Raw genomic sequence first — 57671 nt, forward strand, 5'->3', positions numbered from 1 at the left:
GTGGTTCCGATTTGAACACTTGTTGTTGCACAAGTAATCGTGGCATCTGAGCCTGCATCAGCCGTTGGTAAATCGTTTATCGTTAAATTAATTGTAGAACTATCATCTCCACAACCTCCTGGTGATGTTACAGTATATGTTATTATTACAGAACCTGCTGCAACCCCTGTTACTACTCCTGATGAACTCACTGTAGCTATAGAAGTATTTGAACTACTCCAACTTCCTCCAGAATCTCCTGTTGTTGAAATCGTTACTGGAGTAGAAATACACACTAAAGGACCTCCACTTAATATTCCTGCATCAGGAGAATTAGAAGTTACTACATTAGTTGTAGTTCCTTGACCTTGATCTCCTCCTATATCTGCTATTCCTCCATTATTAACTAATAAAGGAACTCCATTAGAATCTACACCTCCTGATATTCTATCACTAGTTAATTGAGCTTGAGTTACATTTTCATCTGCTTCTATTGCATCTGGACATCCATCATTATCTGAATCTAAGTCTAAATGATTAGGAGTTCCATCTCCGTCCGTATCTAAACTACAAAATAAATTTGCAAAAGGTAAATCTTGTCTTGCAATAGTTCCTGGCAACTCATAATCAACATCTAAAGATTCTAAACCTCCATTTTCATAAAATAAAACTTCAACCTCATGTAAACCAACAGATAAATAATAGCTTCCTGAAGCTGTAACTTCTGGATGATCTCCATCATTGTCTACTATTTCATTTCCATTTATAAATAATTTCGATCCATCATCAGAAGTTGTATAAAAATTATACAACCCAGCAGTTGTAATATTTAAATATCCTTTGAATCTTAATCCATATGAATTATTGTCAGCAAATATAGAAGCAATAATGGCATCGACATCAAAAGATGTTGCTGTACCTGTAGCATCTGGACCAGATGTAGGAATATTATCAACAGTTAAGCCTGCTGGTGTACCATCATAATATTCATAAGAAATACTTCCTGAACAAGAACCTAGTTCATCTGTATCTAAAATTCCATCGTTATCATCATCTAAATCAACTATATCTCCTATTCCGTCATTATCAGAATCAGTAGTATCCACCAAAAGAGTTGCACTATTCGTAATGTTTATACAGCTGTTATTATTGTGAGATACTACTAAAAAGTATTCTGTATTATTTAATCCTGTTACATTTACAATATTTAATGTATCTGTATTTTCCCCACTATAATTTGGATCTGAGGCAGCGATTGCTGTACCTCCAGAACTTGGATCTCCAATATACCATTGATAATTTATTCCTGCGTTTGCATTACCTAATACTCCATAATTAGGTGTTCCCGCAGTATAACTAGTAGCATTTGAAGCTGTAACTGATGTGATTGTAAATAAAGTTGATACACCTGTGGGTACAATCTGATCGATTAATTCAGTAGCATCAACAGAAACTTCCACTGCAGTAAATTCTCCACCACCTGAAGACAATCCATCATACCCTCCAGTTCCTCCAGTAACCTGTCCACTTGAGCTTATACCAGTTCCATCTAAAACACCATCATTATTATTATCCACACCTCCAGATTCAACAACATCTAAACATCCATCACCATCAGAATCTGTATCTAAATGATTTGGAATATTATCATTATCAACATCATCAAAAGTACAATACTCAAAATTTGTAAATGTAAAAGTTACAGAACCATTATTAATACCATTATTGTCTTCTCTAGACTTTCTTGTTGTTACTTGAAATGAAGAAACTACACCATCTATGGATACATCTGTATAACTTTGATTGGCATTTCCTCCTGATATAAAAGAAGTTATTGTTGGAGAAGCTGTACCATTATTATCTATATCAAACAAGACTCCATTTGTATTTGGATCACCTGCATTGGTACCATTATAATCATCATTAATTAATGATGAAACTGGATCAGCAAAACCTGCTAAAAAAACATTATTCGCTCCCAAAGGCCCTATTGAAGTTATAGTAACTTTATCCCCTTGGTCTATTCCTGTCCATCTGAATTTTGCATTAACTACAGGTTCACTAAAGGTAAAGGTATATACTACTGAATCACCTGTACCATCATCAGCATTATTACCTTGAACTCTAAGTGTAGTAGTGTTTTGAACTTGTAATTGAGTTAAATTTGCATTGACTGTAGTAGCCGAAACATCTACATTAACGCCATCATGAACATATATATCATTAATAACTCCAGCACCAGTAAAAACACCAGTTGTTCCAACATTTAACTCTCCAGAAGGACAATTCACTCCTTCATTACTATCCGTTATTCCATCATTATCGTTATCTGTATCACAGTAATCTGGTATTCCATCTCCATCTGCATCTTGATTATCGTCAAAACCATTACAAACATCTGAAGCATTAGGCACTCCATCTCCATCATCATCACACTGGGTATCTCTAGTATCAAAATCTGTAGAAGTACCAATAGATTGTCCTCCTGAGACTAAACTAGGAACACCGCTACCATCTTGACCTCCCGTAATTCTTCCTGAACCATTAACTTGTGCTATGGTTATGCCTACTCCACCTTCTAAAGCATCAAAACAACCATCACCATCAGAATCTAGATCTAAATAATCCTTAACCCCATCATTATCTGTATCTTGAGTTTGACAAAAAGAAAAATCTCCTATAGCCATAGCTTGATTAACACTTGGAGAGGCTCCTACATTTCGATATCTAACTTCTAATTGAATTACCCATTGTTGAATTCCATCAATTATAAAACTTCCGTCAGTACCTGTTCCCGTAATAGTATTACCAGAAACCGATTGACCATTTGGAGTATACTCAGATGAGTTTAAAGTATGAGTAGAACCGTCAGCTAATGTAAAAATCAAATCTACATTATCAGTAAAATTAGGTCCTGTATCTACATCAAACAATGTAAAACCTAAATTAAATATTGGTTCATCAAATATGAATGTATGCCTTGATTCTGACGTAGCTGTTGATGACTGAGTTAAAACATAACCGTCTCCAACAAAAGTTCCAGTTAAGTTTTGTATTCTATATTGTTGGTTATTTAGTACTCCTATCACTTGTCTTTGGATAGTCATTCCAACACCGTTAATGTCAACAGTAGGATTTTGAAGAGGATCTTCCCCTGTATTATCAGCCGTACCAGCTGTATATTCAGAACTCCAATCTAGGGTAGAGTCTACACCTGTACATGTACCATATTCTAATACATCTAAGATACCATCATTATCGTCATCTGCATCAGCTGTATTATTAAAAGAATCTGAATCTGTATTCGGAATAGCTGGATCAGCTGGTGAAATATTAATATCTGCTACCCAACCTGATCTATTTACAAAATTGTCGGATTCAAAAACGAAATGCAATTGTGAACCCGTAGAAGTTATAGTACCAGGTATTCCCCCATTACAAAAGAAACCTATTCTATTAGCTGGATTTGCGCTATTCCCATTATAAATATGGATAAAATCAAAACAAAACCCACCTCCTGCATCTTCTACATCAAAAGATGTAAAATTAACAATCAAGTTCCCTCCTGTTGAAGAAGTTAATGTTATACTATTATTTTCATTAAAACCATAATTACCACCGGAACCACCACTATCAACAAACGTAGCTCCATTGCTAACAGTTTGATCAGCATCAGTGATTCTTATTTCTTGTGAAAATAATTGATTGAATGAAACAGAAATAAAAAATAAAGCAACAACAAGTATTGCCTTTGGGGATTTTAAAGGGTAAAAGTTTCTCATTATGACAACTTCTGATTGAAAACTTACTTAACTATATTCTTATCAGCCATCAAATGTAGTGTGTAAAAAAATCTTAATAATGAAAATATGCAGAGAAGCAAATATATCCCTCCGTATGATAATCTCAAAGTAAAGACCCTTAATACAAGCTATTACACTTGAAAGCGGGGGGAACATATTTCGTGCGCAAATATATACTTTTTTAACATATTTAGCACATTTTTTAAGAAACTTTTTTTCGAAAAAAGTCACTTTTTTAACACAAAAAAAATAAATTATTTAAGACATTCGTCTTAAACACTCAAAAAACCTTACGATAAATTAAAATATTTTTTATTCAAATAAAAACTCGTTAACAATTTCAATAATCAAAAACTATTATGATTAATTTTAAAATCATATAAAACTATCAAAAAGAATCAAAATTAAAGCTTTTAAGAAACTTAAAAAAAACACCAATCAGATTACATGAGTTAGCTTTTAAAAATAGCAGAAAACTAAACTATAAGCTTTTTAAGTTTTTCAACAACAAAATCTACTTCTTCTTTTGATGAAAACTTACTAAAAGAAAAACGAACAGATGATTTTTGAATTTCTTCCTTATTTAGAATTTCAATAAGTACATGTGATTTTTTAGAAGCTCCACTTTGACATGCACTTCCCCCAGAAGCAAAAACACCGTTTAAATCTAAATTGAATAATAACATTTTATTTTCAACAGGAAATCTAACATTTAAAATTGTAGATGATGACTTTTCTAAATTCCCTGAAACACCATTGAATAAAATGTTCGGAATTTCATTTACCAATTCAGAAATAAAGTACTGTTTTAACATTTTAATCTTCACCATATCACTATTTAGATCAGACAACGAAATCTCTAATGCCTTTTGCATACCTAAAATTGAATGTAAATTTTCTGTACCAGATCGCTTTCCTTTTTCTTGACCTCCACCAAAAAACATCGATTTAAAAGAAAGATTCTTTCTTACATAAAGAAAACCAACACCTTTAGGACCATGAAACTTATGTGCACTAGCCACTAAAAAATCAATATTCAACTTCGTTAAATCAACATGAAAATGACCAACAGTCTGAACAGCATCAGTATGAAAAAAAGCATTATTTTCGCTACACAGCTCACCCACCTTTTCAACAGGTAAAATATTACCAAGTTCATTATTCACCCACATTAAACTAACTAAAGTTAATTTTTTATCATTAGTTAATTTTGTTTTTAAATCTTCTAGATTAACTTCTCCTTTATCATTAAGCTCAGCATACTCTATTTCAAAATCATATATTTTACTTAACTCTAACAAAACATCCAAAACAGCATGATGCTCTATCCTTGAAGTAATAACACGCTTTACATTAAGGTTTTCAATAGCATTTCGTAACACCAAATTATTAGCCTCAGTTCCTCCTGAAGTAAACACAATTTCTGCAGAAGAAGCATTTAAAAAACCAGCTATTTTTTTTCTAGCAGTTTCTAAAACAACTTTAGCCTTTCTCCCCATTTCATGAATCGAAGAAGGATTACCAAAGTTATTATTCATTGACTCCATCATCACATCTACTACTTCTTTCAGCATTGGTGTAGTAGCAGCATTGTCAAAATAGACTTTTTTCATACCTTATATATAATGTACAAAAATACAGATTTATTGATTTTGATACACATAAACCTCTGTTGCTCCTAATCCGTATTTTTGATAAGATGCATCATAAAATTTAACAGGATATCTATTTAATAAATAATGTAATTCAGATTTTAAAACACCTTCACCAACTCCATGAATAAAAATAATTTTAGAAATCTTCTTTTGAATACAATATTCTACTTTTCGTTTAGCCGTATCAATTTGAACAGAAAGTATATCATAATTATCCATTCCTTTTCTAGATTTCACTAATTTCTCTATATGTAAATCGACCTCCATTACAATTTCATTTTTATTTTTAATGAATGAAGTTTTCTTTTTTCTACCAGTATCAACAGTTTCTTTTTGCCTTAAAAATCGATTATCATTTTTAGAATATCCTGATATTTTATTTTGCTCTACACCTATCTTGACTAAATCTGAAGAAATAAAAGACATTTCCATTCCATCGTCTGTTCTAATAAAGACTTCATCTTTATTAATTTTAACCACAACTCCCTTAATAACATCGTCTAAAACAGCTACTTTATTACCAATTTCTAAACACATAGTTAACTTTAAATTAAAAAAAAGAAACAGAGCTCTTTATTACTTTTGTACTCAATAAATAATAGCAAAAATACACTTAAAGTCCCCTTAAAACACTATTAAAACAATGATAAAAACTACTAATTTCGAAACTAAAGTTTTTTTTGAAGATGCCAAGAAAGATTTAATTGTTTCAGAAGAGAGGAAAGATTTATTGTATTCAATCGCAGACAAAATTGTAGAAGAATTAGAGGACAGAGACAAAATCAACTTAAATTTTATTTGCACACACAACTCTAGAAGGAGTCAAATGGCACAAGTTTGGTCTTTTTTCGCTATAGAATATTTTAAACTTGACAACATTTTTGCTTATTCAGGCGGAACTGAAACTACTGCTTTTCATAGAAATACAGTAAAATGCTTACAAAAAACAAGTTTTGATTTTAGTGTTGAAGATTTCTCTCATCAAAATCCTTTATACTTAATCTCCTTTATAGGGTCCAAGAAATCTATTAAGGGATTCTCTAAAACTTACGACAACGAAAATAATGATTACCCATATTTAGCGATAACTACTTGTGATGATGCTGATGAAAATTGCCCTTTTATTCCAGATGCAATTCATCGGTTTCATTTACCATACACAGACCCTAAAGTAGCTGACAACACAGATATTCAAAACGAAAAATACTTAGAAACTAGTAAAAAAATTGCTGGTGAATTATTTTTAGTTTTTGAAGAAGTAAAAAGATTACTTTCTTAAAAGTAATCTTTTTTTATCATTTTTTAAATCTCAGTATTTTTATCATAAGGAATACTATCTAGAATATGTTCTATACATTCTATTCTAGCTTCTGTTTTCCTGTTGGCTCTTATGATTTTCCAGGGCGATAATTCTGTATTCGTTTTTTTAAACATTTTCTTTTTATATACAGTATAATCATCCCAAAGTTCTTGAGCTCTTTCATCTACTCGAGTCATTTTCCACTGTTTAAGTGGATCATTCTTGATATCATCAAAACGTTTTTGCTGTTCTTTTTTAGAAATAGACATATAAATTTTCACTAAACGAATTCCTGATTGTAAAATCATTTTCTCAAAACCGTTCACTTGCTTCATAAAAACTTTATACTCCTGTTCTGAACAAAAACCATTTACAGGTTCAACTACAGCCCTATTATACCAACTCCTATCAAACAACACTAACTCTCCAGCTTTTGGAAATTGCTCTACATAACGTTGAAAATACCATTGTGTTTTTTGCTCTTCGGTCGGCTTTGGCAAAGCCACAATTCTCATGTGACGTGGATTTATCCTTTCAGTAATTCTTCTAATCGCACCACCTTTTCCAGCAGCATCTCTACCTTCAAATAAAATTATAATCCTTTCATTATGCTCAATTGCCCAAGTTTGCAACCTAATTAATTCAACCTGTAATTCTTCAAGTTTATGTAGATAATTAACATATCTTAATGCTTTATCTATATTATATGGTTCTCTTGAAAGTATAGCTTTAAGTCCATCTTTTGAACTTAATTTTTCCACATCACTTTCTGATAGATTCATCTTAGAATTCCTTTTATTTTCCATAAAATTTTAATCGTTTTGAACAACAGATCTATAATATCTCATTACAATATTTGGATCTGGATTTAAATATGTCATCGCATCTTCTTTCCCATCATAATCGAACTTAGATAACACATGACGAATCGCTTCTAATCTTGCAGTTTTTTTACTATTTGTTTTAATAATAGTCCAAGGACAATAAGTAGTATGAGTGTTAGTAAACATTTCTCCTTTATAATAAGTATATCTATCCCACAACTCCTGACCTTTTTTATCTACAGGACTAAATTTCCAGTGCTTTAACGGATTATCCATTCTAGCTTCAAATCTTTTTAATTGCTCCTTTTTAGTAATCGACAACCAGAACTTAATTACCACAACACCATCTTCATACAACATATGCTCAAACTCTGGAACCTGAACCAAGAATTTCCTATACTGAGCCTCAGTACAAAACCCCATAACAGGTTCTACCACTGCTCTATTATACCAACTTCTATCAAAAAAAACAATTTCCCCTGGGTTTGGCAATTCTTTTATGTAACGCTGAAAATACCATTGCCCCATTTCTACTTCAGTAGGTTTATTTAAAGCAACTAATCTAGAAGACCTAGGATTTAAATGCTCCATAAACCTTCTTATATTACCTCCTTTTCCTGCCGCATCTCTACCCTCAAATATAACCGCAACTCTTTTATTATTCTTGGCTATCCATTGCTGAAGCTTTACTAATTCTATCTGTAATTTTTTAAGTTCTTTTTCGTAAACTAAATCTTTTTCTACAGATTTAAACGGAATATTATTCTCATCAATAAAAGCTAACAGCTCTTCATTTGTTTTAATCCTCAAAAAATCTTGTTCAGTAATTTTTACTTTGTTGTCCATATCCAATAAAACTAACACTAAATTATAAATTCTTCATTAGAATACTCTATGTTTTTTTGTTATTTTCGTCTGGTGAAAAAAACATTTTTATTATTCTTTGTCATTATTAATTGCTATGGTCAGGAAAAGTTCTCAAAACAATTCAGTTTTGTTAACGACAATGATCTATATATATCATTCTATCAGGATAGATACTACACTAACGGTGCTTTTTTAAACTACTCTTACTTAAGTACAAAGAAATCAGACAAAATTCAAAAAAAGATTTATAATTTTCAGATTGGACAAAAACTATACTCTCCTTTTAAGGCAAATGTTCAGTTTTTAAGTGAGCATGACAGACCTTTTGCTGGATATTTATTTGGAGGATTTGGCATTAGTTACTTCCTTAAAAAGAACTCTTTATTTAGAATTAGTGGTGAAATTGGCGTAATTGGACCTTCTGCTTTTGGTGAAGAATCTATGAATTTTGTTCATGATATTTATGGTTTTGAAGCAGCCAATGGATGGAAATACCAAATCCAAGATGCTTTTGCTTTAAACTTCAATTTAGAGTATACAAAACAACTAGCAACATCAAAATATATTGATTTCAATTGGATGAATACAGTTAATGTAGGAACTGTATTTTCTGATGTTTCCACAGGTTTTTTATCTAGAATTGGAATTAAACCACTACAAAACATTGCCAACAGCATAGCTTTTAACAGCAATCTAAATAATGAACTCACTGATTTTAACAACGAAATTGAAGTTCTTTTCTATGTTAACCCTATGCTTCGATACGCAATTTACGACGCCACAATACAAGGAAGCTTTTTAAACACAAACAATCCAATCACATACGAACTTAAACCTATTGTATTAACTACGGAATTAGGCTTTAAATTCACAGCTAATAGATTTAATTTTAAGTATGCTATTATTCATCATACCAAGAAATTAAAAAGCGTTAAAGTTCCTAGCGGAAACATATACGGAAGTATTGGTATTAATTATCTTTTCAACTAATCAACAATAAGTACAACAATGTTGATAAAATAATTTTTAAAATAAACGGAATAGAATATCTTTGTACATCAAATTCTTTAGAAAAAAACAATGAAATTTATTGTATCTAGTTCACATTTACTAAAACAACTACAAATTTTAGGTGGAGTAATCAACAGCAATAACACCTTGCCTATTTTAGACAACTTTTTATTTGAACTTTCAGAAAATCAACTAAAAGCTTCTGCTTCTGACCTTGAAACAACTATGAGCGCCGTTGTTAATGTTGAAAGTACAGATACAGGTTCAATAGCTATTAATGCACGTTTACTTTTAGATACACTAAAAACTTTTCCTGATCAGCCGTTAACTTTTAAAACTGAAGGAGAAAACACTATTGAAATCAGTTCTGAACAAGGGAAATATGACATGGCTTATTATGATGGAGAGGAATTTCCTAAAGCTATAGAATTACCTTCTCCTAGTAGTACAGATGTTCCATCACATGTATTATCTACAGCTATTTCTAAAACGATATTTGCTGCTGGTAATGATGATTTGAGACCCGTGATGAGTGGTGTATTTTTTCAATTTAACTCTAAAGAATTAACTTTTGTAGCTACTGATGCTCACAAATTAGTAAAATATACTAGAACTGATGTTTCTGCAGACAAGTCTGCTGAATTTATTATGCCAAAGAAACCTTTAAATATTTTAAAAGGTATACTTGGAGGTTCTGAAGAAAATGTAACGATTGAATATAATGACACTAACGCTAAATTTACTTTTGATAATGTAGTATTAGTTTGTCGTTTAATTGATGGTAAATACCCTAATTACGAAGCTGTAATTCCAAAGGAAAACCCAAATAAATTAACAGTAGACAGAGCTTCATTCTTAAACTCTGTAAAACGTGTTTCTATTTTCTCTAGTAAAACAACTCATCAAATCCGTTTAAAAATGGCTGGAACTGAGTTGAATATTTCTGCAGAAGATTTAGATTATGCAAATAAAGCTGACGAGCGTTTAAACTGTGATTATCAAGGCGATGATATGCAAATTGGTTTTAACTCTCGTTTTTTAAGCGAAATGTTAAACAACTTAAATGCTAATGATGTTCAATTAGAAATGAGCTTACCAAATAGAGCTGGAATTTTAACTCCAATTGATGGTACTGAAGAAGGAGAACACGTTACTATGCTAGTAATGCCAGTAATGTTAAATGGATAATTATTTTCAATTTGATATAAAATAAGAAAGTCCTGATGAAATTTCATCAGGACTTTTTGTTTGCTAACAATTATTACTAAAACTTAATAGAATAATGTTCTTGTTCTAGTTATTCCATTCCAAGTTGCTTGATGCCTAGTCATTCCATCTAAAGGAATATAAACATTTGGAGCTACTGGAAAACCAACAGACCAATTATAAACTCTTTGATGTTGGTTACAATTTGTACATCCACTACTTCCTGATGTATTTAAAAACACAGGTGGGAAACCGAATGTTGAGTTTACTCTGTATGATAACTCAAACTGTAAATTATTATTTGCTTTAATATTTTTCCACCAAGACCACCATAAAAATCTTCTACGTTGCTCAACTAAAGTTTTAGCACCAATAGAACTATAGAATACCCAGTATCCGTGAAATTGTCTTGACTTCATTCTGTGGTTATTATTGAAATTATCAAAACCTGTTTGATTTCTAGCTACAAGGTTCTCTCTACCATCTTTTATAACGTTATCATGTTTGTAAACAGTTAACCCTTTACTAAATTCAATTGTTTGACCATTTTCCATTTTAATACCTCCTCCATTATATTTTTCAAGAAAAGTATCAATTTCATCATCTCCCCCTTCTACATAAGTGTATACAAAATCCTCATCAATTCTAAAGATTTTATCTTCTATACCTATTTCTCCATCTTGGTTTAACATCAATAATAACATATCATCATCAGAAGCAACAGTAGGAATATTTTTTTCTTCAATACCTAATTCTTTTGCTTCTTCAGCCTCTAAGTTATACACCATCAATAAAGGATTGTAAATTCCTTTATCAGAAAAGGCTCTTGCCTCATCTAATAAATCTGACTTTGATTCAATACGTTCAGCAACAAAAGCTTCCAATTCTCTAACAGAACCAAACCTTAGCATTCCTACTTCTCTTCCTTTACTAGAAATAGCTGCTAACTCTTCAGATTCATTTGATTCTTTAATAATTTCTTCATCTTTACATCCTATAACCATGATTGCCATCATGATTAAAAAAAACATTTTTTTCATTATAAATTTTATTTAATTAGTTTTTTACCTACTCATACGCTTTTCGGCTTCCGCGATTTTTAAGGTTGATCATTCCTTTTAAAACAATTGCTTTCTTAAGTTGATTGATAAAAACAACACTGCAAACATAGTAGCAACATGAATTTTACATATCATGTTAAATCCTATTTTAAATAGTGAAAACCCCCTCAAAAAAAACAGTGAAGAAATCCTTTAACCTTGAATATTTTTTTTGTTAATATTTTAGTATTTATTAAGTCATAAATAATTGTATTTTTACGTTCGGTAAATACATGAGAAGTATGAGTAAAATCATTGCAATAGCAAATCAAAAAGGAGGAGTTGGAAAAACTACAACTTCTGTAAACTTAGCCGCGGCTTTAGGCGTATTAGAAAAAAAAGTTTTACTTATCGATGCAGATCCACAAGCAAATGCGACTTCTGGATTAGGTATTGATGTAGATAGTGTAGACATTGGAACCTATCAAGTTTTAGAACATACTGCCACCGTAAAAGAAGCTATAGTAAAAACAGAATCTCCTAATGTTGATTTAGTACCTGCTCATATTGACTTAGTTGCTATTGAGATTGAACTAGTTGATAAACTTGAGCGTGAATACATGCTTAAGAAATCATTAAAAGAATTAGAAAACGATTACGATTATATTTTAATCGATTGTGCTCCTTCATTAGGATTAATAACACTGAATTCTTTGGTAGCTTCTAATGCTGTAATTATACCTATTCAATGTGAATACTTTGCTTTAGAAGGATTAGGAAAATTATTAAACACAATTAAAAGTGTTCAAAAAATACACAATAAAGAACTAGAAATAGAAGGACTATTATTAACGATGTACGATGCGAGATTGCGTTTATCTAATCAAGTAGTAGATGAAGTAAGAAAGCATTTTAACTCTATGGTTTTTGAAACAATAGTTCACAGAAATATACGTTTAAGTGAAGCTCCGAGTTACGGAGAAAGTATAATTTCATATGATGCCACAAGTAAAGGTGCAGTAAATTATATTAACTTAGCAAATGAAATTATAAATAAGAACTCATAAAATGGCAAAAGCAACAAAGAAGCAAGCATTAGGAAGAGGATTATCAGCTTTGTTAAAAGAAACTGCAGAAGTAAATTCTGCTTCAGATGAAAACGCCGATAAAGTTGTTGGTAGTATCATTGAAATTGATTTAAACTTAATTGAAGTAAATCCTTTTCAGCCAAGAACTTATTTTGATGAAGACGCGCTACAAGAATTAGCAAACTCCATCAGAGAGTTAGGTGTTATTCAACCTATTACAGTTAGAAAACTAGCAGAAGATAAATTTCAATTAGTTTCTGGAGAAAGACGTTTTAGAGCTTCTAAATTAGTTGGTAATACTACAGTGCCAGCTTATATTCGTATCGCTAACGACCAAGAAATGCTAGAAATGGCGTTAGTGGAAAATATTCAAAGGAAAAATTTAGATCCAATTGAAGTTGCTTTGTCTTACCAAAGATTAATAGACGAAATCAAATTAACTCAAGAACAATTAAGTATTCGAGTTGGTAAAAAAAGGTCTACAGTTACTAACTATTTACGTTTACTAAAATTAGATCCTATTATTCAAACAGGAATGAGAGATGCATTCATTTCTATGGGACATGGTAGAGCTTTAATTAATGTAGAGAATCCGTCGGATCAGCTTAAAATATATGAAAAGATTTTACGTGATAAATTATCTGTTAGACAAACAGAAGATTTAGTAAGAGCTTTAAAATCAGGAAACTTAGCAAAAGCTAGCAAGAAAAAAACTTTACCATCTTCTATAACAAATAGTATTCAAGATTTTAATCAATTTTTTGATGCTAAAATTAACGTTACCGTAGGAAATAATGGAAAAGGTAAAATTTCTATTCCTTTTACATCCATAGAAGATTTTAATAGAATAAAAGATTTGCTAAAATAGAATTGAAAAAACTTTATTACATAATACTATTTTTAGTGTGTACTAATTTGTATGCACAAAAAGATTCTACTCAGGTACAACAAGTTTCACAATTACAACTGAAGTCACCTAAAGTACAATACAATCCTTTATCACCTTCAAAAGCGGCTTTTTACTCCGCTATAATTCCTGGAGCTGGTCAAATATATAATAATCGATATTGGTGGCAATTGCCTCTTATTTATGGAGGAATGGCAACTAGTATTTATTTCTTTATAGATAATAGTAATGAATACGACCGATTTAGAACAGCTTTTAGACAAAGAAGTGCAGGATTACCAGATGAATTTACTTTAGCAGATGGAACTCAGATTATTTCAACTGCAGGATTAGAAAGCGCACAGCGTCAACTAAGACAAAATAGAGATTTATCGTTATTAACTACTGTACTTATATACGTTTTACAGGTTGTAGAAGCCAGTGTAACAGCACACTTAATACAATTTGATGATAGTGATGACTTATCTTTAAGTCCGGCTGCAATACCTAGTAGAGATGCTTACGATGCTACACCAAAAGTAGGTTTAACTTTAAAATATACTTTTTAAAATGAAAATAGCCTTATTAGGTTACGGAAGAATGGGTAAAGAAATAGAAAAAATTGCCCAACAAAGAGGTCATGAAATCGTAATTAGAGATAATGGAGAAGAAAGTTACGATATTTCTACTGCAGATGTAGCTATAGACTTCAGTATTCCTAGCGCAGCTTACAACAATATCACAAATTGTTTTAAAAATAATATCCCTGTAGTTTCTGGAACTACTGGATGGTTAGATAAATATGATGATGCTTTAGCAGTATGTAAAGAAAATAATGGAGGATTTATTTATGCCTCAAACTTTAGCTTAGGTGTTAATATATTTTTTGAATTAAATAATCAGTTAGCTAAAATGATGGCTGCTTTAGATCAATACAAAGTTGATATTGAAGAAATTCATCACACTAAAAAACTCGACGCACCAAGTGGTACTGCAATTACTTTAGCTGAAGGAATAATAGATAATACCAACAGAAAATCTTGGGAGTTAGATGGAGAAGCTTCTGAAGAAATTATTCCAATTACTGCAGTGAGAACTCCTGATGTACCAGGTACACATACAATTAATTACAACTCTGTAGTTGATGCCATTGAAATAAAGCACACAGCTCATAACAGACAAGGTTTCGCTTTAGGAGCTGTTATTGCTGCAGAATGGTTAAAAAACAAACAAGGAGTATTCACGATGAGAGATGTGTTAAACATTGGTTAAAATAGACTAACTATTTTAACGAAAAAATGTAGATTGCGTCTTAATATTGATAAAAAACTAAACTAGAGAAATTATGTCATTTACAGGATGGTTTATTTTATTTTTAATTATCCAATTCATTCACTTTTTAGGAACTTGGAAATTATATGTTAAAGCAGGAAGAAAAGCTTGGGAAGCTGCTATACCTGTATATAATGCCATAGTTTTATTGGGTATTTTAAAAAGACCTAAATGGTGGGTAATTTTATTATTTATACCTACAGTAAACCTTATTATGTTTCCTGTAATTTGGATAGAAACATGTCGTAGTTTCGGTTTTAAATCTACAAAAGATTCTATTCTAGCAATTGTAACTTTAGGTTTTTACATATTTTACATTTCTTATTTTAATGATACACAATATGATCAGAAAAGAGCCTTAAAAGCTCCAACAGTTGCTGGTGAATGGATAAGCTCTATTGCTTTTGCTATTATCGCTGCAACTTTAGTACACAATTACTTCATAAGACCTTACGTAATTCCTTCTTCATCTCTTGAAAAAACATTATTAGTTGGAGATTATTTATTCGTAAGTAAATTTCATTACGGATCTAGAGTTCCTATGACTACTGTTTCATTACCTATGATTCACGATAGTATTCCAGGTTTAGGAACTAAATCTTACGTGTTTAGTGATGATTATGAAAATAGAAATAACTCTTTAATAAACAAGCTACAGTTACCTTATATGAGGTTACCTGGGTTAAAGAAAATTAAACGAAATGATATTGTAGTTTTTGGTCAACCTGCTGATACGTTAAGAAACATGAATATTCTTACTTCTGACAGAAATTATTACAAGCCTATCGACAAAAAAACAAACTTAGTTAAGCGTTGTGTCGGTGTTGCTGGTGATAGTTTAGAGATTAAGGATGGTTATATTTATATTAACGGTAAAAGAACTGTACTTCCTAAAAGTGCCAAGCCACAATGGAATTTTATTGTAGACACTAATGGAGAAAAATTATCTCCAGGAGATTTAAAGCGTTATAATATCAGAGAAGGATTAGTTTATGGAAATGGTACTTTTTCTTTAACATTAACTGATGCAGAAGCAGCAGCATTAAAGAAAAACCCAAAAGTAAAAAGTATTGAAAAATCTAATCGTCCAAAGGGATATTACGATGATGGAATTTTCCCTCATAATCCAAAATACCCTTGGTCTATAGATAATTTCGGTCCTATTTATATTCCTAAAAAAGGTGCTACCGTAACTTTAAATGCTGAAAGTATCCCTTTTTATAAAAGAATAATTCAAGAATACGAGAAAAATGAATTAACATATTTCGGTGACGATATTTATATCAACGGAAAGAAAGCTGATTCATATACTTTTAAACAAGATTATTACTGGATGATGGGAGACAACAGACAAAACTCTTTAGATGCTAGAGCTTGGGGTTATGTTCCTTTCGATCATGTAATTGGTACTCCTGTAATGGTTTGGTTTAGCTATGATAAAGATACTGGTAGTGTTCGTTGGGACAGAATGTTTACAACGGTTACTAATGGAGAATCTAAATCATATTTTTGGTTTGGTATAGCAGCAGCTTTAGCAATTTTAGCTTTTGTTTTTATGCCAAAAAAGAAAAAAGCAAAATAATTTGAGTCTTTTTATACCCACATATTTTTCACCTATTAGCCAATATGCGGCAATTTTAAAATCTGATAAAGTAGTTTTTGAAAAGGAAGATAACTTTCAAAAACAAACGTACAGAAACAGATGTTATATTTATGGAGCTAACGGAAAGTTATCTTTAAATATCCCTGTAAAACACATTAAAAACGCTTCTGGCAGAAAAAAAACAAAAGATACTTTAGTAGAAAATGACTTTCCATGGCAAAGTCAACATTTTAAATCTATTAAAACTGCATATCAGTCATCTCCTTATTTTGAATTTTTTGAAGATGACATTTCTAAAATCTTTAACAAAAAATACGTATATTTAGTTGATTTAAACATAGATACGTTTTTATTTGTAACAGATGCTTTACAAATTTCTCAAGAATTTTCGGAAACAGAAACGTATGAAATGACACCGTTGCTGAACGATTATAGGGAATTAGCGATCGCAAAGAATGGTGTTTTTGTGGAAACTAAAGAATACATCCAAATGTTTGACCATAAACATGGGTATATTTCTAATTTATCTATTTTGGACCTTCTTTTTATGGAAGGACCAAATGCTTTGACGTATCTTGAGGATACGAACATTTAAACATTAACCCCAATATAACTTCAATTTTTACCCATGATGGAAATTGATTTGATTACATCTTTGCTAAGATCGTATGTGAGTAATCTTTCTGATGAAGCTATTCAACTATTTTCTAGCTTTATTTCTTTAAAAGAATACCCAAGAGATCACATTGTGATTAAAAATAAATCTCAAGCAAAAAAATTTTATATTATAAAATCTGGTATTGTAGGAAGTTTTGCTCAAGATAAAAGGAGTGAAAAAGAATACATACGAGCAATTCATAACGATAAAACAATTTTCACTAATATATCTTCTCTCGACAAAGACGATAATAGAAGTGTAAATTACTACAAGTGTTTATCCAAATGTATTGTATATCAAGGTAGTTACCCTGAGTTTATAGAACAAACACATCTTAACCATGAACTCTCTAATCTTTACAATAGAATATTAGAAGATGCGCTTTTAAAATCACAAAAAAGAATAGATGAACTTTCTTTCATGGATGCTACACAGAGATATCAAGCTTTAAAAAATAACATTCCTAATATAGAAAATTTGATCGCTCAATATCAGATTGCAAGTTATTTGAGCGTTACTCCTGTACAATTAAGTAGAATTCGAAAAAAAATGTACTCTCAGTAGAATGAATGATAATTTTATTTTTGATTTCTGTAGGTTTTACATGAATAATATATCAGATGAAGCTATACAGAAATTTAACAACTTACTTCAGAAACAAGAAATAAAAGCTGGAGAACTAATAAAACCAGGTGATACACCTTATAAAAAATTCCATATTATAGTTCATGGAATAATCGCTAATTACTCACAAGATAAAAAAGCTAATAAAGAATATATTAGAGCTATTTTATTTGAAAAGCATGCTTTTGTTAACCTCTCAGATTTAGATTTAACAGAACGCATATCTACTGATTCTTTTAAATCTTTAACAGATACAGTAATTCTTACAGGTAATTTAAATCAGCTTTTAAAAGAAGCTCAGCAGAATAGTGAATTATTTCTATTTATTAATAAACTGAATCAAGCTTCTATTTATTACTTACAAAATAGGTTAGATCGACTATCATTATTAGACGCTACTAATAGATATCAAATTTTAAAGAGAAGAATTCCTGATATTGAAAACTTAATACCTCAATATCAAATAGCGAGTTATTTAAATATTACACCAGTACAGTTAAGCAGAATTAGAAAAAAACTATACTCTAACTAATTTATAAACCTATGTTTATCAATTAAATGCGTTTTTAACTATAACTTTGTAAATGAAATAATTCCCTATAATTAGCAACAGAGAAAAGGCTTGCTTTCCCCATGAAATTTGATCGCAAGTCTTTCTTACTTCACTATTTTACTTTTCAGTTTTAATACCAATGAATTTAACTGATCTGATATCTTTAATTTAAGTACTATATAAAGATATATTCCTGCAATTAAAATACTTTTTAAGGCAATATTTACCAAATGGTGTATTGGAAGCTTACCAACAAAGAATTCTGGCGTTTTAAAGTTCCAAAAATAGAAAAGACCGAATAAGGCAATGATGATAAAAAATATTTTAGTTGTCTCTTTTGTGTAAGGATTCATTTCAAACTTAGCTTTTACAAACCATAATTTTACTGTGTTAAACACTAGTAATGAAATTAAAGTAGACAAAGCCAATCCATTTGTTCCGAAATTCATTTGATAATAAAACAATTTATTTAAGAAATAAACCGATAATGCCATACCAAATCCAATAGGTAAAACCATTCTATAAAATTTCGAATTATTTATAATATCTCTATTATTACCAAGAGACATTGTATACATTTTAGCAAAAGAAATCATTAAAACAACTAACTCTCCTCCTGCGTAACCTTCTGGCATCATTTTAAATAATTCACCGATACTACAATTCACTAAAAGGAAGAACATTCCACTGATTACTAATAAATTAATAGAACTCTTCTTATATAAACTCTCTACTTCATTTACATTATTCTCGTTTAAAGATTTAGAAGTTAAAGGTTGTAAGATTTGTGCTAAAGCTCTTCCTGGTGCTTCTATAAATGAACCAATATACACTGCTACTGTATAGTAACTTGCTACTTTAATTGCTTCTTTACCAGGTATCATTAATTTATCAATATCAATAATAACAGCTCCTGCACTTCCAGCTAAAAAAACATAGGCAGAATATTTTAAAATCTCTTTTGTATTAATTGGAAATTTAAAATTAAACTTAGGCAAATACGTTTTAAAAGCATAAAACATCATAATCAAGGTTCTAACTATATAAAAACCTGTTAGTGCATATATAAACTCAGATTTATTGATAAAATCAAAGAAAACTGCAATTAATAGAACAAATACTACTGCTCTATTGTAAAACTCTTTAAGTATGTTTCCTAAAACAGTTTTTAAGTGCACCTTAGCCCAAGAATAAAAAACTTCAAAATACGCACAACTAACCGCTACTATATATATTACTAAAGTATAATCTTCTACTTTTCCATCGTTTTTAGCACTCAAACGAGAAATAATGAATTCATGAAAAGCATCCCAGAAAAATCCAATTGGCAATGCTATAAATAATGGGAAAATAATTATTGAAGATAAAAATCGATCTTTCTCTTCTTTAGTATTGTATGAAGAAAAAAACTTTACAATAGTATTATGAATACCAAAAGCTATTAATGGCATTATTAAATTTGATGCTGATAACAAAAAAGTTACTAGACCATGATATTCTTCTTTTAAGATATTAGGATAAAAAGCAATTGCGTTTACTGCACCAATAATAAAACCAAAGTAAATGACTATGGTATTCCTAAAAGATTGTTTAAAAATTATTCCCAAATTATTTTTGAATTAAATCTTTAATAATAACGGATAGTTTTTCAGTTAATTCTCTTCTATGAAAACTATCTACTCCTTTTGATGTTGATTCTAAATTTCCTTTTTTAAAGTTTGAATATAAATTTAAAATTGACTTTTTAGCCAGTTCTTTATTTCTAAAATCAACAGCTACACCTGAATTTGTGTTTGATAAAATTTCTGCTAAATCACCGTCTTCTGGTGCAAAGCCTAAAATTGGTCGATTTGCTTGTAAATATTCGAAAGTTTTACCTGGAATCATCTCTTTTGCACTCGGATAATCATTTACAACAATTAAAAGTACTTGAGATTTTCTTTGATATAATTTAGCTTCTAAATGTGGTACATAACTTACCCTTTTAACATCTTTAAATGCTCTTGATTCAATTTCATTTTCCCAAACTGAATCATCAACTTTACCTATAAATTTAAGTTCCAGATCATCAGCAAATTCAGAATTCTCTTCACTAATCTCAGATAAAGCTTCCCAAAAGGCTTTCGGATTTCTTTCTGAATTCATTGTTCCTATGTGAGTAATACTGAATTTTTTATCCAATTCAACTTTTGCCTCTTCTAAACCCTTTTCAGTATCAAAACCATTAGTGATAACATCAATATTTTTATTAAAGTCTTCATACTTTTTTTTAGCATTTCTACTTACCATAATCACACGATCAGCAGCTCTCACAACTTCTTCCTCTAATTTAAAATGTTTTTTTCTTGCTGAATTTGTTAAAGGTAATAAATGAAAATAATCAATACTTGTCCAAGGATCTCTAAAATCTGCTATCCATTTTATTCCTGTAGCTTCTTTAAGTTTTTTCCCAATGAGATGTAAACTATGAGGTGGACCAGTAGTAATTACTGCATCTACTGAATTTTCTGAAAGATACTTTCTTAGCATTTTCACAGCTGGTTTTACCCAAAATTTTCTAGCGTCTGGAATAAAATAATTTGCCCTTATGTACAAAAGAAGCTTTGATATTAAAGAAGGATTAGGATCTAAAAAACCTGCACTTCTTTGAGTTTCATTCTTCTTGAATTTAGCTACAATATTATTCGGTTCGAAAATCGGACATTTAACAATCTCTATTCCATCTGGAACATCTTGTATTAAAGTTTCATCTACTGTTGGATAAAAAGGATTTTCTGCAGTGAAAACAACCGGTTCTATTCCAAAATCTCTTAAGTATTTTACAAACTTTAACCAACGTTGAACTCCTGGTCCACCAGCAGGTGGCCAATAATATGTTATAACTAATACTTTCAATTTAAATTTTTGTATAAATCTATTAATTCTCCAGAAGTCTTATCCCATGTAAAATGATTTCTAACAAAACTTTCACCATTTTTTCCTAATTTTTCTCTTAAATTAGAATCATGATATAATTTCAACAATTGTTCTGTAAAATCATGTACATCTTTAGCTTTATGAACTAAACCTGCTTCTGTTTCTTTCATTAAAACTTCTTGAGCTAAAACGTCACTAATTAATAGAGGTTTTCCGATACTCATATATTGAAATATCTTATTTGCATATGTAGTATCGTGATGGATATTTTTGTGTAAAGGAGAAACACAAACATCAGACTCTCTAATCCAGTTTGGAAAAGTAGTATCGTATTGCCAACCAAATAACTTAACTTGATCAGAAATACTGTTATCAGAAACCATTTTTTCTAAATACTGACTTGTCTTTCCTACTATTACAAACTTTATATTTTTTATTCCTTTCTCATCTCTTAGTTTTACCAAAGATGATACTACTGTTCTTAAGCCTCTACGTTCACCTGTATCACCAAGGTAAAGTAATGTCAGATCTTCCTTTTGATTCTTGTACGGAATTTCTAAATCATTCTTGTCATTATAAAAAGATGATCTAATCGTATTGGGAACTACTGCAACTTTACTTTTTAGAATTTGAGTTCTATCGACCAATTCTTTTTTTGCGTGTTTTGTTACAACAATAACTTTACTCGCATTTTTTACAAACGCTTCCTCTTTTTTAATCCATTTTTTTATTGAGATTAATAATTTCCCATAAAGCTTTTGCATATGAGGATAAAACCTCATTATTTCTGGTCTGTTTTCGTGTAAATCTAAAACAGTTGGTAAGTTAAATTTTTTGTTGGCTAAAAAAGCAGCTCCTGCAATTCTTATATCATGAATATGGATAACTTCAACTGAAGTATTTTTAATGAAATCTTTGATTTTAGAACTCATTAAAATATTGTAAAAAGGAAAAGTATATGCTAAAGCAGATAACTTATACTCTATAGTATTACTAGTATATCTTCTTACTTTAATTCCATTAATTTCTTCTTCTACTTTTTCATTCTTATCATATGAAAGACAAAACAAGTAAACCTCATGTCCTTCCTTAATAAGTTCTATCGCTTCATTTTCAACTCTAGGATCAGGTGGATAAACATTATCCAATATCATGCCTATTCTCATAACTCACTTTTTCGTTCGGCATAAACTGCGTAATACCTAGGTGTAAACGTACGCAACAAAGGTCTTATTCCAATTTTATTTGTTGGGTTAGTCCATTTATCTGTTTCTTTAATCTCCCAACCTGTTTTTTCTAATAACCAATCGAATTGCCAATCTTCAAATTCATGATAATGTCTATCCCACATATCATTTTTACTTCTGTATGCAGTAGAAAACCATAAACGTAAAGGAACAGTTGTTATTAATTTATCACATTCGATAGCTTGCAACACTGAAAAAGGAGACAATAAGTGTTCAAAAATTTCAAAAGAAGTAACTGCATCTACTTTGTAGTTTTTAACAAGTTCTGGAATTAAATCTAAATCTTCTCCATTTGTATTAAAAACTGTATATCCATTCTCTTCCATAATTTCACTAAATGGATTTCTTACTCCTAAATCTAAAACTGTAGCTGGTGCAGGTAATACTTTTTGCAGTAAACTTAATGTTTTATTGTATCTGTTTTTTGGTAACTTTTTGTACATTTTAAAAACATAATCTTTAACAAAACAAATCTATTGATTATAAATAGAACTTTACCTAAAAGTTATGAAATAAAAAAAGGAGTTTCAAAACTCCTTACATAGTTCTCCCATCGCTATTTTCCCTGCGTTACGTTTCTTTGACTTTTATAGATCTACAAAACTAATTTTATTCACAATATTTAAAAAGTTTTATATTGCACATTTTATAAAATGTATGCAAACTTCTTAGCTAAAAAGAAGAAAAACCAACCAAATAATCCGCTGTAAATTGAAAGAAAAATTATTCTTTTTATTCATTCTTGTGTGCTCTTTTTGCGGAGCTCAACTTGATTCTAGAGAAGATTTTGAGGTTAAATTGTCTTATTATAAAGACTCAAATCTCGATAGTTTATATTATTATGCAAATAAAAATATAAACTCAAAAAACTTATGCGTTCGATTAAGCTGTAAAAATGCTATTATATATTATCATTATAAAAATAAGAATTATAGCGAAGTAGAAAAACAAGCCATAAAATTACTTGAAGAAACAAATTTCATCTTACAAAACGACAATATTAATCCTTGTGTAATTAAAACTAAAATAGGAGTTTTTAACCGTTTATTTTGGTTATATAAAAACACTGAAGAATTTGAAAAAGCGTATAATGAACTTGTAAAATTTTCAGATTATGTAAAGTCTATTGATGATAAAAAAATTGATAAATTTCATTACTTGGTCACTATAGAGATGTCTAAAGCTTTAATAAAAAATGAATTAAAGTTAGAAGATGATTCAAAAGAAATTTTATTAAAAGTTGTACGAGCATTAAAGAATAAAAAAGCTGATCAAACAGATACAATTAATTTTAATAATATTATAACTAAAAAAGCTGATGCTAATAATCTACTCGGTAAAACATATTTACTTTTAAGTAAAAATAAAAACAATACAGCACTTTTAGATTCTACAATACATTACTATAACGAAGCTTATAAGTATACCAAACTTTTTATACCTGTACATTCTGACTCTGAACTAATGTATACTTTAAAAATGACAGAAGTATACATTGCTAAAGGAGAATACCAAAAAGCTTTAGATCTTGTAGATACATATTCTAAAATTAGTAATGGTCATGAATATCGTCAGGAAGCTTATTTGAACAAAGCTATTTGTTTTCAAAATTTAAAGAGAATTGATTCAGCTATTTTTTATGCTCAAAAGTTAATTAGAATTCAAAATATTAGAAAGAGTTCTTTAGTTACTGGCTATAATATTTTATCAGATCAATATTTTAAAAACAGAAAGCTTGATAGTGCTTACAAATACTCTGAATTAACAATTAAAGAAATTGATGAAACTAGAGCCCGTAAAGACAAAACTTATCAATTATTATACGATAACGATATCGAAAAAATTAAAGAGCTTAACAAATCCATAATAAAAAGTGAGAAGAATAAATACACGAATATCATTTTAGGCTGTATTTTCATTTTATTAATTGCTTCTGGATTCTTTCTCTTCAAAAGAAAAAAATACAAAAAAGAAATTGTAGGCATTCAAAATAAAGAAAAAGAAGAAAACATTGAGATTGAAACTCCTAAAGAAAAAGAATCTCAAAAAGTTGAGTATAATATTGACGAAGAACTTGAAAAGAAAATTTTAACTAAAATTGATACTGTAGACAATGAGCTTAGCTTTTTGAAATCTGATTTCACAATAAACACATTAGCTAAAGCACTAGAGACAAATTCTACTTACATTTCGTTTGTTTTCAATAAAAATAAAAACGAAACATTTAAACAATATTACAGTAGAAAAAAGATAGATTATATTGTAGAAAAGCTAAACAATGATAAAGTATATCGTAATTATTCTGTACAAGCATTAGCAGAAGAAGTTGGATATACAAACGCTTCTGCTTTTACTAGAGTCTTTAAAAAATATATGAATATTACTCCTTCAGTTTACATTAAGAATTTAAAGGAGTAGTTTTCTTTTTTTCTAAATAATACCATCCTATACAAACCAAAACAAATAAAGCTAAGAAGATTAAAGATATTTTATTTCCAGTTTGAATTACTTTTGGCTCAAATTTAAACTCGATTTTATGTTCTCCTTTAGGAAGATTCATACCTCTTAGAACATAATTTACTTGATAGTGTGGTTCTAATTTTCCATCAACATAAGCATTCCAGCCATCTTTATAATAGATCTCAGAAAATACAGCAAACTGATTATTAGTAGATTTACTTTTATATGTTAAATGATTTGGTTCATACTTTTCAAGACGAATAAACGATAAGGAGTCTTTAGCATAAGTATCTGTACCTGAATAATCACTTTTTCTAATAACGGCTTGTTCTTTAGTATTAATCGATTTTAAAGCTTTCATTTCATCATTCGCTGAATCTACTATGTCTAACTTAGAAACAAACCATGCATTTCCATTAGCTTTATCATTTAGTTGAATGTCTGTTTCACTACCTATGAAGTATTTCGTATTTAACATATTCAACATTTCCAAATTATTCTGAGCAATTTGATATTCGAAAAGCTCTTGATAACGCATCATTTTAGCTGCATGATACCCTCCTATTGAGTTATGAAAATAAGAAGTTCTACCTTCATTCATTAAGTTGGTAGAAAAATTAGCTACTCTAAAATGAGTTTTGTCTTGTAATATTTTTTTATCAGCTTCATTTGCAATAAAAGGTCTTTCTACATTTCTAGCTGAAGTAAAATCGTCTTTATTAACATATCTTAAATCTACACTTAGTAAATCAAAAAGTAATAAAACACTTACGGTAATAATTACTGGTGCTAACTTTACTTTGTCTTTTAAAAACAACCATAAAACTCCTCCTGAAAGTATTACTAAAATTAAGGATCTTAACGTATCTGTAAGCAACATAGATTTTCTATCAGCTATTAAAGCTTCAACTAAAGCTGGTAATTGTTTATACTGCTCATCTCTTATTCCTTCGAAGGTAGAAGACATGTGTGCAAAAATTAACCCTGCAATAATTACTCCACCTGTAGTCAAAACTGCATTTATTAATCCTTTTGTTTTTTCTTCTGCAGTTTGTTTGCTATAAAAGAACTCTTTGAGACCTAAAACACCTAATAAAGGCACACATAATTCGGCAATTACTTGTATTGAAGAAACTGCTCTGAATTTATTGTAAAGTGGTACATAATCGATAAATAAATTAGTTAAGATCGAGAAGTTTTTACCCCAACTAAGTAATAAAGAAAAAATCGTAGCACTAACTAACCAATATTTCAGCTTTCCTCTTACAAAGAAAATTCCGAGAAAAAATAAAAACCAAACTACTGCCCCAATGTAAGCTGGAGCTTCTACAATTGGTTGTTCACCCCAATAGGTTAATACTTGTTCTGAATAATCTTTAGCAACAGCTTTTCCTGCGTTTTTTTCTAAAGTTTTATAAAATTCAGAATCTTCACCTAATTTTTCAACTGTTCCACCTCCCATGTAACGAGGAATAATTAGATTGAAAGTTTCTAAAATGCCATAACTATATTCTGTAATATAAGCTTTATCTAAACCTTTTGTTTTCTTTTTAGGAGATCCATCTGGATTTATAGTTAACTCAGATTTTCCTCTTGTACTAAAGTTTGCATATTCTTTAGTGGATAATAATCGTGTTGAATTAGTTCCAATACCAATAATAAAAGCTACTAGTAAAACTCCTACTTGTTTAGCAAAAGTTGGTAATTCTTTATTCTTAAAGGCATCTATCACTTCTACAATTCCTAAAATCAGAATACAAAAACCTAAATAGTAGGTCATCTGTATATGATTAGCTGCTATCTCTAAGGCCATAGCTAAAGAAGTAACTATAAAACCTAACAAATATCTTTTTTTAAAAACATATAAAACTCCTGCAATTACAGCTGGCATGTATGCTATTGTATGCGCTTTGGCATTATGCCCAGCACCAAAAATGATAATCAAATACGTTGAAAAACCAAAAGCTAAACTTCCTAAAATAGAAACTTTCCAATCTACTTTTAAAGCATTTAATAGTAAAAAGAAACCTAAAAAATATAAAAATAAATAATCTGCTGGCCTGGGTAGAAAACGTAACAAATAATCTAACTCTTTAACAAAATCGTTTGGAAACCTTGCCCCTACTTGATATGAAGGCATTCCACTGAAAGCATTACCAATCCAATAAGGTTCTTTATTTTCTTCTGCTCTAAAATCATTCATCTCTTTAGCCATACCAATATACTGTGTGATATCGCTTTGTTTGATTTGTTTTCCTCCTAAAACAGGGTTAAAATATAATAAAGAAGCAACTATAAATAATACAATTGCTCCTACGTGAGGTAAATACTTCGTAAGTTTCATGGTTAGTCTATTTCTTCAAAATCAATATATTCACCTACTGATTTATCGCTTTGTTTATTTGAATTTGGCTTTTTATCAATTACTGTTTCTCCAACTTTAATATCACTTGCAGTATTTTGACGGTTCTGATTTCTCATCTTCTCTTCCATCTTACTCATAGCTTTTTTCATTAAATATGGAGCAAACAATCTTGCTAAAAATTTAAATGAATAGTAAATTATACCAATTATAAGAAGTGTTTTTATTAAACCCATATAATTTTTATTGCAGTATCTTGTTAATAGTTTTTCTAAAAATCATTCAAAAATAACAATTTGAGCCAAAACCTTGCGTTAATAGTTTGGTAAACTTAATGGATTGATATTTTTACTGTATGTTTGTAACTGTTGTAAATTGTACGTGTTGATTATGATGAAAAGACTTTTTTATTTACTCCCCCTAATTGTTGCATTTCCTTTATTTGCACAATATACCGATGTCATAAATTCAAATAGGCCAGGATTTTCTGAAAGTCCTTATAGTGTTGGTGTTGGAGTTTATCAACTAGAAACTAGCATTTTTCATAGGCAATTCGAAGCTCAGACTCCTATTTTTAGTAATCCAAGAGCTACTGGATTAGACTTGCATTTTAGAATGGGTGCCATAGATGAAAAGTTAGAATTTAGTCTTACAACTGCTTTGCAAAGCAATCAATTTGCTTTTACAAATGTATTTCAATCTACAAGATCTCAGTTTAGTTTAGGTCAATTAACTATAGCTGCTAAGTATTTAGTGTATAAACCTACATATCAAGATAAGTCTAAAGAAATTAGAAGTTGGAAAAAAAGACATTCTTTTGACTGGAAAAGATGGATTCCTCACGTAGCTGTTTATGGAGGATTTAATGTTGGTTCTATTTTGAATGATTTTCATTCTAGAGGTGGAATTACACCAAAGATTGGAGTTTTATTACAAAATGAGTTTTCACACAAACTAAATGTAGTTACAAATATCCACTACAATTATATTGGAGGCTATTTACCAGAATTATCTTACGTAGTTACTGGAACCTATAATTTTAACGATAGATGGTCTGGATTTGCAGAACATCAAGCTTTATTTAACAAACAAGAAAACCAAAGTAATTTGGGAGCTGGTGCAGCATATTTATTGAATAAAAACTTACAAATAAATTCATCACTTAGAGCTACTTTCCAAGAAGAAACTGTTGGTTTTTATGGAAGTGTTGGAGTTTCTTATAGATTAGATAGACATGTTGATCAGTTTGAAGAACTTGATGAATTTGGAAATAAAATAGAAGACGATGAAGTTCAAACCTATAATAAAGGTTTCTTTGGAAGAATGATTGATAAGATAAAAGGTATATTTAAGAAGAAAGATAAAACTGAACCTCAGTTAGAAGAAGGCACAACTATCGAAGAGGTAAACGAAAAACCAAGAGGTAGAACTCGTAAAAAGTCAATTTTAGATGATTTAACTAAAAAAGACGAAAAGGCAAAAAAGAAAACTACCAAAGAAAAGAAGAAAGCTGCCAAAAAGAAGAAAAAAGCAGAAGAAAAAGCACTAAGGAAAGCTCAAAAAGAAAAGGAGAAAGAAGAAAAAAGAAAGAAAAAAGAACAAGAAAAGCTAGAAAAAGAAATTAAAAAATTAGAAGAAGAACTGAAAAAAGAAGAGGAAGAAGAAAAAAAGAAAGAGGAAAAGAAAAAGAAGAAAGAAAAAGACAAAAAAGAGAAAGAAGAACAAAAAGAAGACCAATAGAAATCATACATTTGTTTTATGATTCAACTAAAGGAAATAAAAACAAGAAAGGAAATAAAACAATTTGTTTTATTTCCTTTTTCTTTATACAAAGGCAATAAATACTGGGTTCCTCCTATTATTAACGATGAAATAAATAATTTCGATAGTAATGTTAATCCTGTTTTCGAACACGCTGATGCTAGACTTTTTGTCGCTATTAGAAATAAAAAAATAGTTGGTCGTATTGCTGTGATTATAAATAACTACGAAGTTGAAAAACAAGGAATAAAAAAAGTACGTTTTGGCTGGTTTGAAGTTATTGATGATATTGAAGTTACCAAAGTTTTAATAAATAAAGCGAAGGAAATAGGAAAAGAAAAAGGCCTAGAATATGTTGAAGGTCCTGTAGGCTTTAATAATTTAGATAAAACAGGTGTTTTAACCGAAGGATTTGATCATATTGGGACTATGATCACTTGGTACAATCTTCCTTACTATAAAGATCATTTAGAACAATTAGGTTTTGTTAAAGAAAAAGAATATTTAGAAAACAAATTCGAATTTAAAAATGTAAATGCAAAGAAATACGAGAAAGCAGGAAATTTAATCCAAAGAAGATATAACTTAAAAGAGATTACATTTACAAATACCAAAGACATTATGCCTTATGTAGATGAAATGTTCGAATTATTTAGTAAAACTTATTCTAAGTTATCTACTTATGTTCCTATTTCTAATGCGCAAATAGAGTTTTTTAAGAAAAAATACATTTCATTTATCAATCCTGAATACATTAAATTTGTTGTAGATAGTGAAAATAAAATGGTCGCATTTTCTATAGTTATGCCTTCTTTCTCTAAAGCTTTACAAAAGGCTAAAGGAAAATTATTTCCATTTGGTTTATTTCATTTACTAAGAGCTAGAAAATACGCAAAGGATATTACCTTTTATTTAATCGGAGTACATCCTGATTATCAAAACAAAGGAGTAACAGCAATCATTTTTAGAGAAAATATAAGAACATTTACAGCTAAAGGAATTCAAAATTGTATTAGAACTCCTGAATTAGAAGACAATACAGCTATTTTCAAAATTTGGAAAGATTTTCAACCAGTTACACATAAAAGAAGACGAACTTATCGATTAAATTTATAATGCAACTATTTTTTAATCCAGAAATAACAAAGGAAACTAAAGAAATCATCTTTAATAAAGAAGAAAGTCGTCACATTGTCAAAGTACTTCGAAAAAACAGTGATGATAAACTTATTATAACCAATGGTAAAGGAACAGTTTTTACCGCTACCATAATAGTACCTAGCGATAAAAAATGTGTTGCTAAGATTATAGATTTTGAGCAAAAAACTAAAGAATGGAATTATCATCTTCATTTAGCTATTGCTCCTACCAAAAACATGGATCGTTTAGAATGGTTTGTTGAAAAGGCCACAGAAATAGGTATTGATGAAATAACCCCAATAATCTGTAACAATTCAGAAAGAAAAGTTGTAAAAACAGAACGTTTACATAAAATAATGTTAGCTGCCATGAAACAATCTTTAAAGTTTCATGCAGTGACTATTAATGAACCTATAAAATTTTCAGAATTTATTAAACAAGAAAATTCTGGAGACAAGTTTATTGCTCATTGTTATCCTTCGGAGAAAACAAGTTTAAACAATGTATCTAGTTTCAATTCTAATATTACTATTTTAATTGGTCCGGAAGGAGATTTTTCTGAAGAAGAAGTATCATTAGCCACGCAGTCCAATTACACAACTATATCATTAGGAAAAAGTCGTTTAAGAACAGAAACTGCAGCTTTAACAGCTGTTCAACATATTAGTTTTTTACATTATAATAGCTAACTATATGTAATTAAGGGGAAAAGTACCCGTTCTATAAATTTCATAAAATCATTTATTTTATTAAATTTATGTCCCCCTAACCCCAACCAAAGATCAATTTATGCTACTAGCATTTAACATAACCGATGTTTTTAATGTATTTTTACTTGGAAGTGCTTTATTAGGTTTTTGCCTAAGCCTTTTCATGTTTTTTTCTAAATATGGTAAAAATAAAAGTCTACTGTTCTTAAACTTAATGATATTAACTATTGCCCTTAACAACTTTCAATCTTGGGCTTTAGCTTTAAATTTATTTCAACATAAGTTTATGTTGAGTTACATTCAAATTCCTTGGCATTTTTTAAGCGGTCCTTTCTTTTATGCATTTTTAGTTAATTATTTAGACATTGTAGATCATCAAAAAAAGCTATTAAAATATTTTGTTTTTGTCTTTTTATTGATGTGTATTGCACAAGTGAGTTTTGTAATATTCTCTTCTACCGGAGGAGCTTCTGAAAAAGAACTAGATTATATTTACGAACGTTATACTTCTTTTGAAGAACTTATCAGCTTTATTAGTTCTATTAGTATTTTTGTGTATTCATATTATGTACTTCGAAAAAAAGAACAACTTTTTCAAAAAATTCTATCTTTTGATAATTTAAAATGGATTTATAACTTTTTTAAACTTACAGGTATTGTTTACTTACTTTGGGTTTTTGCATTGGTTATTAAATTCAGTTTAAACTTCTCTGGATTTATTTATTCTTACTATCCTTTACGAATATCTACAACTGTAATTATTTTCATTTTAGGATATCAGGGAATTAAATATTTGAGAATATTAAAAGAAAGAAAACATATTAGAGAGGAAAGTGAAAACGAAACTATAGCTGAAATTCAAGAAGAAAAAGAACTCTCTACCAAATATGAAGAACACTTTTTAAATGTTGATTCTTTTGTAAAAACAAATAAAAAATTTTTGCAACCAAAATATACACTCCAAAACTTATCTAAAGATGTAAGTATAGGAACAAGTACTTTATCTGCTATAATAAATAATAATGCTAAAAAAAGTTTTGTTGACTATATTAATGAAATGAGAGTAGAACAAGCAAAAAAATTTTTACTTAACCCAAAATACGAGAGCTACACTATTGCTTCTATTGGTTTAGAATCGGGTTTTAACTCTAAATCTGCATTTTATGACGTTTTCAAGAAACACGCTGGATGCACTCCTTTAGCCTTTAAAAACTCAAATTGTTAATTTTTTTTATCCTTAATTAGTCCGAAAACATCCAAATCATAAGTTTTAGGACTTTATTTTAAGATCTCAATTTTATATTTGAATAGTATACTTAATAAAGTAAGACTAACTTAATGCTTTATTTTATTAAGTTTTTACGAAGAATTATAGAGAGGAAACTCTCTATGAAGAGGGAAAAGCCAAAACACTGTTTATCAACAGTGTTTTTTTTTGATAAAGTTGTCCTAAAACATCCAAACCATATGTTTCAGGAGTCTATAAACGAACAACTTAACTATCTTTGAATCGAAAACTTACATAAACCAGTAAATATATTTAGGGATTAATATTTACTACTTTCTTCACAAAAAAAACACCATTAGAAGGGAATGGTGTTTTTTTTTATTTATATCTTGGTTATCGCTTACAGAGGCCTTATGAAATATATACTATCTATCTTAATATTTACTATATCATTATTTACTAATGCTCAACAGATTGGTATTTTAAAATATGGAGGTGGCGGAGATTGGTATGCTAATCCTACTTCTTTACCTAACCTAATTAACTTTAGCAACAGAAATACAAAAACTTCTATAGATTATAATATAGCTACTGTAACACCAGATAGTGAAGATATTTTTAGTTTACCTATTGTTTTTTTAACCGGACACGGAAATGTTTATTTTGATGATGCTTCTGTAGAGAATTTAAGAAAGTATCTAATATCTGGAGGTTTTATTCATATTTCAGATAATTATGGATTAGATAAGTATATTCGTCGTGAAATGAAAAAAGTATTTCCTAAACTTAATTTTCAAGAAATACCTGTTTCTCACCCTATTTATCATCAAACATTTGATTTTCCAAAAGGATTACCTAAAATTCATGAACATGATAAAAAAGCTCCTCAAGGATTTGGCTTATTCTACGAAGGTAGGTTAATTGCTTTTTACGATTATGAAAGTGATTTAAGTGATGGCTGGGAAGATGAATCAATTCATAATAACCCAAAAGAAACAAGAGAAAAAGCTTTACGAATGGGAGCCAATATTATTGAATTTGCTTTTAAGAACTAAAACTACAACTCCTTTCCGTAATAGTTCAAATCAATTAATTCTCCATTAGTAGTTCGATAGTCATTCGAAATTGTACCTTCTAAACGAAAACCACATCTTTCAGCTAATGCAATACTCCTAACGTTTCGCTGAGATATTCTACAGAAAAGTTTTTTAAAACCATGCTTTTTAACGACACTTTCTAATAACGTTATAAAACTTTTAGTAATAATACCCTTCCCTTCAAAATTAACATCTATAAAAGCTCCTAATTCTGTTTTTGGTATAGACCAATCTATATTCTTAAAATCAATAAAACCAATCAATTTTTCATTTTTAAAAATAAGATAAGGATAGTATGTTCTTAGTTTTATTTTATCTTCTATCGTTCTGCAATAATTTAAAGTACTTTCTTTAGTTTGGGTATATTTTATTGTTCCTGCAAAAAAATCTTCTAATCTACTTTTATTGTTTTGAATTAACTCAAAAAAAATCTCAGCATCTTCTATAGTTAACAATCGTATAGTAAAATTATCCATTTCATTAAATTTAATACCTCAAAGAAACGAACAAGAGAAAATATAAATATTGACTGAAGTCACGTTTTTTTAATTCTACTTAATGTTTCAGAAGCCATTCTTAAATAACTTGCAATATGTTTGTGAGGAATTTCTTGAAAAAGCTCTGGGTTTCTATGTAATACTTTCTGATACCTTTCTTCAGGGGACGTTAGTAATAAGTCTTTTTCTCTTTCAAATTGATATAATATAATTTCTTGTAATATTTCATTCCACAATTTTAAATACTCGGTATTCGTATCTAAAAAATTGTAAAATTCTTGTTTTGAAATATAAAAAACAGCAGTCTTTTTTAGTGCTTTTATTTCAAGATTACTAATTGAATTAGATAAAAAGGAATCTATTGCGGTGATAATTGAGTTTTTATACCCAAAATACATCACATGTTCTTCTGTATTATTGGTAAAGAAAACTTTTACACTACCCGATATTATAAAATAAATATTAGTATCCTTAGATCCTTTAGCTTTTATAAACTCATCTCTTTTGAAGGTTTTCTGTTTTGTTAAAATACCTTCTTCTAAAATTTTGTTTTTTAATAATTGATAATTTTTCAAAACAGTTGAATTACTATTTAATTCAAAATAGCATCTTGGATAACCTTCTGTATTTTAGTTCTTATGTTACTTTTAACTAATTTTCTATTCCCCATAGTCGGATAAACTCTATTTGATAAAAATACATATAGAATTCCGGTATCTGGATCTGCCCAAGTATAAGTTCCTGTAAAACCACTGTGACCAAAACTATTTTCTGAAACACAACCACAAGTTGGCTTTTCTCTTGGATTTATTTGTGGTTTATCAAAACCTAAACCTCTTCTATTTCTTACCTGAGGATAATATCTTGTATTAAACTTCTCAATAGTTTCTGGTCTAAAATATTTTACTCCTCCATAAGTTCCGCCTTGCAAGTACATTTGCATAATTTTAGCTACATCATTTGCATTCGCAAATAAACCAGCATGACCTCCTACTCCACCTTGCATTGCAGCTCCCATATCATGAACATAACCTCTTAATAATTGTTCCCTATAATAATCGTCTTTTTCTGTAGGAACTACTTCTTTCCAATTAAATTTTTCAAGAGGTAAATATGAAGTTCTATTTAAACCTAAAGACGCATAAAACTCATCTTCTACGACTTTATCTAAACGTTTTTTATACTTTCTTTCAACAACCTCTTTAAGTATATAATATCCTAAATCGCTATACTTATATCCTACTCTTTCTCTTAAATCAGAATCTTTTATTCTGGTGTAAATAGAATCCTTGTAATCTTTATTTAAATATAAATCTTTAGCTACTTTTATCGGAAACTGCTTCGATTTTTTAGTTCTATAATATTCTTTTGATACTTTACCTGTGATAGAATCAATTGTTCTTGTATAAAATGGAATCCACGATTTTAATCGAGCATAATGCGATAAGATTTGTTTGATATTTAAATGCTCTTTATTACTGTCTTTATAAGTTGGAAGTAAATCAACTAAATCAGAGTGAAGTGATAATTTTCTATCTTCTTCTAATTTCATTACAGCTGGTAAAGTAGATAAAATTTTAGTTAAAGACGCTAAATCGTAAACATCAGATTTTTTTACTTTTCTTCGTTTAGCATCAGTTTGATAACCAAAAGTTTTATGATAAATTACTTTTCCGTGTCTCGCAATTAAAACCTGACCTCCTGGAGCCATTTTTTGCTGTAAAATTGTATCAATATAACGATCTACATATTTTAATGAATCTCTTGATAAATTTACAGCTTCTGGTATGGTATATTCAAAGCGATTTAATGGAGATATAATCATTCCATTTCCTGCTAGAAATTCATTTCTAATACTTATCGGAAGTCTACCTGAAATCTCAAAAGCTCCAAAAATTGCTTGAGCAGAAAGCTCTTGTGCTAACTTACTATTTTGATAAGAAACAATAATATTATCAATATTCGTAAATGTTTTTACTTGTAATAAGCTATAAGGATTTGCAAAAACATCAAGTATAACACGTTTGTTTCTTGATATTTCTTGCAACCAAACTAAATCTTGATTAGAGAACTTATAAGATTTCCAAGGATTTTTATTCGATTTATGAAAACCTACAATTACTAAATTATAATCTTCTAATTTTTTAGTCAGTTTATCTAAATGCTTTGCTGAAATCACATCTACTTTAGCATAATTCTGAAGCATTTTTACAAAATCATCTCCTTTATCGTCTCCTAAAGCAACATAAGCTATATTTTTTAACTCTAACTTTTTTATTGGTAATGTTTCTCTTGTATTTTTTAGAACAGTTAATGATTTTTTAATTAAATCTCGATGCAATAATTCATCTTTAGCTGTATTTAAATCCACAAGTAAACTGTCCGTTTTAATTGCATCAAACTTCTGTAAACCAACTAAATATTTTGCTTTTAAAATTTTTCTTACCGACTTATTAATTCTTTCTTCATCTAATTCACCTTTCTCTAAAGCTTTTTTAAATGCTTTTACCGTATTCGGAATATCTTGAGGAATCAATAAAATATCATTTCCTGCTAAGAAAGTAGCCAAGTTAATTTCAGCAGCTGTGGCATAATTTGCTGCTCCTTTCATATTTAATCCGTCAGTTAAAACTAAACCTTGGAAACCTAGTTTATCTTGTAATAAATCTGTAACTACATTTTTAGATAATGAAGACGGTAGATTTGTATTCGACTCTAAAGAAGGAATACTTAAATGCGCTGTCATTACACTTGCTACACCCGCATCAAACTGTCTTTTAAATGGATATAATTCAATAGAGTCTAATCGTTGTAATGTAAAATTTATTGATGGTAATGTTAAATGTGAATCAGTAGCTGTATCTCCATGTCCAGGAAAATGTTTAGCATTTGCTAAAACACCAACACTTTGCATTCCTTTTGTAAACGCTACAGATTTTTCTGCTACATTTTCTTTCTTTTCACCAAATGAACGATTTCCAATAATTGGATTGTCTGGGTTTGTATTAATATCTACAACCGGAGCAAAATTGATATGAATTCCTACTCGTTTACATTGTTCCCCTATTCTTTCTCCTAACTTTTCAATTAACTTATTATCACGAATGGCTCCTAAAGTCATATTCCAAGGAAAACGATATGTGTTTTTTAAGCGCATATCTAATCCCCATTCTCCATCGAAACCAATTAATAACGGAACTTTTTTTGTTAAACTTTGATACGTATTAGTGAGCGCTACTTGTTTTTCTGGTGTTCCTTTCATGAAAATTAAATTTCCAACATGATATTTTGTGATCAAATCAGAAATAAATTTTTCGTGTTTAGCATCTTTATTAGAATATGCTTGTACCATAAACAACTGTCCTATTTTTTCTTCTATAGACATTGAATCAATAATACTATCTACCCATTCTTGTTGTAAAATGTACTGTTTTGCTCGTAACGGATCTAACTGCTGAGCATTAATAACACTGGTAAAAATTATAGCTAATAATAGTATCTTTTTCTTCATATAAATCGTTCACACGTTAATTTAACGAGCTTTAAAATTTCATTATTTAAAACGTCGGGGATTACTTTACTTTAAACAATTCTTATACCAAAAATCGGCTATGCCAGCTTTTGTCTGCTGTAACTTCCCATTTGGTTTCAAAATCTTCTTTAGTGTTTACCATATTATTAAAAACAACTGTAGCAGCAGTTATTTTCTGTTGTTTAGCAAACTCTTGAAAATCTGAAAGTTTTACAACATTGATATTATCGTTGTCTTTAAATGAAATGTTCATTTTATCCATTAAATCTACATTGAACTCTTCTTCTATAGATTTAACAAAACGTACAGAAGCATCAATAGAGCAACCAGAAGCTGAATTAAAGTTTTCATCTATTGCCAATACTATAAACTGATTGTATTTAATAGCAAAAGATCCTTTTAAATCTTCACCATGTCTGGTCCATTGATCAATAAATAACAAAGCTCTTGCAGAAATTACTTCTATTTCTTCTTGAGTGAATGTTCTATCAGCTTGATATACCCAAACTCTTGCAGAGTTGGGTAATTCGTTATAAGGTATGTACATTGTTATCTTAAATTAAATTTTTGTTGTAACGCTTTTAATTTTTCTTCATCTGTCATTTCAGGCGTTTTAGGCGAACTCATTCGTTCTTTTATTTGGCGTAATACTTTTTTAGTATATAATGGAAAGTCTGCTTGTTGAATCCATGAATTGTATCCTGGATTTTCTTTTAAAACATCTTCTACTTTTCTTCCTTTATATTTTCCAAAAGAAAATATCTCATCTTCATCTTCATCAAATAGTATGAATCCTGCAAAATCTGCTCGTTTTGTATGTGAAGAAAATTCACTTAACGCTTCTACTGAATTCTCTATATCTTCATATTTATCTAATTGTGCTTTTAAGATTTCATAAGTTGCTAATGTATCTGCTTCAGCAGAGTGTGCATCTTCTAAATCTTTTCCACAGTAAAATTTATAACCTGCACTTAATGTTCGTTGTTCTTTTTTATGGAAAATTACTTGTACATCAATGGCTTTTCTTTCTTCCATATCAAAATCGATTCCAACTCTTAGTAATTCTTCAGCTAAAAGCGGAATATCAAATCTATTTGAATTAAATCCTGCAAGATCTGAATCGAATATCATCTCGTTTATTTTAGATGCTAATTCTTTAAATGTTGGTTCTGTAACAACTTTTTCATTTGTAATTCCATGAACATCTATAGCTTGTTGTGGTATTTCTATTTCAGGGTTTATCAACCAAGTTTTACTTTCTTGTGTTCCGTTAGGGAATATTTTTAGTATAGAAATTTCTACAATTCTATCAGTGGCTATATTAATTCCAGTTGTTTCTAAATCGAAAAAAACGATAGGTTTTTTCAGGTTTAACTCCATATAGTTATTAAAAAATTTTAATGGTAGTATTTATTATTTAAAATGTACAAAGATGTCAATAATAACGCTATTATTCGTTATTTAGTTCTTCTTTAAACTCGTTAATTTTATCTAAAAGTTTTTTATCTAAAGTAGGCTCTTTAAAATTACACTTTTCAAAGGCTTCTAAAATAGTTTGTGCTACAATAAAACGAGCTGTTGGTTTATCATCTGCAGGTATTACATACCAAGGCGCATGATCTGTTGATGTTCTGTTTATAGCATCTTCATAACAAAACTGATATTCGTTCCAAAGTTTTCTTTCTTTTAAATCTCCTGTTGAAAACTTCCAATTTTTCTCAGGAATATTTAAACGACGTAATAACCTATTCTTTTGTTCTTCTTTAGATAGATGTAAGAAGAACTTTAAAATAATAGTTCCGTTGGCAGCTATATGTTTTTCAAATTGATTGATACGATCCATTCTATCATGATAGAATTCATCATTTAAGTCTTCCAAACTTTTTACTGAAGGAATATTTTCTGAAAACACATATTCTGGATGTACTCTTGTAACTAGTACATTTTCGTAATGCGTTCTATTAAAAACACCAACTTTACCTTTAGCTGGTAGTGCAATATAATGTCTCCATAAAAAATCATGTTTTAATTCTAATTCTGTAGGAACTTTAAAACTATGTACTTCTACACCTCTAACATTAAATTGTTTAAACACTTCTCTTACCAAGCTGTCTTTACCTGCAGTATCCATACCTTGTAAACAAATTAAGGCACTGTATTTACCTTCTGCATACATTGTATTTTGTAAATCGGCTATCTTCTTTCGTACTTTTTTTAATTTTTTCTCAGCATCTTCAATATACTCTAAAGTTTTCTTCTTCTTTAATTTTACTTCTCCATTAACTTTATATTTCTCTATATTCATCTTCATTCTATTATTGATTTTATAAATGTAAAAAAAATATAGTAGGTCTTAAAGCGATATTGTAAGTCTTTTGTTAAAAAAACTACTAATTTGGAAATTAAATTATTCTTTATGCATTATCGATTCATTTTTATCTTTTTGATTTCTTTTTTTAGTTTAAATGCACAGGAAAAACCTGTAGTTGTTTTAGAATTGTTTACATCACAAGGATGCTCTAGCTGTCCGCCTGCAGATCGGCTTCTAGAAGAAATTAAAAACAACAATGATAGTGATAGGGTAATACCTGTAGCTTACCATGTTGATTATTGGGATTATATTGGTTGGAAAGATCCTTTTGCTTCTAAAGATTATACTAACAAACAACGAGATTATGCTGAGAAATTTTTAAGTAGTTCTATTTACACACCTCAATTAGTTATAAATGGTGACGAACATTTTGTTGGTTCTGATAAAGTGAGAATAGAAAGAAGAATTAAACAAATTCTACACAGAGGATCTAATTCTAACACTATAGAAATAACAGACCTAAAAATTAAAGACAAAAAAGTAGATTTTTCTTACAAAGTGGATGGAAAAACCAAGAAGCGTAATATTTATTTTCTATTAACCATTGATAAACGTGTTACACCTGTAAAAAGAGGAGAAAACAGAAATAGAACTTTAACAAATACTAATATTGTTATTCTAGAAAAAATAGTTTCTCTAATTGAAAAAGAAGGGAAAATGACACTTTCTATCCCCGATATTATTGAACCAAAAGACGAAATAAAATTAATTGCAATAACTAAAGACAAAGACTTATTAGTTACTTCTGGTATTCAAATAAAACTTTAACAAAAAGATTTTTAAAACTCCTTTATTTTTCAATTGTTTTTTTCTTGAGTATCATCAGAATTAGCAATCAATCTAAAAAAATAAATACTTGTATTCTGAGTAAATTTCCTGAAAAATTATTACAATGAATACAACAGTAATTATTAAAGCGAGTTCCAAAAAAAATGGAAACACCAAAAAAATAATAGAGTTATTAAACGAAGATTCGAATTTTGATATTATTGATTTATTAGATTATAATATTGGACATTTTGATTACGATTTCAAAAATGCAAATGATGATTTTCTTCCATTGCTGCAAAAAATTACAGAAAAATATGACACCATCATTTTTGCTACTCCAGTATACTGGTACACTATGAGCGGAATTTTAAAAGTATTTTTCGATAGATTATCTGATCTATTGCATTATCAAAAAGACTTGGGAAGAAAACTAAGAGGCAAAAATATGGCTATGGTTAGTAATTCTGGGGAAAATGATAGAAGACAAGGTTTTGAAATGCCTTTTATAGAAAGTGCTAAATATTTAGGAATGAATTACCTTGGAGATATACATGTTTGGTTTTCAAAAGATGGAAGTAAAATTGATAATGTAGCTGAAAATCAAATAAAAAAGTTCAAAAAAACTTTATAAATCTATTTTTTTCTTTTTTCTTACTTTGTTTTATCGTAATATTGCAATATACAATTAACACATGGGATTAACTAAATCTGAAATATTTTCCAAAAATCAAAATGACATAGCTCAAATAGCTAAAGTATTAGGACATCCTGCTAGAATAGCGATTTTAGAACACATATCTAAAGTAAAAACCTGTATTTGCGGTGATTTAGTAAATGAAATTGGTTTAGCACAACCTACTATATCGCAACATTTAAAAGAATTAAAAAGTATTGGAATCTTAAAAGGAAATATAGAAGGAACAAGTATTTGTTATTGTATCAATACTGAAAAATGGGAAGAAATCAGAACTATTTTAAATCAATTTTTAAATATATTCTCTAACCCCAACAACAATTGTTGTTAAAAAATTTTGAATACATCAATCGTAATATTACAATGAATGCGAATTTAATTAAAACAATAGAAAAAATTTCTTCTCTAGAAATCACCAATGGAAGAAAAGAAAAATTAAAGCCATTAATAGCTTACATTAGAGAAAAAAGAACTCAAAAAGAAGATATACGCATTAACTTTATTTGCACTCACAATTCAAGAAGAAGTCATTTAGGTCAAATATGGATGCAAACTTTAGCGAATCATTTTAATTTCAAAAATATAAAAACCTATTCTGGTGGCACAGAAGCTACAGCTTTAGCAAATCCAATTGCTGAAACATTAAAAAACCAAGGTTTTGAAATAAATATTATTAGTGAAAATACAAATCCCATTTACGCAATTAAGTATGATGAAGTTTCTCATCCTATTATTGGTTTTTCTAAACGTTATAACGATTCCTTTAACCCAAGTTCAAAGTTTGCTGCAGTGATGACTTGCTCGCAAGCTGATGAAGAATGTCCATTCGTAGCTGGTACAGATAAAAGAATTACTATCACTTATGAAGATCCAAAAATTTCTGACAACACTGATAAACAAGCTCAAACATACTTAGAAAGAAGTAATCAAATTGCCTCTGAAATGTATTTTGTTTTATCTCAATTAAATTAAACGATTATGAAACTTACTGAAATAAAAAAACACTTAAAAGAATTAAACACTATAGCTTTTCAATTACCAGATGGAAATTTGGTTCCTGAACATTTTCATGTAACAGAAGTTGGAAAAGTTACCAAGCATTTTATTGATTGTGGAGGAGTTCTTCGTAAAGAAGAAAAAATAAATTTTCAATTATGGAATGCTAATGATTATAACCATAGATTACATCCTGAAAAATTAATCAACATTATAGAATTATCTGAAAAAACTTTAAACCTTAAGGATGTAGAAATAGAAGTTGAATATCAAGGAACAACTATCGGTAAATATGATTTAAATTTCGATGGAAAAAATTTCCTTCTAGTAAATACAGCTACAGCTTGTTTGGCCGAAGACCAATGCGGAATTCCACCAAAACAAAAATCTAAGTTAAAACTATCAGAAATTCAAAGTCAAGGTTTTAGTTGTGATCCAAATTCTGGTTGTTGCTAAAACCAAAAACTGAGCAATAAGCTCAGTTTTTTTTATCTAATTATCATACTATCAATCTTAAAAGCACGTTTAATTTTAAAAATATTATATTCGCGGAATATAACCCCAAAACATACCGATTAATGAAATTATTAAAAAGTTTTTACTCCTTTTTCTTAATTTTAATTTTGACTTTTAACTTCACTTCTTGTTCTGACTGTAAGAACGAAAACCCTAGAGCCCGTATTACAAACATGGGAACAGAAGAAGTAAGTGTACAAATTAAGACTACAGGAGGTAATACAGAAAACTTAAATAATGTAGAACCTGGTAAATCTTCAGAATTTAGAAGCTACGATTCAGGAACAATTACATTTACTATAGTCGTGAAAGATGACATAGAACTTGTTGAAATTGTTGAAATGGATTTTTGTTCAGAATATGAAATCATTGTTAATGAAGACAATGCTATCATAACAATTTCTACCGGAATCGAATAAATAAGTTAAAAACAAATAAAAAAATCCCAAGTACAATACTTGGGATTTTTTTATTTATCACTTTCAAATGAATATTTATTTTTCTGCTTAAATGGACGAATAATTAGTCTTGTTTCTCTGTCGAAACGTATATAATTATACATCCAGTTTAAAAACACAACTGCTTTATTTCGAAAACCAATTAGTGAAAATAAGTGGACTATCATCCAAACGAACCAAGCAAAAACTCCTTGGAATTTCCATTTTGGTAAATCAACTACAGCTTTATTCCTACCAATAGTAGCCATTGAACCTTTGTCATTATACACAAAAGGTTTCATTTGTTTTCCTTTTTGTAATGCTAAAATATTTTTTGCTAATAAATTTCCTTGCTGAATAGCTGGTTGCGCCATCATTGGATGACCATAAGGAAAAGCTTCTGTATTCATACAAGCCACATCTCCAATGGCAAAAATATTCTCATGAGAAGCAACTTTATTAAACTGATCCACTTTATATCTAGCTGCTCTTTCTACAACACATTCAGTATGCAAACCATCTATAGAAGCTCCTTTTACACCTGCAGCCCAAATTACTGTACTTGCCTTAAAATGATCTTCACCATTTGTAGTTACTGTATCTCCATCATAGTTTTGTACACGAAGACTTTTCCATACATCAACACCTAACTTAATTAAAAAATCTTCGGCTTTCTCTGAAGCTTGCGGACTCATACCTTTCAAAAGACAATCTGCACCTTGTATCAAATTGATTTTCATCAAACGGATATCTAAATCCGGATAATCTTTAGGTAGAATTTCTTTCTTCATTTCTGCTAATGCACCAGCTAATTCTACTCCAGTAGGTCCACCACCGACAATAACAAAATTCATTAACTTTTTTCGCTCCTCTAAATCAGAAGTCAATAAAGCTTCTTCAAAATTCTCTAGAATTAAACTTCTAATATTTAAAGACTGAGGAATTGACTTCATTTCCATGGTATATTTTTCAATATTTTTGTTCCCAAAGAAATTAGTTGTAGAACCAGTAGCGATTACTAAATAATCGTAGTTTAAACTACCTATTGATGTTTTAACTTCATTCTTTTCTGCATCTATACCCGTAACTTCAGCCAATCGAAAATAGAAATTCTCGATATCGTTAAATCTTTTTCTTAGAGGAAAAGCAATGCTATCTGGTTCTAATCCTCCTGTAGCAACTTGATATAATAAAGGTTGAAATGTATGGTAATTATGTTTATCTAAAAGAACTACTTGTAATTCTTTATCTTCTAAACCTCTTGCAACGGCTAATCCAGCAAAACCTCCACCAATAATAACTACTCGTGGAAAGCTAGTTTGAGGTATATTCATATTGTAATTTTTATATCTATATAGATTCTAATAGCAAATTTAATTAAAACTTTTTGTTTAAAACTGTTATAATTTACGTAACAAAAACAGTATTAAGTTACTATTAGTAACCTAAAACAAGATCTATTAAAAATTAGTCCATTTATACAGTTTTTAAACCAATAATTTTATAGTTTTGTTAAAGTAGAAGAATCATAACTTAGTTTTATGTTTACTATTTTTAAGAAGAAGAAACAGAAATATTTTATCATTAATTGTAACACTGACAGTATTTTAGTAAATGGAACTCCACTTACTTTTCCTACTGAATTTGAAAATTTAGTTGAAATTTTTGGTGAACCTTCCAGAACAATAGATTCAAGTAGCAAATATGTTATTTGGGATGATTTTGGAGTATCTAGTAGTTTAAAAGACGACGATAAAATAGTCTCTATTAATGTTTATCAAAATATTAATACCAGTGAATATGTTCCTAAAAAACCATATAATGGAACACTTTTTTTCGAAGAAGAAGACATTACCTTTAATGAATTCAGTAAGATAGGACTTGGTAAAATAGCTATTCACAGATTAGGAAGCGAAAATGAAACTAGATTTGGCTTTAGTTTAGGAATCAATAACGATTATAAAGCTTAACCTCTATTTTTAAGTTTCAGTAATTCTTTTTCTAAGAATAATAGTTTATTTTCAACCTCATCACCTATTTCAGGCAAACGCTTTATAAAAGTGTATTTCGCTTGCCACAATTCTTTTATATCCGTTTTTGAAAAAATCTTTTCTTCAATATTTTTGTGTTCTGCTTTGAAAACCACTTTATCAGAAATAACGTAAATTTTTCTTAGTATAATTTCTTTTTCTAAAACAGCAACTACTATCTCTCCGTTTCCATAGCTCTCAAAATCTTCTTCAGCAACTTTTTCTGCGATGACAATATCTTTAGGATACAAACCTTTATCATGATCTGTCATTTCTAAATTTGTAACTGTAAATGCTCGTAAGACTTTATCAATTTCTATCGGCAAACTAATTACAGACAAATCATCTATAAAAGAAGGATTATTATAATGCTTACAATAACTCTCTATTTTTTTTTCGGAAACATACGGTACAGCAACAAAACTTTCTTTTTCATATTCACTATCATCTAAAATTAAGTCTTCTTTAAAACGTAACAATTCATTCACTGTTAAATCAGAAGTTAGCATACTATCAATTGAAATGCTAAAATAATTAGCAATTTTAATTATAGTTTCTATTTTAGGTTCACTTCTACCCTCTTCATAAGCTCCTAATGTAGCTCGCTTTAAATCAAACAATTCTGCAAAAGATTTCTGACTCAAACCTTTTACTCCTCTAATTTTTTTTATGTTTCTTCCAAAAAAAGACATGTTTTGCTAATTTTATTTGCAAATATTAAAATATTTTGTATCTTTACACTAACAATATTAGCTAATAAAAACGAATATTGCTAATTTTTCTAGAAAAAAAGGTCGCTAAACTATTAACTATTTTATTATGATTCTATTAACTTTACACTTTGTAGTATTGTTGGCATCCACAATATTACCTTAAAGAAGATCAATCACTAAACTATTTAACTATAACCAATTGCTAATGAACATTCACTTTAATAAAACGAAAAACTTTTTATTAGAATTAAACTTTACAATTAGTAAAGAGATCGAATCTGATGGGATTTTTGTTATTGAAAAAGAGAATTTTGGAATAAAAAACTTAATTATTGGTGTTGCTTATCCTATACTAGTCATGGAACAATTCATTTTTAAAGCAACGCAACCAAATGAAGCAATGTTTAAAGCATTACTTCAAAAAAATAGAGATATAATTCATGGAGCTTTTGTGCTTGATGAAACAGGTGAACGTGTCATTTTTAGAGACACATTACAATTAGAAAACTTAGATATTAATGAATTAGAAGCCAGTTTAAACTCTTTAAGTTTGTTACTTAGCGAATACTCTGAGCAAATCATTAATTTCTCAAAATATTAGAAATTATGAATTTTTTTAAACGACTTTTTAAAATAGGACAAGCAGAAGCAAATGCTGCCATAGATAACATGGAAGATCCTATTAAAATGACGGAACAAGGTATTCGCGATTTGCGTGTTGATCTTGAAAAATCTCTCGAATCTTTAGCACAAGTGAAAGCTCTTGCTATTAGAGCTAAAAATGACATTGAAGAATTTACAGCTAAAGCTAATGATTACGAACAAAAAGCCATGCTAGTACTTACTAAGGCTAAAAATGGTGAATTAGAGTTCAATGAAGCAGATGATTTAGCTAAACAAGCTTTACTAAAAAAACAAGAAATACATTTGCAAATAGAAAATGCAAAAAATGAAGCTACCAGCTTTGACAATTCTGTTGCTCAATTAGAAGGAAATGTTCAAGAAATTAAAGGAACAATAAGCAAATGGGAAAACGAATTAAAAACCCTTAAAGCTCGTGTTAAAGTTTCTAAAGCAACAAAAAACTTGAACAAACAAATGGCTGAGATGGATAGCTCTGGGACGGTTACTATGTTAGAACGTATGAAAGAAAAAGTACAACAAGAAGAAGCTTTAGCTGAAGCCTATGGAGATTTGTCTAAATCATCGAAAACTGTAGATCAAAAATTAAACGAACTTACTGATACTAAAAATAAAACTGCTGAAGATAATTTGGCTCAACTAAAAAAACAATTAGGTTTTGATGATTAAATTCTTCTGCCACAAACTAAAAACTATGAAAACAAAAATTATATTAATTACCATTCTTTCTTTATTAACTTTTACTTCTTATAGTCAAAATTCTAAAGAAAAAGAGCCTAAGTCTACGACTACAAATTTTGAACTTAAGACATCAAGTATAGAAAAGTTACAAACTTTTAATTGGAACACTTTAAAAGAAATGTTTAAAGAAAATGAAGATGATCAAGAAATTACAATTGGATTTATTTATGAAAATAAAGCTCAAATAGACGATTCAAAAGTTAAAATTGATAATTTTGAAATTAAATTGTCAGGAAAAACTTCTGATTTAGATAAAATGACAAAAAGATTAAAGAAATCATTTGATAAATTAGAGGAATTGAAAAACAAAAACTAACACATATTACTAACTAGCTATGACATTAACCGACATTGTATTTTCCGATGTAAACATTACTTTAACCATACTGCTTATATTATTATTGACATATTGGTTATTCACTATGATTTCTGGAATAGACTTCGATTTAGATGTAGATATTGACATTGATATCGATGTAGATACAGATGTTGACATTGACGTTGATTCAAGTGTAGGCACAGGTGTAGAAGCTAGTGATATTGATTTTCATGATGTATCCAATACTGAAGTTAATCAAGAAGATATAGTTGGAAAGAGGAAGAAACCTTTGAAATGGTGGCAAGTTTTACTAATATATTTCAATTTTGTTGGTTTACCATTCATGTTTACTTTTACTTCATGGATTTTCCTATGGTGGCTTATAACAACTTTAGGTACAACAATTACTCATAGCTACAATAGCACTTTTGGCTTCATTATAATGTTAGGAAGTTTTTTCCCTTCACTATTTGTCACAAAAATCTTCACTACTCCTTTTAAAGCATTTTTTAAAAATCTTAATCAGGATGGAGATAAACCTACTGAAATTATTGGTAGAAAAGGGGTAAGTTTATCGAAAATTTCAGATAATAAACTTGGAAGAGCTGAAATCAAAGCTGATGGAAATATATTAAACATTAATATAAAATCTTTAGATGGAAAAGAAATACATTACAATTCTCAGATATTAATCATCAAACAAAGTAATGATAAATTATTCTACTATGCTCAAGAATATAAAACAAATAGCATAGACATAAACTTTTAAAAATTAAATTTACAACAAATAAAAATCAATAAAACTAATTAATTACTATGACAGATTCAATTATTCAACTTTTAAGTATTGGACTAGGTATAGCCGTATTCATTGTTATTGTCTACTTTGCTATTATAGCAATGTTTTACAAAAAAGTACCACAAGGTGAAGCTTTAGTTCGTACAGGATTTAAAGGAACACAAGTAGCTACTGATAGTGGTATGTATGTCGTACCTGTTTTTCATCGTGTTGAAATTATGGATATTTCTGTAAAGAAAATTCAAATTGAACGTATCGGTGACGATGGACTTGTTTGTAAAGATAATATGCGTGCAGATATTAAAGTAGCTTTCTTTGTTCGTGTTAACAATGAAGTTGAGTACATTAAAGCAGTAGCGCAAACTATTGGATGCGAAAGAGCATCTGATATTGAAACATTAGAGGAATTATTTGAAGCTAAATTCTCTGAAGCTTTAAAAACAGTGGGTAAAAAGTTTAATTTTACTGAATTATATGAAGCTAGACGTGAATTTAGAGATGAAATTGTTGATATTATTGGTACAGATTTAAACGGATATACTTTAGAAGATTGTGCTATTGATTATTTAGAACAAACTCCTGTTAGTTTTTTGAAACCTGATAATATTTTAGATGCAGAAGGTATCAAGAAAATTACTGAATTAACAGCAGCACAAAATATCCAAGCGAACTTAATTAAAAGAGACGAAGAAAAAGTAATTCGTAAACAAGATGTGGAAGCTCGTGAAGCAATCTTGGAATTAGATAAGCAATTAGCTGAAAAAGAAGAACAACAAAAACGTGAAATTGCAAATATTAAAGCTCGTGAGGAAGCAGAAACTTTAAAAGTAGCTGAAGAAGAGCGTTTAAAATCTGAAAGTGCTAGAATCGCAACTGAAGAAAAATTACAAGTAGCAGAAGAAAACAAACAACGTCAAGTTATTGTTGCAGAGAAAAATAAATTACGTACAGATGCAGTAGAAGCTGAAAGAGTAGAAAAAGACAGAATGTTAGAAGCTACAGAAAGAGAGCGTATTGTAACTTTAGCACAAATAGAAAAAGAAAAAGTTGTTGAAGTAGAAAAGAAAAACATTCAAGATGTTATTCGTGATCGCGTAATGTTAGAGAAAGGTGTGGTTGAAGAGCAAGAAAACATGAAAGATATCGAAGCTTTCAAAACTGCAGATCGTGAGAAACAAGTCAAAATTACTATTGCTGAAGCTAACGCAGAAGAAGCATTAATTAGAACAATTAAGCAAGCTGAAGCTCAAAAAGAAGCTGCGAAGCAAAAAGCTGAAGAAATTAATATTGAAGCTCAAGCTCAAAAAGAAGCTAGTGAAAAAGAAGCAGAAGCTCGTAAAACATTAGCAGAAGCAAAAGCTAAAGAAGAAGCTACAATTGGTATGTCTGAAGCACAAGTGATGCATGCAAAAGCAGATGCAAATGAGCGTCAAGGATTAGTAGAAGCTACAATTATTGAGAAAAAAGCTAAAGCTGAAGCCGCTGGAATTTTAGCTAAAGCTGAAGCTATTAAAGAAGAAGGTTTAGCTGAAGCGCAAGTAATTAAAGAAAAAGCAATTGCAGATGCTGCTGGTATCGAAGAGAAAGCCGAAGCAATGAAGAAATTAGACGGTGTTGGTAAAGAGCACGAAGAGTTCAAGTTACGTTTAGAGAAAGAATTACAAGTAGACTTAGCTCAAATTCAAATCCAGAAAGATATCGCAGATGCACAAGCACAAGTTATTGGTGATGCATTAAGAGCTGCTAATATTGATATCGTTGGTGGAGAAACAATGTTCTTCGATCAAATTATTGGACAGATTACTAAAGCTAAAGGAATCGATAGATTAGTTCAACACAGTGATAACATTCAAGATGTAAAAGATGCTATTTTAGGTAGTGATGATGTTAAAGGAAACTTATTAGAAAAAGTCAAAGATTTCGCTAACAAATACGGAATCTCCTCTGAAGACATCAAAAACTTAACTGTAGCAAATCTTTTAATGGACTTAAAAGATAGAGCAAACACTTCTGATGAAGAAGGATTATTCAGTAATCTTTTCAACCTTGCTAAAGGATTAGGGTTATCTGATAAGAAATTATCTTAACATAAAAATATAAATGTCAGTTCGAGTGATTTTATAGAGTGACAACGAAATAAAATTGTATCGAGAACAATTCAACTAACGAAAACTTCTCGATAAAAAATTATTCTTCATTCCATTCCGAATAATTTCACTCGAAGTGACAATAAAAGTTCAAAAAAGTTATGACAGTTTACTATGTTTATATTTTGCAATGTTCTGATAAAACATATTACACTGGAGTAACTTCAAATCTTAATCAAAGACTTTTAGAACACTCAAAAGGATTACATAAAGGTAGTTATACTTATTTTAGAAGACCAATACAATTAGTTTACTATTGTGAATTCACGAATATTGAAATAGCAATAGAAAAAGAAAAACAAATTAAGAAATGGTCTAAAGTCAAAAAAGAAGCTTTAATAAATAATCAATATGAATTACTACCTAATTTAGCAAAAAAGAAATTTGATTAAAATACCAAATGTCAGTTCGAGTGATTTTTTATGAAGTGATAACGGAATAAAAAATTGTATCGAGAACAGTTTCAATAACAATAACTTCTCGATACAAAATTATGCTCCATTACATTACACATAATTTCACTCGAAGTGACAATAAAGTTCAAAACAAAAATGTTGATTCAAGTGATTCTTGCGAAGTGATAACAAAGTAAAATCGTATCGAGAAAAATTCAACTAATGAAAACTTCTCGAAACTAAATTATTCTTCTTTTTCACTCAAATAATTTCACTCGAAGTGACATCAAAGAATTGACACAAAAAAATACATGGAAAACCAAAACAATCAACAATTAGACGGAGGAACATATGAAATCATTCAAGGTAGATTGCAAAAACAAAAGCAAGAACTACAAGATCGATTACATAAGCTAAATGATGCAAGAAAACATGTTTTTGGTAATATAGAAACCAAATTAATTGCTAACGATAGAATAAACACTGAAAATAACTGTATCGCCAGAGATATTGTTTCTTTTGGAAACATTTCCATCTTCGGATATAACGTACATTTTGGTTTACGTACAGATATTAAACTTTCAGATGTATTTAGTATTTATGAGTTTAAAGAAAATCATTTTCATTTACAGTCTTTAGACATGATTCATGATGAAACTTTCATCAGTGATTTCACCAACTTATATAAATACTATAGAAATACCATTTTCTCAAAATTCGCCATCATTGGAAACTATTTACACATGGTTTTTCAATTAAGCGAAAATACAAAGGATATTAAAACCTTTAAATGGTTAATTAACGATAATCAACTTCAGTATATAGACAACCGTAGTGAACACGAATACAAATTCCCTACGCAACATGAATTCAAATGGCAAGAAGTAACTCGTGATATGCATCGCTATGGAACGCATTCTCACATTTCTGTTCTTGACAAAGTTTTTGTAGAAACCATTGGAGGTGATTTAACCATAAAAATTGAAGATAATACAGACGACGGAAAAGGAATTCTTTCTGAGCCTGTTGAACACATAGATCAAACCTTAGATGATGGTCAATTTCGTTTTGGTGATTTAGGAAACTTAATCACTTTAGAAATCAAACCTTTCCAGGAAGATCCTCGTTACTTCGTGTACAATCATAAACTACAAGAAGTACAACGTATCGAAAGTATTAAAGATACAGCTGTTCAATTACCAGACGGACACGGTATTATTTTTCCTAACGGATATTATTTACAAACTGGAGAATATAAAATATTCGAAAGTGATGTAAAAGAGGTAAAATTTCAAAAGAAAGTAAGTTCACCAAACGGTGAAGATTTCTTATATGTTTTTTACGCAACAATCCGTGGGTTATACGTATTGATGTCGTATAACATTATTGAGCAAGAAGTTAAAACTCCAATTATTTGTAACGGATTCACCTTACTTGAAAACGGTGAATTATGCTACTTTAAAACTGAAAATGAACAAACTAAACATCATGTAGTTCAAATTTGGCAAACTCCGTATTTAAAAGGAGATTTTATGCCGTCACAACATACCGATAGTTTACTGTTCAAAATCGGAAATAAAGATATTGTTCGTGCCATGGCAGAATGTCACGAATTAATCAATCTTTTAAACAAAGAAGATAATTATACTGGTTTATACAATGATATCGCCAAAATATCCAAAGATATTAACGATACGTATTATTGGTTACCAGAAGCAGATACACACCAATTAAATGAACCTATTCTTCAAATTAACGAAGCAGCAAATGCCGCAATTGAAGAGTTTGAAAAAGTAGTTCAATTAAAAAAACAAGCTTCAAAAGAAACCAAAGAAATCAATACCAAATCAGATGAACTTTTTAGCAAAATAAAAAGTACTTCATTTAAATCTATTGATGATTTTGTTGGATTATTAAGCCAATTAAGAACCTTGCGTGGTGAAGTTATTAGTTTACATGATGTTCGCTATATTCAGGCAGCACATTTAGAAGCTTTAGAAGAGCAAGTTGCTGAGCAAAACACCTTAATTTCTAAACGTTGTGTACAGTTTTTACTAAACGATAAAGCATTAGCTCCGTATCACAAACGTGTCGCTGAAAAAGAAGCTTCGTTACCAGAAATTAAGAAAGTAGTTGAAGCGAAAGCTTTAGAAAAAGAAGTCAATCAAATTACTGCTGATTTAGAAATGCTGATTGATATTGTTTCTAATCTTGAAATAGAAGACACTTCGCAATCAACGAAAATTATAGACAATATCTCTTTAATTTTTGCAACGTTAAATCAATTAAAAGCAGGAATTAAAAACAGTATAAAAAGCTTAGGAAGTTCTGAAGCTAAAGCTGATTTTGTTGCACAGTTAAAATTAATTGATCAAAGTATTATCAATTATATTGACATGGCTACTACGCCAGAAAAGTGTGATGAGTTTTTAACAAAAACTGCCATTCAACTTGAAGAATTAGAAGGGAAATTTGCCGACTTTGAAGAGTTTATTACGCAGATTATAGAAAAACGTGAAGAAATTCATGCCGCTTTCGATACGCGTAAAAACAACCTTATTGAAAAACGTAACAAGAAAGCAGTGGCATTACAAACTGCTTCTGAACGCATCTTAAAAGGAGTTGAGAAAAAAGCGCAAAGTTTCGATACTATTGAAGACATCAATGGATATTTTGCTGCGGATTTAATGATTAATAAAGTTAGAGATATTATTAATCAGTTACGTGAATTAGACGACGCCGGAAAAGCGGAAGCTATTGAAACGAAATTAAAAGTTGCTAAAGAAGATGCGCTTCGTAAACTTAAAGACAAACAGGAGTTATACGAAGACGGTGAGAATATTATTAAACTTGGTAAACATAAATTCGGAGTTAACAAACAGGTTTTAGATTTAACGATTGTATATAAAAACGAAGAATTATATTATCACTTAACAGGTACTGATTTTTACGATACTATTGAAAACGATATTTTATTACAATCTAAAAAATATTGGAATCAAGAATTAGTTTCTGAAAATAACGAAGTCTATCGTGCTGCTTATTTGGCGTATAAGATTTTCAAAAATATTCCAGAAACTGAATTAATCAATAAAACACAAGAAGAATTATTAACTGTTGTACAACAAGAAAGTAGTAACTTATATTCTGAAGGTTATGTAAAAGGAGTTCATGATAGTGATACTAGTCAGATTTTACACACATTAGTTCATAAACATCATGAATTAGGACTACTCACCTATGCTCCTAATACAAGAGCGTATGCGCAATATTTTTGGAATTCTCTTTCTGAGGAAGCTCAGACTTTATTAAACACCAATATTAAAGCTTCTGGTGAAGTATTAAGTGTTTTTCCAAACAGTGATTCTTTTGCTTTTATTATTGAAAATTTAAGTGCCAAAATCACTGAATTCGCTCAGCAAAGTAAATTGTTTTCTGAATCAGAAAGTGAGCAGATTGCAAATTATCTTTTTGAAGAATTGAAACAAAACAATTCATTCCAAATTAGTACAGATGCATTTGGTTTAAAAGATGAGTTTATGAAAACTTTAAAGAAACAAGATGCTTATCATAAATTCAGAAACGGAGTTGATAAATCAAATGAATACACTGATAAAATTCATTTAACAAAACAATGGGTAAGTTCGTTCTTGTCTTCAGCAGAAAATTCGAAGCAAACCTATATTAATGAAATCGTTACTATTTTATTGTTTGAACACGAATCAACTTCTGAAGTTAAAGCAGTTCATCCGATAGAAGAAATAAAAGATTTAAGAGGAGACCACAGTACAATTACTGAAGGAACTTTTGTCTTTAACTATCATGATTTCATTTCGAGTTTAGCACAATTTGCTACTGTAGAAGTTCCGAATTTCATCAGATACAAAGAAGCGAAGCAAGAAGTAACTGAACAACTAAAAGAAGATTTAAAACTGGAAGAATTTAAACCGAGAGTTTTATCCTCTTTTGTAAGAAATAAATTAATTGATCAGGTGTATTTCCCATTGATTGGAGACAATTTAGCGAAACAATTAGGGACGGTTGGTGATAATAAACGTACCGATAGAATGGGTATGTTATTATTAATTTCTCCTCCAGGTTATGGTAAAACTACCTTAATGGAATACATATCGAATCGTTTAGGTTTGGTATTTATGAAAATTAACGGTCCGGCAATTGGACATGATGTGACTTCTGTTGATCCGATGTCAGCTAACAATTCTGCATCTAGAGAAGAATTAAAAAAGCTGAATTTAGCATTTGAAATGGGTGATAACGTGATGTTATATTTAGATGATATCCAGCACTGTAATCCAGAGTTTTTACAGAAGTTTATTTCACTTTCCGATGGAACTCGTAAAATCGAAGGAGTTTTCAACGGAAAATCGAAAACGTATGATTTACGTGGAAAGAAATTTTGTGTAATTATGGCTGGTAATCCATATACAGAAAGTGGAGATCGTTTTCAAATTCCAGATATGTTAGCTAACCGTGCTGATATTTACAATTTAGGAGATATTATTGGAGATACAGCGCATTTATTCAAACTGAGTTTAATAGAAAATTCATTAACATCGAATCCTGTTTTACACCAATTGAGCAGTAAATATTTTGAAGATGTGTATGCTTTAATTGATAAAGTAGAAAATAATACCGCTGATGTTGATTTAAAAGGAAATCATACCAAACAAGAAATTCAGGATTACACTTCTGTTTTAGAAAAAGTGATTACAGTTAGAGATACTGTTTTAAAGGTAAATCAGGCTTATATTCAATCGGCTGCCATGGAAGATCAATATAGAACAGAACCTTCATTTAAATTGCAAGGTTCGTATCGTGACATGAATAAACTGGTTGCTAAAGTGGTTCCTATTATGAATGATAGCGAATTACAACGCTTGTTATTATCACATTACGAAAGTGAATCACAAACCTTAACCTCTGCAGCGGAAGGAAACCTTTTAAAGTATAAAGAGTTAATCGATCAACTTTCTGATGAAGAATTAACAAGATGGACAAGCATTAAAGAAATCTTTTTGAAAAACAATAAACTGAAAGGTTTTGGAGATAAAAATGAAATGGCTCAAATTTTAAGTCAGATGATGGCGTTCTCTGAGAATTTAGAAGGGATTAAAGAAGCTTTACAGAAAGGATTGGAAAATAATTAAAATATACAAACCTCATTTACACAGCTATTAAATGAGGTTTTTGATTTAAAAAAGATGAAAAAGTTTATCCTCTTATTTACAGTACTAGCTGGATTAATTTCTTGCACAGAAAAAAATCCAAAAAGCGTATGGATAAGTGTAAAAAATAAAGCTCTTACTTCTACAAAACTAGGTTACGAAGTGCATGAATATAGTTTTATTCTGGATTTTGAAAAACATGAATCTCATTTTTTAACATACAACGCAGATTCAATTTTAAAGTTTGATATTAACTCTAAACTTGATACTCTTATTTTTCAAGAAAAAGAAAATACAGAAAAATATAGGTTAAAATTTTATAAAAATGATTCTTTAGAAGTTTATCTCAAAGAAATAAACACAACAAAAGTATTTATACCTCTAAATCTCGATTATAAATTAAATTATTCTAGAAAACAAATCATATACTCTCTACTAGAAAAAACATATGCTATCAACGATACTTTTAGCATGAGATTTTCATCCAATAAATATCCTAGTTATTATAAAGATGAAAAAACTTTGATAGCATATCACCCCAATAGAAAAATTAAAGGATCATGGCAGATTGGAGAGAAAAATAAAAATTTCTTTTTGATTTTAAGAGACTTTCCAGATCAATACATTTTTCAAATAACTAGTCTTGATACTACGAAAATAAACTTAAAAAATATCTATCCTAAAGATTTACAAACAAATATGTCTGAGTTAAGAGTTATAAAGTAAAAGATAAAACTTATAACAAGAACTAAAAATAGAGTTTTTCTATTTAACAAAATAGGAATCAAATCATTACTTAATTCTTAACAAAAACTAAAAATGAACCGCTATGAAAAAGATTATTTACACGCTTCTTTTTTTAGTATTAATAAATTGCTCAACTAAAAAAGAAAGTAACTCTCTTTACTCTGATACTTTAATTCAAAAAACATTTACTAAAAATGAGATTAAAGATTTACAAAAAATCTTAGACTTCTTCAATAGTGAAATATGTAAATCAGCACAAGAAAATATTAATGATTGCTATTTAAATTATTGCTCTAAAATTAGAACTGAAATTAAAAAACACGGAATGTATAAAGTTCATATCGACTTTCAAAAACAATATGAAATATACAAGCAAATTAATTCTAATACATTTAGTGAAATATGGTTATTTCAGCAAAGTTTACCTTTAAGAGAAAGAAAAGACACATTAAAATATTTAGGTTTTAATAATAATAGTAAATACATTAAGTTTTTAAATGAATACGGTAAAGAAAATAAAGCAGTTAAAGATTATGTAAATAGCTTTAATATTGCTTCAGATTTTGGACCATCAATGATCAGTCAAGTAATTATGAATTATGAAGCTTTTCAAATTGAAGATATTAAATCTAAATTATTGATTGCTATTCATTACTTGACATTGAATGATCAAAACCTAAGAAAAGAAAAATATTAAAAAATCATTAACCACCTTATAAACTAATGAACTTTAAAATTGCAATTGTCGTCTTTACACTTGTCTTTTGGCAAAAAGGAGTATCTCAAAA

At 29.4% G+C, this 57671-nt stretch carries 54 protein-coding genes (1 of these 54 running past the window's edge); 34 read left to right on the plus strand and 20 right to left on the minus strand.

Features of this window, described 5'->3' with window-relative positions:
- From Q1A46_RS15560 to Q1A46_RS15570, 3 genes are all read right to left on the minus strand, one after another.
- The coding region (locus Q1A46_RS15560) for a PA14 domain-containing protein (protein ID WP_299680765.1) at positions 1-3761 on the minus strand (3761 nt) is incomplete at its 3' end.
- Positions 3762-4258: 497 nt separating this feature from the next.
- The gene (locus Q1A46_RS15565) at positions 4259-5395 is read right to left on the minus strand and encodes a cysteine desulfurase family protein (protein ID WP_299680768.1); all 1137 of its coding nucleotides are present in this window, start codon (positions 5393-5395) and stop codon (positions 4259-4261) included.
- 30 nt (positions 5396-5425) lie between these two features.
- On the minus strand, positions 5426-5974 hold the full coding sequence (locus tag Q1A46_RS15570; protein WP_299680771.1) for a Smr/MutS family protein: 549 nt from the start codon (positions 5972-5974) through the stop codon (positions 5426-5428).
- Between the two features lie 106 nt (positions 5975-6080).
- On the opposite strand from Q1A46_RS15570, the gene Q1A46_RS15575 reads away from it, so the two are divergent.
- Complete coding sequence (locus tag Q1A46_RS15575) at positions 6081-6716, plus strand: hypothetical protein (protein ID WP_299680773.1); 636 nt, start codon at positions 6081-6083, stop codon at positions 6714-6716.
- Positions 6717-6739: 23 nt separating this feature from the next.
- Here Q1A46_RS15575 and ppk2 (Q1A46_RS15580) read toward each other — a convergent pair whose 3' ends face one another.
- Positions 6740-7519 carry a polyphosphate kinase 2 gene (gene ppk2 / locus Q1A46_RS15580; protein ID WP_299681022.1) on the minus strand — a complete coding sequence of 260 codons (780 nt, stop codon included), beginning with the start codon at positions 7517-7519 and terminating at the stop codon, positions 6740-6742.
- Positions 7520-7549: 30 nt separating this feature from the next.
- On the minus strand, positions 7550-8407 hold the full coding sequence (ppk2, locus tag Q1A46_RS15585) for a polyphosphate kinase 2 (RefSeq protein ID WP_299680774.1): 858 nt from the start codon (positions 8405-8407) through the stop codon (positions 7550-7552).
- 72 nt (positions 8408-8479) lie between these two features.
- Here ppk2 (Q1A46_RS15585) and Q1A46_RS15590 point away from each other — a divergent pair, with 72 nt between their 5' ends.
- Together Q1A46_RS15590 and dnaN are read left to right on the plus strand one after the other, a co-directional pair.
- A complete protein-coding gene (locus Q1A46_RS15590; protein WP_299680775.1) occupies positions 8480-9418 on the plus strand; it encodes a lipid A deacylase LpxR family protein in 939 nt (312 codons plus the stop codon).
- Between the two features lie 90 nt (positions 9419-9508).
- Entirely contained in the window at positions 9509-10627 is a 1119-nt protein-coding gene (dnaN, locus tag Q1A46_RS15595; RefSeq protein WP_299680776.1) for a DNA polymerase III subunit beta, read from the plus strand.
- Positions 10628-10710: 83 nt separating this feature from the next.
- On the opposite strand, the gene Q1A46_RS15600 is transcribed toward dnaN, so the two are convergent.
- Complete coding sequence (locus Q1A46_RS15600; RefSeq protein ID WP_299680777.1) at positions 10711-11685, minus strand: hypothetical protein; 975 nt, start codon at positions 11683-11685, stop codon at positions 10711-10713.
- A gap of 302 nt (positions 11686-11987) precedes the next feature.
- Here Q1A46_RS15600 and Q1A46_RS15605 point away from each other — a divergent pair, with 302 nt between their 5' ends.
- The 8 genes from Q1A46_RS15605 to Q1A46_RS15640 all read left to right on the plus strand — a co-directional run bounded on the left by Q1A46_RS15605 (position 11988) and on the right by Q1A46_RS15640 (position 18408).
- Positions 11988-12752 (plus strand): ParA family protein, encoded by a 765-nt coding sequence (locus Q1A46_RS15605; protein ID WP_299680779.1) that lies wholly within the window; start codon positions 11988-11990, stop codon positions 12750-12752.
- Position 12753: 1 nt separating this feature from the next.
- Positions 12754-13641, plus strand: a complete 888-nt coding sequence (locus tag Q1A46_RS15610; RefSeq protein ID WP_299680782.1) for a ParB/RepB/Spo0J family partition protein — start codon at positions 12754-12756, stop codon at positions 13639-13641.
- Between the two features lie 2 nt (positions 13642-13643).
- Positions 13644-14228, plus strand: coding sequence for a DUF5683 domain-containing protein (locus tag Q1A46_RS15615; protein WP_299680785.1), 585 nt, complete (start codon positions 13644-13646; stop codon positions 14226-14228).
- 1 nt (position 14229) lies between these two features.
- The gene (dapB, locus tag Q1A46_RS15620) at positions 14230-14931 is read left to right on the plus strand and encodes a 4-hydroxy-tetrahydrodipicolinate reductase (protein WP_299680788.1); all 702 of its coding nucleotides are present in this window, start codon (positions 14230-14232) and stop codon (positions 14929-14931) included.
- A gap of 73 nt (positions 14932-15004) precedes the next feature.
- The gene (gene lepB / locus Q1A46_RS15625; RefSeq protein ID WP_299680791.1) at positions 15005-16573 is read left to right on the plus strand and encodes a signal peptidase I; all 1569 of its coding nucleotides are present in this window, start codon (positions 15005-15007) and stop codon (positions 16571-16573) included.
- A 1-nt stretch (position 16574) separates the two neighbouring features.
- On the plus strand, positions 16575-17189 hold the full coding sequence (locus Q1A46_RS15630; protein ID WP_299680794.1) for a WbqC family protein: 615 nt from the start codon (positions 16575-16577) through the stop codon (positions 17187-17189).
- Between the two features lie 33 nt (positions 17190-17222).
- Positions 17223-17816, plus strand: a complete 594-nt coding sequence (locus Q1A46_RS15635) for a Crp/Fnr family transcriptional regulator (RefSeq protein WP_299680797.1) — start codon at positions 17223-17225, stop codon at positions 17814-17816.
- A 1-nt stretch (position 17817) separates the two neighbouring features.
- On the plus strand, positions 17818-18408 hold the full coding sequence (locus Q1A46_RS15640; protein WP_299680800.1) for a Crp/Fnr family transcriptional regulator: 591 nt from the start codon (positions 17818-17820) through the stop codon (positions 18406-18408).
- A gap of 125 nt (positions 18409-18533) precedes the next feature.
- Here Q1A46_RS15640 and Q1A46_RS15645 read toward each other — a convergent pair whose 3' ends face one another.
- From Q1A46_RS15645 to Q1A46_RS15660, 4 genes are read right to left on the minus strand one after another with little or no spacing between them, the layout of a single operon-like run.
- Positions 18534-20036 carry an oligosaccharide flippase family protein gene (locus Q1A46_RS15645; protein WP_299680803.1) on the minus strand — a complete coding sequence of 501 codons (1503 nt, stop codon included), beginning with the start codon at positions 20034-20036 and terminating at the stop codon, positions 18534-18536.
- Position 20037: 1 nt separating this feature from the next.
- A complete protein-coding gene (locus Q1A46_RS15650; RefSeq protein WP_299680806.1) occupies positions 20038-21324 on the minus strand; it encodes a glycosyltransferase family 4 protein in 1287 nt (428 codons plus the stop codon).
- Positions 21321-22511: a glycosyltransferase family 4 protein gene (locus tag Q1A46_RS15655; protein WP_299680809.1), complete on the minus strand. Its 1191-nt coding sequence runs from the start codon at positions 22509-22511 to the stop codon at positions 21321-21323. Before Q1A46_RS15655 ends, Q1A46_RS15650 begins: the two co-directional genes overlap by 4 nt.
- Entirely contained in the window at positions 22508-23035 is a 528-nt protein-coding gene (locus Q1A46_RS15660; protein WP_299680813.1) for a methyltransferase, read from the minus strand. Before Q1A46_RS15660 ends, Q1A46_RS15655 begins: the two co-directional genes overlap by 4 nt.
- 268 nt (positions 23036-23303) lie before the next feature.
- On the opposite strand from Q1A46_RS15660, the gene Q1A46_RS15665 reads away from it, so the two are divergent.
- Positions 23304-25010 (plus strand): AraC family transcriptional regulator, encoded by a 1707-nt coding sequence (locus Q1A46_RS15665; RefSeq protein ID WP_299680816.1) that lies wholly within the window; start codon positions 23304-23306, stop codon positions 25008-25010.
- Here Q1A46_RS15665 and Q1A46_RS15670 read toward each other — a convergent pair.
- Together Q1A46_RS15670 and Q1A46_RS15675 are read right to left on the minus strand one after the other, a co-directional pair.
- Positions 24991-27396 carry a YfhO family protein gene (locus tag Q1A46_RS15670; protein ID WP_299680819.1) on the minus strand — a complete coding sequence of 802 codons (2406 nt, stop codon included), beginning with the start codon at positions 27394-27396 and terminating at the stop codon, positions 24991-24993. The two genes, Q1A46_RS15665 and Q1A46_RS15670, sit on opposite strands and share 20 nt — an antisense overlap.
- A gap of 2 nt (positions 27397-27398) precedes the next feature.
- Positions 27399-27650: a DUF4834 family protein gene (locus Q1A46_RS15675; protein ID WP_299680822.1), complete on the minus strand. Its 252-nt coding sequence runs from the start codon at positions 27648-27650 to the stop codon at positions 27399-27401.
- A gap of 154 nt (positions 27651-27804) precedes the next feature.
- On the opposite strand from Q1A46_RS15675, the gene Q1A46_RS15680 reads away from it, so the two are divergent.
- From Q1A46_RS15680 to Q1A46_RS15700, 5 genes are all read left to right on the plus strand, one after another.
- Positions 27805-29154, plus strand: a complete 1350-nt coding sequence (locus tag Q1A46_RS15680) for a transporter (RefSeq protein ID WP_299680825.1) — start codon at positions 27805-27807, stop codon at positions 29152-29154.
- An 18-nt stretch (positions 29155-29172) separates the two neighbouring features.
- A complete protein-coding gene (locus tag Q1A46_RS15685; protein ID WP_299680828.1) occupies positions 29173-30291 on the plus strand; it encodes a GTP cyclohydrolase in 1119 nt (372 codons plus the stop codon).
- Positions 30291-31004: a 16S rRNA (uracil(1498)-N(3))-methyltransferase gene (locus Q1A46_RS15690; protein WP_299680831.1), complete on the plus strand. Its 714-nt coding sequence runs from the start codon at positions 30291-30293 to the stop codon at positions 31002-31004. Before Q1A46_RS15685 ends, Q1A46_RS15690 begins: the two co-directional genes overlap by 1 nt.
- A 100-nt stretch (positions 31005-31104) precedes the next feature.
- On the plus strand, positions 31105-32250 hold the full coding sequence (locus tag Q1A46_RS15695) for an AraC family transcriptional regulator (RefSeq protein ID WP_299680833.1): 1146 nt from the start codon (positions 31105-31107) through the stop codon (positions 32248-32250).
- Positions 32251-32666: 416 nt separating this feature from the next.
- Entirely contained in the window at positions 32667-33308 is a 642-nt protein-coding gene (locus Q1A46_RS15700; RefSeq protein WP_299680836.1) for a DUF4159 domain-containing protein, read from the plus strand.
- A 2-nt stretch (positions 33309-33310) separates the two neighbouring features.
- On the opposite strand, the gene Q1A46_RS15705 is transcribed toward Q1A46_RS15700, so the two are convergent.
- The 6 genes from Q1A46_RS15705 to Q1A46_RS15730 all read right to left on the minus strand — a co-directional run bounded on the left by Q1A46_RS15705 (position 33311) and on the right by Q1A46_RS15730 (position 39684).
- The gene (locus Q1A46_RS15705; protein WP_299680840.1) at positions 33311-33826 is read right to left on the minus strand and encodes a GNAT family N-acetyltransferase; all 516 of its coding nucleotides are present in this window, start codon (positions 33824-33826) and stop codon (positions 33311-33313) included.
- 59 nt (positions 33827-33885) lie between these two features.
- On the minus strand, positions 33886-34422 hold the full coding sequence (locus tag Q1A46_RS15710; RefSeq protein WP_299680842.1) for a Crp/Fnr family transcriptional regulator: 537 nt from the start codon (positions 34420-34422) through the stop codon (positions 33886-33888).
- A gap of 17 nt (positions 34423-34439) precedes the next feature.
- Positions 34440-37358, minus strand: a complete 2919-nt coding sequence (locus Q1A46_RS15715; RefSeq protein WP_299680845.1) for a glycoside hydrolase family 3 N-terminal domain-containing protein — start codon at positions 37356-37358, stop codon at positions 34440-34442.
- A gap of 82 nt (positions 37359-37440) precedes the next feature.
- Positions 37441-37926 carry an ABC transporter ATPase gene (locus tag Q1A46_RS15720; RefSeq protein ID WP_299680848.1) on the minus strand — a complete coding sequence of 162 codons (486 nt, stop codon included), beginning with the start codon at positions 37924-37926 and terminating at the stop codon, positions 37441-37443.
- 2 nt (positions 37927-37928) lie between these two features.
- Entirely contained in the window at positions 37929-38759 is an 831-nt protein-coding gene (locus tag Q1A46_RS15725; protein WP_299680850.1) for a 3'-5' exonuclease, read from the minus strand.
- 70 nt (positions 38760-38829) lie between these two features.
- Positions 38830-39684, minus strand: coding sequence for a PPK2 family polyphosphate kinase (locus tag Q1A46_RS15730; protein WP_373456514.1), 855 nt, complete (start codon positions 39682-39684; stop codon positions 38830-38832).
- A gap of 90 nt (positions 39685-39774) precedes the next feature.
- Here Q1A46_RS15730 and Q1A46_RS15735 point away from each other — a divergent pair, with 90 nt between their 5' ends.
- The 6 genes from Q1A46_RS15735 to Q1A46_RS15760 all read left to right on the plus strand — a co-directional run bounded on the left by Q1A46_RS15735 (position 39775) and on the right by Q1A46_RS15760 (position 43146).
- Positions 39775-40518, plus strand: coding sequence for a thioredoxin family protein (locus Q1A46_RS15735; protein ID WP_299680856.1), 744 nt, complete (start codon positions 39775-39777; stop codon positions 40516-40518).
- 124 nt (positions 40519-40642) lie between these two features.
- Positions 40643-41152, plus strand: a complete 510-nt coding sequence (locus Q1A46_RS15740; RefSeq protein WP_299680858.1) for a flavodoxin family protein — start codon at positions 40643-40645, stop codon at positions 41150-41152.
- Positions 41153-41213: 61 nt separating this feature from the next.
- The gene (locus tag Q1A46_RS15745; RefSeq protein WP_299680861.1) at positions 41214-41546 is read left to right on the plus strand and encodes a helix-turn-helix transcriptional regulator; all 333 of its coding nucleotides are present in this window, start codon (positions 41214-41216) and stop codon (positions 41544-41546) included.
- 32 nt (positions 41547-41578) lie between these two features.
- On the plus strand, positions 41579-42187 hold the full coding sequence (locus Q1A46_RS15750; protein ID WP_299680864.1) for a low molecular weight phosphatase family protein: 609 nt from the start codon (positions 41579-41581) through the stop codon (positions 42185-42187).
- A gap of 6 nt (positions 42188-42193) precedes the next feature.
- Entirely contained in the window at positions 42194-42667 is a 474-nt protein-coding gene (locus Q1A46_RS15755) for a DUF6428 family protein (protein WP_299680866.1), read from the plus strand.
- A 122-nt stretch (positions 42668-42789) separates the two neighbouring features.
- Positions 42790-43146 (plus strand): hypothetical protein, encoded by a 357-nt coding sequence (locus Q1A46_RS15760; RefSeq protein WP_299680870.1) that lies wholly within the window; start codon positions 42790-42792, stop codon positions 43144-43146.
- A 50-nt stretch (positions 43147-43196) separates the two neighbouring features.
- Here the strand turns inward: Q1A46_RS15760 and Q1A46_RS15765 are convergent, their stop codons facing one another.
- Positions 43197-44498: an NAD(P)/FAD-dependent oxidoreductase gene (locus Q1A46_RS15765; RefSeq protein WP_299680873.1), complete on the minus strand. Its 1302-nt coding sequence runs from the start codon at positions 44496-44498 to the stop codon at positions 43197-43199.
- Between the two features lie 207 nt (positions 44499-44705).
- Between Q1A46_RS15765 and Q1A46_RS15770 the strand changes: the two genes are divergently transcribed.
- Complete coding sequence (locus Q1A46_RS15770; RefSeq protein ID WP_299680876.1) at positions 44706-45134, plus strand: hypothetical protein; 429 nt, start codon at positions 44706-44708, stop codon at positions 45132-45134.
- On the opposite strand, the gene Q1A46_RS15775 is transcribed toward Q1A46_RS15770, so the two are convergent.
- Positions 45131-45886, minus strand: a complete 756-nt coding sequence (locus Q1A46_RS15775; RefSeq protein ID WP_299680879.1) for a helix-turn-helix transcriptional regulator — start codon at positions 45884-45886, stop codon at positions 45131-45133. The two genes, Q1A46_RS15770 and Q1A46_RS15775, sit on opposite strands and share 4 nt — an antisense overlap.
- Before the next feature lie 226 nt (positions 45887-46112).
- On the opposite strand from Q1A46_RS15775, the gene Q1A46_RS15780 reads away from it, so the two are divergent.
- The 10 genes from Q1A46_RS15780 to Q1A46_RS15825 form a co-directional block, all read left to right on the plus strand.
- Positions 46113-46508 carry a molecular chaperone Tir gene (locus Q1A46_RS15780; protein ID WP_299680882.1) on the plus strand — a complete coding sequence of 132 codons (396 nt, stop codon included), beginning with the start codon at positions 46113-46115 and terminating at the stop codon, positions 46506-46508.
- Between the two features lie 5 nt (positions 46509-46513).
- A complete protein-coding gene (locus Q1A46_RS15785) occupies positions 46514-47218 on the plus strand; it encodes a PspA/IM30 family protein (RefSeq protein WP_299680885.1) in 705 nt (234 codons plus the stop codon).
- Positions 47219-47243: 25 nt separating this feature from the next.
- Entirely contained in the window at positions 47244-47606 is a 363-nt protein-coding gene (locus Q1A46_RS15790) for a hypothetical protein (protein WP_299680888.1), read from the plus strand.
- A 19-nt stretch (positions 47607-47625) separates the two neighbouring features.
- Entirely contained in the window at positions 47626-48378 is a 753-nt protein-coding gene (locus Q1A46_RS15795; protein WP_299680891.1) for an OB-fold-containig protein, read from the plus strand.
- Positions 48379-48425: 47 nt separating this feature from the next.
- Positions 48426-50495 carry a flotillin family protein gene (locus Q1A46_RS15800; protein WP_299680893.1) on the plus strand — a complete coding sequence of 690 codons (2070 nt, stop codon included), beginning with the start codon at positions 48426-48428 and terminating at the stop codon, positions 50493-50495.
- Between the two features lie 161 nt (positions 50496-50656).
- Positions 50657-50947: a GIY-YIG nuclease family protein gene (locus tag Q1A46_RS15805; RefSeq protein WP_299680896.1), complete on the plus strand. Its 291-nt coding sequence runs from the start codon at positions 50657-50659 to the stop codon at positions 50945-50947.
- Between the two features lie 314 nt (positions 50948-51261).
- Positions 51262-56118, plus strand: coding sequence for a DNA repair ATPase (locus tag Q1A46_RS15810; RefSeq protein ID WP_299680899.1), 4857 nt, complete (start codon positions 51262-51264; stop codon positions 56116-56118).
- Positions 56119-56172: 54 nt separating this feature from the next.
- Positions 56173-56862 (plus strand): hypothetical protein, encoded by a 690-nt coding sequence (locus Q1A46_RS15815; RefSeq protein ID WP_299680902.1) that lies wholly within the window; start codon positions 56173-56175, stop codon positions 56860-56862.
- A 103-nt stretch (positions 56863-56965) separates the two neighbouring features.
- Entirely contained in the window at positions 56966-57580 is a 615-nt protein-coding gene (locus tag Q1A46_RS15820) for a hypothetical protein (protein WP_299680905.1), read from the plus strand.
- Positions 57581-57606: 26 nt separating this feature from the next.
- On the plus strand, positions 57607-57671 hold the start of the coding sequence (locus Q1A46_RS15825; protein ID WP_299680907.1) for a hypothetical protein. The gene runs 934 nt beyond the window's last position; only the first 65 of its 999 coding nucleotides appear in the window; its start codon is at positions 57607-57609; its stop codon lies off the right edge, out of view.

Source organism: uncultured Tenacibaculum sp., from assembly GCF_947502995.1.
Taxonomy (GTDB): Bacteria; Bacteroidota; Bacteroidia; order Flavobacteriales; family Flavobacteriaceae; genus Polaribacter.

Coding starts and splice junctions, on each gene's coding strand:
- Q1A46_RS15565 (WP_299680768.1), bottom strand. CDS start 5,395: ATGAAAAAAGTCTATTTTGACAATGCTGCTACTACACCAATGCTGAAA.
- Q1A46_RS15570 (WP_299680771.1), bottom strand. CDS start 5,974: ATGTGTTTAGAAATTGGTAATAAAGTAGCTGTTTTAGACGATGTTATT.
- Q1A46_RS15575 (WP_299680773.1), top strand. CDS start 6,081: ATGATAAAAACTACTAATTTCGAAACTAAAGTTTTTTTTGAAGATGCC.
- ppk2 (WP_299681022.1), bottom strand. CDS start 7,519: ATGAATCTATCAGAAAGTGATGTGGAAAAATTAAGTTCAAAAGATGGA.
- ppk2 (WP_299680774.1), bottom strand. CDS start 8,407: ATGGACAACAAAGTAAAAATTACTGAACAAGATTTTTTGAGGATTAAA.
- dnaN (WP_299680776.1), top strand. CDS start 9,509: ATGAAATTTATTGTATCTAGTTCACATTTACTAAAACAACTACAAATT.
- Q1A46_RS15600 (WP_299680777.1), bottom strand. CDS start 11,685: ATGAAAAAAATGTTTTTTTTAATCATGATGGCAATCATGGTTATAGGA.
- Q1A46_RS15605 (WP_299680779.1), top strand. CDS start 11,988: ATGAGTAAAATCATTGCAATAGCAAATCAAAAAGGAGGAGTTGGAAAA.
- Q1A46_RS15610 (WP_299680782.1), top strand. CDS start 12,754: ATGGCAAAAGCAACAAAGAAGCAAGCATTAGGAAGAGGATTATCAGCT.
- dapB (WP_299680788.1), top strand. CDS start 14,230: ATGAAAATAGCCTTATTAGGTTACGGAAGAATGGGTAAAGAAATAGAA.
- lepB (WP_299680791.1), top strand. CDS start 15,005: ATGTCATTTACAGGATGGTTTATTTTATTTTTAATTATCCAATTCATT.
- Q1A46_RS15635 (WP_299680797.1), top strand. CDS start 17,223: ATGATGGAAATTGATTTGATTACATCTTTGCTAAGATCGTATGTGAGT.
- Q1A46_RS15640 (WP_299680800.1), top strand. CDS start 17,818: ATGAATGATAATTTTATTTTTGATTTCTGTAGGTTTTACATGAATAAT.
- Q1A46_RS15655 (WP_299680809.1), bottom strand. CDS start 22,511: ATGAGAATAGGCATGATATTGGATAATGTTTATCCACCTGATCCTAGA.
- Q1A46_RS15660 (WP_299680813.1), bottom strand. CDS start 23,035: ATGTACAAAAAGTTACCAAAAAACAGATACAATAAAACATTAAGTTTA.
- Q1A46_RS15670 (WP_299680819.1), bottom strand. CDS start 27,396: ATGAAACTTACGAAGTATTTACCTCACGTAGGAGCAATTGTATTATTT.
- Q1A46_RS15675 (WP_299680822.1), bottom strand. CDS start 27,650: ATGGGTTTAATAAAAACACTTCTTATAATTGGTATAATTTACTATTCA.
- Q1A46_RS15680 (WP_299680825.1), top strand. CDS start 27,805: ATGATGAAAAGACTTTTTTATTTACTCCCCCTAATTGTTGCATTTCCT.
- Q1A46_RS15685 (WP_299680828.1), top strand. CDS start 29,173: ATGATTCAACTAAAGGAAATAAAAACAAGAAAGGAAATAAAACAATTT.
- Q1A46_RS15690 (WP_299680831.1), top strand. CDS start 30,291: ATGCAACTATTTTTTAATCCAGAAATAACAAAGGAAACTAAAGAAATC.
- Q1A46_RS15695 (WP_299680833.1), top strand. CDS start 31,105: ATGCTACTAGCATTTAACATAACCGATGTTTTTAATGTATTTTTACTT.
- Q1A46_RS15700 (WP_299680836.1), top strand. CDS start 32,667: ATGAAATATATACTATCTATCTTAATATTTACTATATCATTATTTACT.
- Q1A46_RS15705 (WP_299680840.1), bottom strand. CDS start 33,826: ATGGATAATTTTACTATACGATTGTTAACTATAGAAGATGCTGAGATT.
- Q1A46_RS15715 (WP_299680845.1), bottom strand. CDS start 37,358: ATGAAGAAAAAGATACTATTATTAGCTATAATTTTTACCAGTGTTATT.
- Q1A46_RS15720 (WP_299680848.1), bottom strand. CDS start 37,926: ATGTACATACCTTATAACGAATTACCCAACTCTGCAAGAGTTTGGGTA.
- Q1A46_RS15725 (WP_299680850.1), bottom strand. CDS start 38,759: ATGGAGTTAAACCTGAAAAAACCTATCGTTTTTTTCGATTTAGAAACA.
- Q1A46_RS15730 (WP_373456514.1), bottom strand. CDS start 39,684: ATGAATATAGAGAAATATAAAGTTAATGGAGAAGTAAAATTAAAGAAG.
- Q1A46_RS15740 (WP_299680858.1), top strand. CDS start 40,643: ATGAATACAACAGTAATTATTAAAGCGAGTTCCAAAAAAAATGGAAAC.
- Q1A46_RS15745 (WP_299680861.1), top strand. CDS start 41,214: ATGGGATTAACTAAATCTGAAATATTTTCCAAAAATCAAAATGACATA.
- Q1A46_RS15750 (WP_299680864.1), top strand. CDS start 41,579: ATGAATGCGAATTTAATTAAAACAATAGAAAAAATTTCTTCTCTAGAA.
- Q1A46_RS15755 (WP_299680866.1), top strand. CDS start 42,194: ATGAAACTTACTGAAATAAAAAAACACTTAAAAGAATTAAACACTATA.
- Q1A46_RS15760 (WP_299680870.1), top strand. CDS start 42,790: ATGAAATTATTAAAAAGTTTTTACTCCTTTTTCTTAATTTTAATTTTG.
- Q1A46_RS15765 (WP_299680873.1), bottom strand. CDS start 44,498: ATGAATATACCTCAAACTAGCTTTCCACGAGTAGTTATTATTGGTGGA.
- Q1A46_RS15770 (WP_299680876.1), top strand. CDS start 44,706: ATGTTTACTATTTTTAAGAAGAAGAAACAGAAATATTTTATCATTAAT.
- Q1A46_RS15775 (WP_299680879.1), bottom strand. CDS start 45,886: ATGTCTTTTTTTGGAAGAAACATAAAAAAAATTAGAGGAGTAAAAGGT.
- Q1A46_RS15780 (WP_299680882.1), top strand. CDS start 46,113: ATGAACATTCACTTTAATAAAACGAAAAACTTTTTATTAGAATTAAAC.
- Q1A46_RS15785 (WP_299680885.1), top strand. CDS start 46,514: ATGAATTTTTTTAAACGACTTTTTAAAATAGGACAAGCAGAAGCAAAT.
- Q1A46_RS15790 (WP_299680888.1), top strand. CDS start 47,244: ATGAAAACAAAAATTATATTAATTACCATTCTTTCTTTATTAACTTTT.
- Q1A46_RS15795 (WP_299680891.1), top strand. CDS start 47,626: ATGACATTAACCGACATTGTATTTTCCGATGTAAACATTACTTTAACC.
- Q1A46_RS15800 (WP_299680893.1), top strand. CDS start 48,426: ATGACAGATTCAATTATTCAACTTTTAAGTATTGGACTAGGTATAGCC.
- Q1A46_RS15805 (WP_299680896.1), top strand. CDS start 50,657: ATGACAGTTTACTATGTTTATATTTTGCAATGTTCTGATAAAACATAT.
- Q1A46_RS15810 (WP_299680899.1), top strand. CDS start 51,262: ATGGAAAACCAAAACAATCAACAATTAGACGGAGGAACATATGAAATC.
- Q1A46_RS15815 (WP_299680902.1), top strand. CDS start 56,173: ATGAAAAAGTTTATCCTCTTATTTACAGTACTAGCTGGATTAATTTCT.
- Q1A46_RS15820 (WP_299680905.1), top strand. CDS start 56,966: ATGAAAAAGATTATTTACACGCTTCTTTTTTTAGTATTAATAAATTGC.